The organism is Glycomyces terrestris (assembly GCF_003933745.1).
Classification (GTDB): domain Bacteria; phylum Actinomycetota; class Actinomycetes; order Mycobacteriales; family Micromonosporaceae; genus Glycomyces; species Glycomyces terrestris.
Map to the genome: position 1 here is coordinate 424,466 of NZ_RSEB01000005.1, position 57,671 is coordinate 482,136.

Sequence of the window (57,671 nt, forward strand, 5' to 3'; positions counted from 1 at the left end):
CGGCGAGGATGACGCCGACGATCGCGCTGGGCTGCCCGGCGTCGCGGATGAGGAAGACGACGAGCATGGCCTGGAACGCGCCCACGGAGAGGTTGCACCAGGCGCTGGAGAACGCGACGGTGCGGACGATCGGGTCCTTGAGGAGGAACCTGATCCCCTCGGCGATCTCGGCGCGCAGATGCGGCTTCCCGCGGCGCACCGGGTCGGGCTCCTGGAAGCGGATGCGCCACACGCTGAACGCCGACACCGCGAACCCGGCGACGGCGACCGCGACCGCGACGGGGGCGGTCAGCAGCGTCACGAGCGGCCCCGCGAGGAGCGGCCCGCCCGTGTCGGAGGCGGACCGGAGCCCCTGGATGCGCGAGTTCGCCCCGGCGAGGCGGTCGTTGTCGATGAGCATCGGCACGTAGCTGCCCTGCGCCACGTCGAAGAACACCGAGACGAGGCCGAGCCCGAACATGACGGCGTACAGCTGCCACATCGCGAGCGCGTCGAGGACCCACGCGAGCGGCACGGTCAGCATCACGGCCGCCCGCAGCACCTCGCTCACGACGATGATCGGCTTGCGCCGCATCCGGTCCACCCAGGCGCCCACGAGGAGTCCGAAGAGCACCAAGGCGATCTGGTCCATGGCGTTGAGGACGCCGATCTCGGCTTCGCCGAGGTCGAGCACGACGACGGCGATGATCGAGACCGAGAAGTAGGCGATCTGGAGGCCCACTTGGCTCGCGGCCACGGAGACGAGCAGGAGCCGGTGGTCGGGGTTGCGGAACATCGGTGCGGGCTGCCTTTCAGGGGGTATTCGGGCAGCCTACGCCCCGAACGCGACAAACGGGTGCCACGGCCGCTGCTCCCCCACGGCCGCAAGCGCTTCGGCGGGCGAGGCCCCGGCGGCGCAGCGGCGGTGGTACTCGACCATCATCTCGGCGGCCATCGCGTCGGGGACCTTCGCGAGGCTGGAGACGACGGTGGCGGTGCCGGCGTGCAGGAGCGCGGCGGTGAAGCCGAGGGTCTCGTTCCCGACTTCCACTGTGGACCGGCCGAGGTCGCAGGCGGAGAGCACCACGTGCGCGGGGGGCTGGTCGAGTCCGAGGAGCTCGTACGCGTTCAGCGGCCCGAGTCCGAAGTCCAGGCGGGAGAACAGGACGTTGTCCGGCTCGTGGTGGCCGTGGGCGGCGAGGTGCGCGACGGCGGCGCCGTCGAGGGCCTTGAGCACCGTCTCGGGGTCGGACTCGTCGGCGGCCACGCGCACCGCCTCCGGATAGAGCCCGGCGACGGCCTCGATCTCCTCAGTCGCCCGGCCGAGTCCGGGACCGGCCGCGATGAGCGCCGGCCCGGTCGCCGCGGGCCGGTGCACCGCCCGCCACCACGCCTCGGCGGAGGGAGAGACGGTGAGCGGCCGGCCGCGCAGCGGCGGCAGCATCGGCCAAGGCACCCATGCGAGCTTGCTGTGCGGGACCATGACCGCCTGGCGGTCCCCGATGTAGTCGAGGAGCGGGTCGAGGACGCCTCGGGACAGCGCCGAGGCGTTGCGCCGCATGGAGCCCTCGACGCTCTGGCGCAGACGCTCGGGATGGTGGAACGTGCGCCGGAGCGCGTCGAGGTCCGCGCCGAGGCGGCTGCCCAGCTCGGCGGCCTCGTCGAGGCCCATGAGCTCGACGTGCCGGATGTCGGCGCCGCCGACGAGGACCGCGCGAACGCTGCCGCCCACCTCGAAGAGGTTGATCACCGCGGTGTCCCGCGACCGGGCGAGTTCGTGGATCTCCTCCGCCGAGATCCGCTCCTCCTGCTGGCCCGGGCCCGGTCTGGCGCGGTCGTAGTCGCGGATCTGGGCTTCGAGCCGGCTCACGCGGGCAAGGGCCTCGGTCGCCTCCTTGCCCTCGACCTGGAGGTCCCAGAGCTCCTGCCGCGCTTGGCGAAGGCGGCCCAGCGCCTCGCGGGCGGCGGAGTCGCCGGAGGACTTGACCGGCGGGATGCGCAGCGCCTGCCCCCGGCTGCGCTCCGCCCACTGGAGCATCTCGGCGGGACTGCCGTGGTTCGTGGTGTGGGTCAGGCCCTTGCTCGACAGCTGGACACCGAGCGCGGAGACGCCCGCCTGGAACTCGACGGAGCCGAACGCCATCCGGTACTCGTCGAGCAGGTCGAGTCCCGCGCGCAGTTCGGGCATGGGATCGAGGCCCCGGGCGATCGCGAGCTCGGCCTTCGCGAGGTAGCGGGCGAGGTCCTCGGCGAGTGCGTCGTGCCCCGGCCCCCCCGATTCCCCCTTGAGCAGCTCCTCGACCCCTTCGAAGGACCCGGCTCTGATCTTGGCGCGAGCGGCGAGGATCTTGGCCTGCTCGAGTCGCAGCGTCCAGCCGCGCTGTTCGAGGGCGTCGCAGAGCCGCGTCACCTTGTCGGCGAAATCCGGGTCGGTGTGCCCGGAGTCGAAGCGGCCCTGGAGGATCAGCAGGCGGGCGAGGAACGCCATCGGTTCGTTGCCCTGCTCGTAGAGGGAGTCCATGGCCTTCCGGGCCCACTGCTCCGCGAGTTCGAAGCGGTTGACCTCGAAGGCGGCGACCGCGAGCCAGAACTCGGCGATCGCCGCACTCCGGCGGTTTCCCGCCAACCGCTGGGCCGCTATCACCTCGACCCAGCGGTCCGCCGCCTGCCGGTACATGCCGACATAGAACAGGGCCTGCGCATATGAGAAGTCGATGAACGATTCGAGATCGGGGGCGTATCGGCGGAACTGCTTTCGAACCTCGTCAAAGGTGAGCAGTGCCTTGGTGATGTCGCCGAGATCGAGCCAGATCAGCGCCTCCAAGTGAATCGCCTTCGCCCGGTTGACCGGAATGCCGACTCGCTCGTACACCTGCAATGCGCGCTGGATGCTCTCCATCGATTGATGCAATTCGCCCAAGTCGCGCCAGACCATCGCCCGGTTGTGGAACAACGCGGCGTACATGTAGTCCGGTCCGTTCTCCGCCAGGTGGGGCTCCGCCTCGGCGAACCACCGGATCGCGTCGGACAGGCGACTGCTCTGCCACAGGTTGAAGGCGCGCTGATGGAAGAGTATTCCGCGGTCGGGAGGCGCGACGAACGCCTCCGCGAGGTCGAGGAGACGCAGTCCCTCCGCCGATTCGCCCAAGTGCGCCATGTTCGCGGACATCACCATGAGCGCTCTCGCCGTCAATCTCGCACGGGCGGTTCCCGGCTGCGGCGGACGCTCTGGACTCCATTCGAGCAGTGCCAGCGCCTGGTCGAGAACCTCCGCCGATTCCGCGATGCGGCCGCGCCGGTTGAGGCGCTGTCCCCGGGTGAACAATCGCCAGGCGCGTTGAAGCATTCTTCACATGCTACAGGCGCACAGCTGGTGTCACGACCACCGCGGGGAGCCCTTCTCGCTGCAATGCCTCGTCGGGTCTGATGACCAACTGGAACATCTCGTCGTTGGGAAGTCCCTCGAGCACGAACCGTCCGCTCTCATCAGTCGAGGCGCGCCTGGTGCCTTGCGGACTGCGGAGTTCGACGGCATAGGTCCCTTCCGGGCCGATCCACCCGTCGAGCCGCATCTCCTGCACGGCGGACGGCCGCGGGGTGACCATGACGGTGACCGTTTCGCAGTCGAAGGTGATCGAGGCCGGATCGCCTTGATTCACCGTCAGTTCCGCGTCACCGCGCATGAGCGTCAATTCCTTCGGCCGGTACACGGACGCGACCCTCGCGTCGAGTGCGGCCTCGAGTTCGAGCGCGAATTCGACTCGTTCATTGAGGTCGTTCGGCATCGGATCGTCCCGGTGGTGGAGCTCGTTGATGACGGCGAGGATCCGCTCGTCGCAGGAGTCCAACGGCTCGAACTCGCCCTGGTCCCGAGTTTCAGGTTCCATCTGCACTCCGCTCCTCACCTGCGCCCCAGGACGGGTCGTCCAGGAGGGTCTTCCTCAGTTTGTCCAGGCACCGGCCCCTGGTGGGCCCGATGCTCCCCCTCTTCATCCCGAGTTCCTCAGAGATGACGTCGTAATCCGGCCGGGAGAACGCCGCCACGTAGGCGAGCAGCGCCCGGCACTTGTCGTCCTGCGCAAGGAAGGCGCGGCGGACAGCCTCTCGCTCGGCGTCGCGGACGAGGCCGTCCTCGATGCCGTCGATGATCGGCTCCTTGATGTCGAGCGGGTCGGAGACGACCTCTCGCCTCGACTGCCCGGCGACGTTCCAGGCCTCGCGGCTGACCGTGGTGCGCAGCCACTTGGTCAGCGCGCGAGGCTTCTCCAGTCCGTCCTTCGTGCGCCACAACCGCATCCAGGCGGTCTGCACGACGTCGGCCGCGCTCTCGGGGTCGAGCCCGGCCCGGCGGGCCACGCGCCAGAGCGGCTCGTTGAGCTCCTCGATCAGGGTGCGCTGCGCAACGCGGTCGCCGGCACGCGCGGCGACGTAGAGCCGCGCGTACCGGTCGTAGTCGACCGCCGCCACCGAGTGAGCCGAAATCGCGTTCATGGATTCAGGCTAGCGGCTCTTCAGCCGGGCCAGCGCCGCGTGAGCGCGCTCCGCGGCCTTGACCGGGTCCTGGATCTCCTCCACGCCCGATTCCGCGATGGCGTTCAGGAGGTAGGCCGCCGCGACCGGGGCCGCGAACGACGTGCCGCTCCAGACCGCGTAGCCGGAGGAGAAGTCGTCGAAGTCGTAGCTCTCGCGGTAGCGGTTCCGCATCGAGGACTTCGAGCGGCGCTCGGGCTCCAGCGATCCCGCCGCCTCGCACGGGTACGTGCTCACCAACCCGGCCCCGGTGGCGTAGCACGAGACCCAGGGGCCCTCGTTGGAGAACATCGCGATCTCGAGGTTCGGGTTCAGCGCGCCGACGCTCATGATCGGCGCCGCGTTCTCCGGCTGCTCGTGCGCGGCGAACGCCGCGGGGTAGAACGGCCGGTCCGAGGACTGGTTGCCCGCGGCGGCGACCACCGGGACACCGAGTTTGGTGAGGCGTTCGACCGCTCCTCCCATCCAGCCGCCGGGGACGTCGTCGGCGGCCTCGTCCACATAGCCCGTCGCGAGGACGACCACGTCGACCGCGAACGCCTCGGCGTCGCCGCCGCGGGCGGCCTCGATCTGGTCGGCCACGTGGTGGAGCGCGCCGATGATCTCGTGCTCGTAGGACAGGCCGTCGTTGTGCACCACCCGGAGCGAGTACACCTGGACGTCCGGGGACATCTGGCGCAGGAGGCCGGTGATGAAGGTGCCGTGGCCGAAGTGGCTGGCCACCTCCCCGAGGAGGGTCGGCTCGTGGACCGGGCCGTCCCAGGGGTCGTCGAGCGGCGGCGCGGGCGAGTCGTTGTACTCGCCGAGCTTCGTCTGGAAGGCGTGGTCGACCACGACGAAGGTGTCCCTGCCTTCGCTCCGGTCGGAGACGTCGAACGCCGGGTGCCGGCTGGGGACGCCGGTGTCGAGCATCGCGACGCGGAGCCGGCGGTCGAGTTTCCTGCGCTCGGGCATCGGCGCCACCAGATCGACCGGGATGCGGCCCAGAGAGTGCTTGTGAGGGCCGGGAAGCGGCGGTTCACCGGTGCCGACGCCGATCCCGCCACCCTTGGAGCAGATCATGAGGTGCTCCAGGCGGACCTTCGCCAGCAGGTCCTCCGGCAGGCTCTCGTCGCCCGTGCTCGTCCGCAGCCGCTGGAGCAGCGACCACGCGTCGACGCCGGCCTGGTCGCCGTGGCTGCTGACGACCGGGACGCGGTAGGGGCCCTGGCCGGAGACGATCGGGCTGGCCGACCCGCTCTCCAGGGACATGCCGGTCGGGCTGATCGCGCCTTCGAGGCGGCGGCGGGCCTCGTCGTCGTTGATGACCGACTCGTCCACCAGCAGCCGGTCGTAGCGGTAGATCGTGCCGACGGGGGCCGAGCGGCCCGCGGTGCGGACGACCTGGCCGGGCGCCAGGACGCGGCCGCCGTGGCGGTCGAGGGTGGTGTAGGCGAGTTCGGGGACGCCGGACATGTGGTCGCGGCGGGGGTTGGGCTTCAGATGGGGTTCGTGATCGGCGAACACCAATCGCATGGGAGCTCCTCTGGTCGTCTTCGGGGGCTATGCGGTTGTCGGTGAGGAGGGGGATCTCTTCAAGATCGATTCTCCTCACGTTCCGTCCGGCGTGGGGTCCACGCCGGCTCCGATAGGTCCAAGGGCACTCGAGCCCGGAATGCCGCGAACGCCACGGGCTGCACGGTTATCACGGCTTTCACCAGGGAAGAGGCCTGCGGTTCACCTGGGATACACGGGGAGGCGCGGTTTCTGAAGTTGGCACGTCCGGGACCGCGCCGGACACGCCGAACGCCCCGGAGGTCGGGCCTCCGGGGCGTTCGGTCCTCGGGTCTACGGCTTGGCCGGCTCGTCCTCGTCGTCCTCGATGATCTCGACGATGGGCTCGTCGTCCCAGGTCTCGAGGTCGAACTCGCCGTCGCGGACGCCTTCGACGAAGGCCTCCCACTCGGACGGGGTGTAGATCAGGATGTCGCCCTCGGGGTCCTCGGCCATGCGCAGGGCCACGAGGCCGTTGTCGGCGTAGCCGATCTCCAGCGCCGCCGGGGTGCCGTCCTCGCGCACGGTGCGCTCCCAGCGGGCGGTGGCGGTGTCGAACTCGCCCTTGAGCGGATGCTCACGCTTCGTCATCAGCCAAGGATAGAAAGGGGAGCGAACGAGCCTCACCGCCCCCCTGCACGTCGGTCAGTGCAAGCCGAGCAGGCGCTTGAGGATGAGCTCCACCTTGAGCATCGGCATGGCGTCCACGGCGCCGATGCGCCGGATCATTCGCTCGGAGGAGACGACCCGGATCTGCTCGCATTGCACGTAGCTCGTAACAGCAAGGGCCCCTTCAAGTTCGACGTGCGTGGGGTAGTCCTTGCGAGTGCGGGAGATCGGTATCACGATCGGAATGCCGACTCGGGACATGTCGTCGTGGGAGACGATGAGGGCGGGGCGCCGGAATCCCTGCTCATGGCCGATGGGGTCACCGAAGTCGCAGAGGTAGATGTCCCCGCGGTTCACTCGTACTCGCTCCAGTCCTCGGGTTCGAGGCCGTCTCGCAGGGTGCCCGAGAGCCGCTCGGTCGCCCGCCGGAGGTCGGCGCGCGCCTCCGGAGTCAGCATGGTCGCACGGACCTCGGCCCAGAACGCTTGGGTCTCGGCGGCGTCGAGTGCGCGCTCGACCGCCCCGGCCATCGTTGTGTGCTGACTGCTGGCAAGGCGTGAGATGCGGTCACGCAACTCGACCGGCACCTTGATCGTAGTCATATCGGTCATAGAATTGAGTATACCCTGGGTATACCGGCAGCGCAAAGGGGCCGAACCGGCAGTTCGGCCCCTCGGGCGGGACGGGTCAGCCCTGGTGCGGGTAGCGGTACTCCGTCGGCGGGACGAAGTTCTCCTTGATCGAGCGGGGGCTGACCCAGCGGATCAGGTTCTGCCAGGAGCCGGCCTTGTCGTTGGTGCCCGAGCCGCGGGCGCCGCCGAAGGGCTGCTGGCCGACGACCGCGCCGGTCGGCTTGTCGTTGATGTAGTAGTTGCCGGCGGCGAAGCGGAGCGCTTCGCTCGCGCGGGCGATGGCGGCCCGGTCGGTGGCGAAGACGGCGCCGGTCAGGGCGTACGGGGCGATGTCGGCGGCCTCGCGGACGACGGTGTCGAAGTCGGCGTCGTCGTAGACGTGGACGGCGTTGATCGGCCCGAAGTACTCCTCGGTGAACAGCTCGTGGGTCGGGTCGGTCGCCTCGATGAGCGTGGGCTGCACGAAGAAGCCCTGCGAGTCGTCCGCGGTGCCGCCGGTGACCACAGTGGCCTTCGCGTCCCCTCGCAGGCGCTCGAAGAGCGCGGTGTGCTTCGCGTAGGCGCGGGCGTCGATGACGGCGCCGCCGAAGTTGGCGAAGTCGGCCACGTCGCCGTAGGTGATGTCCTCGGTCATGCCGACGACGGCGTCCTTGAGGCCGCCGCGCCACAGCGAGGCCGGCACATAGGTGCGCGAGAGCGCCGAGCACTTCTGGCCCTGGTACTCGTAGGCGCCGCGGACCATGGCGACGGCGAGCGTCTGGAGGTCGGCGCTCGGGTGGGCGATGATGAAGTCCTTGCCGCCGGTCTCGCCGACCAGGCGCGGGTAGGTGCGGTAGCCGCCGATGTTCCGGCCCACGGTCTGCCACAGGTGCTGGAAGGTCCTGGTGGAGCCGGTGAAGTGGATGCCGCCGAGGTCGGCGTCGAGGAGCGCGGTCTCGGAGTGCTCGCCCACGCCGGTGACCATGTTGATCACGCCGTGCGGCAGGCCCGCCTCCAGGAGCACCCGCATCACGAAGTGCGCGGCGAACTGCTGGGTCGGCGAGGGCTTCCACACCACGGTGTTGCCCATGAGGGCCGGCGCGGTCGGGAGGTTCCCGGCGATCGCGGTGAAGTTGAACGGGGTGATCGCCAGGACGAACCCGTCGAGCGGGCGGTGGTCCATGCGGTTCCACAGGCCCTTCGAGGAGATCGGCTGCTCGCGGTAGATGCCCTCGGCGAAGCTGACGTTGAAGCGCAGGAAGTCGATGAGCTCGCACGCGGCGTCGATCTCGGCCTGCGCGGCGGTCTTCGACTGGCCGAGCATGGTCGCGGCGTTGAGGACGTCGCGGTACGGGCCGGAGATGAGCTCGGCGGCGCGCAGGAACACGGCGGCGCGGTCGGCGAAGTCGGTGCGGACCCAGTCGTGGCGGGCGGCCTTGGCGGCGGCGACCGCGTCGGCCCACTCGCCGGCGGTGGCCTCGCGGGTGACGCCGAGGACGTGGTGGCGGCGGTGCGGCTGGACTACCTCGATCTCCGCCCCCGTGCCGCGGCGCCACTCGCCGGAGATGTTGAGGTCCAGGTCGAGGCGGGTGCCGGCGAGCTCGGCGAGCTTCTTCTGGAGGCGCTCGCGCTCAGGCGTGCCGGGCGCGTACGAATTGACCGGTTCGTTCTCCGGCGTCGGTACCGTAAACAAGGCGTCCATCGCACCCTCCCATTGATTCGACGGATATTGCGATCAGTTGGCTTTGAACACGAGGTTACTCGACCAGTGTCGCTCTCGCCATCCTCGCACAGTCCGGGCCGTGTGAACTGGTGCGATGCGAACAAAGCGCCGCGCAGCGGGCGCGGGCGCCACAACCGCGGCTCCGCGGGCGGTCCGCGGGAGCGCGGTCCGTACTCTGGGGTCGTGACCGAAACGCAGGAGCAGCAAGCCGCCACCGCCGCGACCGCGACCGCCGCGCCCCAGCCGGGCCGCATCGCGCTCTGGGTCCTCGCCGCCGCCGCCGTCCTCTCCCTCGCCGGCGTCGTCTACTCCCTGTACCGCCTCACCGGCATGGCCGACGGCCTCGACGACACCGGCGTCATGATCCTGGCGAACTCCCTGTTCAGCCCCATCATCGTCACCGTGTTCGCGGGCGCCGTCGCGGGCGTGGCCGCCGGGCGGCTCCGCAAGGGGCCGGCGCCGGCCCTCGCCCTGCTCGGCGCGCTCGTCCTCGGCCTCGCCGCGGGCGCCGCCGCGTACGTCAGCTTCAGCGCCGACGCGGACATCGCGCTCGCCGTCGGGCTCGTCATGCTCGGGTCCGCGCTCGTCGGCGGCCTGTTCGCGATGCCGCGCCGGGCCGTCACCGTCGTCGCCGGGCTCTGCGCGACCCTGCTGCTGCTCGCGTTCATGTTCGGCCGCGGCTTCTACGAGGCGGCCTCCTCGGTGAGCCTGTTCTCCGACCCGCTCGACGAGTACGGCGCGCTCGGCACCGCGATCCCGTTCATCGCCGGCATCGCCTGCGGCGTCTGCGCGTTCCTCTACCTGCGCCACAAGCAGGCCGGCGTCAAGCTCCTCGGGCACCTGCTCGCCGGGGCCCTGCCGGGCGCCGTCTGGCTCGTCGCCACCGTCGTCGCCCAGGTCGGCGTCGAGGTCGTCCTCGGCATCGGGCTCGACGAGGTCGCCCCGCTCGACCAGGCGTTCCTGGCCCTGAGCTTCCAGTGGCAGTACAACGGCTCGATGACCGCGATGTTCGCGGGGGCGCTGTGCGCGGTCCTCGCCTACGGGTTCCTGCTCCCGAAGCCGGCTCAGTCCAGGGCTGCCAGGAGCTCCTGAAGCTCGGAGGGCGCGTACCAGTCCAGGACGTGCGCCTCCACCGCGTCGAAGTCAGGGTCCTCGTCCGCGAGGGCCCGTTCCACGTCCACCGCCGCGTCCGCGTCGTCGGCGTGCACGGCCGCGACCCGCTTGAGCTTCACGACCCCGTCGAAGTCCGCGCCGGTGCCCTCGGCGTGCTCGGCGAGCAGGTCGTCCGGGACGTCGGCGGAGACCACGATCCGGCGCGGCGCCCCGCCCGCCAGGAGCGGGAGGGAGGCCAGCGCCGCGTCGGCGAACGCCGTGTACTCCAGGTCCTCCTCGTCCGCGCCCGGCGCCTCGCGCCGGAGCCAGGAGGTGACCGCGTGGACGGCCGACACCGGCTTCAGTTCGCCGGTGCCGGCCAGCGTCCGCAGCATCGCCGCGTTCGCGGGTACGTAGATTCGCGCCATGCCCTTAGTGTGCGGCACCCGGGGCGCCGTGGCAGCGCTTGTACTTCTTCCCCGAGCCGCACGGGCACGGCTCGTTCGGGCCGACCTTCTCGACGCGCCGCTGCTGCGGGTTCGCCTGCTGCGCGGGCGGCGCGGTCGCGGCCTTGCGCGGGCCGGCCGAGCGGGCCGACTTCGGGGCGACCTTCGCGGCGCCCTTCTGGCCCGCGCCCGGGGTGCGCCGCACGTCGCGCTTCTGGCCCGCGACCGGCTTCGGCGGGCGCTTGAACACCGCGCCGTCCTCGGTCGTGGCCTGGGACTCGACGCCGGAGGCGCTGTCGATCGACGGCGCGGACTGGAGCAGCATCTCGGGCTTGCGCAGCGGCTCCAGGCCGCGGATCTCGGCCTCCGGCTCGGCGGCGCCGCCCTCGGGCCTGGTCTTCAGCTCGGCGTTCATGAGGAAGCGGACGGTGTCCTCCTTGATGCCGTCGAGCATCGTCTGGAACATGTCGTACGCCTCGCGCTGGTACTCGATGACCGGGTCGCGCTGGGCGTAGGCGCGCAGGCTGATGCCCTGCTTGAGGTAGTCGACCTCGTACAGGTGCTCGCGCCACTTCCGGTCGATCGTCTGGAGCAGCACGCGCCGCTCCAGCTTGCGCAGGACCTCCTCGCCGAACTCCTCCTCGCGGCCGGCGTAGACGGCGTGCGCGTCCTCCTTGACGGCCTTGAGGAGCGTCTCGGCGTCGAGCTCGTCGAGCCCGCCCGCCTGCTTCGCGAGCTCCTTGTGGGTGATGCCGATCGGGTACAGCTGCTTGAACGCCGTCCACAGCTCGTCGAGGTCCCAGTCCTCGCCGTAGCCCTCGCTGGTGGCGCCCGCGACGTACGCCTCCAGGACGTCGTCGATGAAGTGGCCGATCTGCTCGGAGACGTCCTCGCCGTCGAGGACCTTGCGCCGCTCGTCGTAGATGACGGTGCGCTGGTTGTTCATGACCTCGTCGTACTTGAGGACGTTCTTGCGGATCTCGGCGTTGTGGCCCTCGATCTGCGACTGCGCGGACTCGATCTGGCGGGTCACGAGCTTGGAGACGATCGGGACGTCGTCGGGGACGCGCATCCGGTTCATCATGGCGCGCACGGCGTCCGCGTTGAACCGCTTCATGAGGTCGTCGGAGAGCGAGAGGTAGAACCGGGACTCGCCGGGGTCGCCCTGGCGGCCGGCGCGGCCGCGGAGCTGGTTGTCGATGCGGCGGGACTCGTGGCGCTCGGTGCCGAGCACGTACAGGCCGCCGGCGTCCTTGACCTCCTCGCCCTCGGCCTCGCAGATCTCGTCGAACTTGGCCTTGGCCTCCTCGAACGCGGCCGCGTACACCTCCTCCTCGGCCTCGTCGACGCCGCGGGAGCGGAGCTCCTCGGCGGCCATGTACTCGGGGTTGCCGCCGAGCATGATGTCGGTGCCGCGGCCGGCCATGTTGGTGGCGACGGTGACCGCGCCCAGGCGCCCGGCCTGGGCGATGATGTCGGCCTCCTTCGCGTGGTTCTTCGCGTTGAGGACGTTGTGCTTGATGCCGCGGCGCTTGAGCAGGCTCGAGAGCATCTCCGACTTCTCGACCGAGACGGTGCCGACCAGGACCGGCTGGCCGGTCTCGTGGCGCTCGGCGATGTCGTCGACGACGGCCTGGAACTTGGCCTCTTCGGTCTTGTAGATGACGTCGGGCTGGTCGCGGCGGATCATCGGCCGGTTCGTGGGGATCGGGACGACGCCCATGCCGTAGACGTTGTTGAACTCGGACGCCTCGGTCTGCGCCGTGCCGGTGATGCCGGCGAGCTTCTCGTAGAGGCGGAAGTAGTTCTGGAGGGTGGTGGTGGCGAAGGTCTGGTTCTCCTGCTTGATCTCCACCTTCTCCTTGGCCTCGATGGCCTGGTGGATGCCCTCGTTGAAGCGGCGGCCGGCCAGGACGCGGCCGGTGAACTCGTCGACGATGAGGACCTCGTCGCTGTCGGAGACGATGTACTCGCGGTTGCGCTCGAACAGCTCCTGGGCCTTGATGGCGTTGTTCAGGTAGCCGACCAGGGGGGTGTTCACCGAGTCGTAGAGGTTGTCGATCCCGAGGCGGTCCTCGACGCGGGCGACGCCGGCCTCGGTGATCGCGATGGTGCGCTTGCCCTCGTCGACCTCGTAGTGCTCGTCGCGCTTCATGGTGCGGACGATGTTCGCGAACTCGGTGTACCAGCGCTTGGAGTGCTCGGCGGGCCCGGAGATGATGATCGGGGTGCGGGCCTCGTCCACGAGGATGGAGTCGACCTCGTCGACGAGCGCGAAGTGGTGGCCGCGCTGCACGAGGTTGTCCTTGGAGCCGGTCATGTTGTCGCGCAGGTAGTCGAACGCGAGCTCGTTGTTCGTGGAGTACGTGATGTCGGCGGCGTACGCCTCGCGGTGCTTCTCGGAGCCCTCGCCGGGGAGCACGATGCCCACGCTCAGGCCCAGGAAGCGGTGGATCTCGCCCATCCACTCCGCGTCGCGGCGGACCAGGTAGTCGTTGACGGTGACCTGGTGCACGCCCTTGCCGGTCAGCGCGTTCAGGTACACCGGGAGCGTCGAGACCAGGGTCTTGCCCTCACCGGTCTTCATCTCGGCGATGTTGCCCTGGTGGAGCGCGGCGCCGCCCATGAGCTGCACGTGGTAGTGCCGCATGCCGCGGACGCGCCAGGCCGCCTCGCGGACCGTGGCGAACGCCTCGGGCAGCAGGTCGTCGGTGGTCTCGCCGTCCTTCAGCCGCTCCTTGTACTCGTCGGTGAGCGCGCGCAGCTCCGCGTCGGTCAGCGCCTTGTACTCGTCTTCCAAGGAGTCGATCGCGTCGGCGATCGCGTTGAGCCGCTTGAGCGCGCGGCCCTCGCCGGCCCGCAGTACCTTCTCGAACAACGACACGGAAGATCAGCTCCCAGCAAGGTCTTGACCAGAACGGGTGGATTTCCCGGTCAATACTACGCGTACGCGGCGGCTGGTCCTGACGGCCGCTGGTGGGGCACAATCGGTGCCTATGGAACCCGTCACCCTCGACGCCGACGGCCTGCGGCTGACCGCCTGGGAGCAGCGGCACGTGCCCGATCTCGCGCGGATCTACGCCGACCCGCTGATCGAGCGCTTCCTCGTGATGCCGCTGCCGTGGACCGGGCCGGCCCGCGACCGGTTCGTGGCGACGCAGCGCCGGCACTGGGAGGCGGGGAACCCGCGCTGGGCCGTCGAGGAGGACGGCCGGCTCGTCGGGTCCATGGCCCTGACGAAGTCGTTCCCCGGCGAGATGACCATCACCTACGTGACCGCGCCGTGGGCGCGCGGTCGCGGCGTCGCCCAGCGGGGCATCCGCGCCGCCGTCGCGTTCGGGTTCGAGCGCTTCGGGGCCCGCCGGATCGCGTGGGACGCGATCGTCGGCAACCACGCCTCGCGCCTGGCCGCGCTGCGCACCGGGTTCACCGTCGAGGGGATCGCCCGCGGCGGCGTCAACCAGCGCGGCGCCTCGCGCGACTGCTGGGTCGGCGGGATGCTCCCCGGCGGCGTGCGCGGGCCCGACGACCCGCCGCCGCACTACGCGGTCCTCAAGCGGCAGGCCGCGTTCTTCACCGCGGCGCAGCCGGAGCTGGAGACCGGCGCGGCCGGGCTGCGGCTGCGGGCGCTGCGCCGCGCCGACCTCGACGACGTCGCCGCGGCCTGCGCCGACGAGCGCACGCAGCGGTACACGACGGTGCCGCGCGGGTACACGCGCGCCGACGCCGAGGCGTGGCTCGAGACCTGCCGGCGCATGCGCGACGAGGGCGCCGGGGTCGTGTACGCGCTCGCCGACGAGCACGACCGCTACAGCGGCAGCGTGCAGCTCTCGCTGCGCGAGCCCGGCGAGGCCGAGGTCGGGTACCACGCGGCGCCGTGGGCGCGCGGGCGCGGCTGGACGACGGCCGCCCTCAGGCGCGTGGGCCGGCTCGGCTTCGAGGAGCTGGGTCTGGAGAAGATCGACTGGCGGGCCGTGGTCGGCAACGAGGCGTCGCGCCGCGTCGCCGAGAAGGCCGGGTTCACGGTCGAGGGGACGCGCCGGCGCGTGCGCCACGGCCAGGACGGCCGGGTCGAGATGTGGATCGGGAGCCTGCTCCCCGAAGACCTCGCCTGAGCCGCCCGGCACGGGGCAGATCGCGCAATTCAGACGGCGCAAACGGTTGACGCACCGCGCCCGGCCTGCTTGTCTGGGGACGTGCAATTCTTCGAACCCGTCGAGACGACGGCGTTCGTGCTGCGTCCGGCCGATCCAGAGACGACTGTGGACTGCGGATTCGCGCCCGGCGCCGTCGCGGTCCCGCCCGAGGGCGAGGCGGTCTGGGGCGCCCTGGCCTTCGAGGGGGCCGGCGTCACCGGCGTCCGGTACTGGGTCGCGCCCGAGCGGCGCGGCAAGCACCTGGCGGCGGCGATGCTGCGAGCGGCGGCCCCGGTCGCCTTCCGGTCCGGGGCGCGCCGGCTCGAGGCCCGCCCGCCCGTGCGCGACCAGGCCGCGATCCGCACCGCGATGCGCGCGGGCTTCCGGCCCGACGGCGGGATCGCCCGCGGCGCCGCCTGGGACGGCACCGAGGCGCTGACGCTGGGCCTGCTGCCGGGCGACGGCGCCGGCCCCGCGCCGCGGGTGCTGCCGGACCTGCCGGGCGGGAGCCTCACCGACGGCGTGGTGTCCCTGCGGCCGCTCGCGCCCGGCGACTACGAGGCGCACCTGCGCCACCGCTCCAGCCCCGACGTGTACGCGGGGGCGGCGCTGCCGCTGCCGCCGAGCCCCGCCGAGGCCCGCGAGATGTGCGAGTGGCGGGCCGCGGTCGACTGGCTGCGCGGGCGCAGCGCGCTCATGGTCATCGACGACGGCACCGGCTACCAGGGCACCATCGGGCTCTACGACGTGGCGCGGGTCGTCGGCACCGGCATGATCGGCTACGACCTGCGCGCCTCGGTCCGCGGCCGCGGCTACGCGACCCGGGCCGTGAACCTGGTGCGGCAGTGGGCGTTCCACGAGGTCGGACTGGACCGGGTGTGGGCCGGGACCGACCTGCACAACACCGCCTCGCAGGCGGTGCTGCGCCGCGCGGGCTTCCGGCTCGAGGGCGTGGAGCGCGGCGGGCTGCCGACGCTGGCGGGCCGGCGCCGCGACACGTTGGTGTGGGCTGTGTTGAGCAGCGACTGAGGGTGCAACCCCAAGGGTGGGGCCGGGCGTCGAGGATATAGTTATCGCGTCGCTTCTCTTTGTGGAGGAACCCCCTTTGAAACGCCGGACCTTCGTCGCTGCCTCGGCGACGTCGCTGCTGCCGCTGGCCGCGTGCGCGGAACCCCAGCAGGGGACGTTCACGCCTGCCCCGATCGTGCCCGTGGTGTCGATGGACGCCGTCGACGACCACGACCCCGCCCAGCCGTTCAACCTGTCGGTGGTGGACGGCATCCTCGAAGAGGTCAACGTCACCTCCGACCGCTCCAAGACCATCGAGGGCGAGTTCGCCGAGGACCTGACCACGTGGACCTCCAGCGGCGTGCTCGACGCGGGCTCCGTCCACACCGTCGTCGCGAAGGCCGTCAGCTCCGACGGCACCGTGACCGAGTTCGAGCAGACCTTCTCCACGCAGCGGCGCGAGGGCAGCGGCTTCGCCGTGGCCGACGTGACCCCGATCGTCGAGGGCGAGACGGTCGGCATCGGCGCGCCGATCATCGTGTTCTTCACCGAGGACGCGCCCGACCGCGCCGAGGTCGAGAAGAACCTCAAGGTCGAGTCCGAGCACGGCCACGAGGGCGCCTGGCACTGGATCAGCGACTCCCAGGTGATCTACCGGACCAAGGAGTACTGGCAGCCGTACCAGAAGGTCACCTTCACGGCGAACTTCGAGGGCGTCTTCCTCGGCGGCGACGTGTGGGGCGACGAGAACCACGAGTCCGTCATGGAGATCGGCCGCGCCCAGGAGTCGCACGCCGACCTCGAGACCCACACCATGACCGTGAAGTTCGACGGCGAGGTGGAGAAGGAGATCCCGATCTCCGGCGGGTCCGGCGAGGAGTGGGAGTACTACACCGCCACCGGCGTGCACCTGGTCATGGAGAAGTTCGCGGACAAGACGATGGTCTCGCCCGGCCGCCAGGAGGGCGACGAGGGCTACTACTCGACCGACGTCAAGTGGGCCACGCGCATCAACGCCTCCGGCGAGTTCGTCCACGGCGCGCCGTGGAACGGGAGCCTCGGCTCGGCGAACCTCTCGCACGGCTGCCTGAACGCCAGCGACTCCGACGCCGAGTGGTTCTACGGGATCGCCCAGCGCGGCGACCCGGTCGACGTCAGCGGCTCCCCGCGCGAGATGCCGTGGGACAACGGCTGGGGCTTCTGGATCATGTCCTGGGAGGACTGGAAGTCCGGCTCGGCCCTGGAGGCCTGAACGAGACGCGGGAAGGGGCCCGGGCGGATCGCCCGGGCCCCTTCCGCACGCCGGCGGTCGTCCTAGAGGTCGAGCCTGAGCAGGCCGTAGTCGAAGGCGCGGCGCCGGTACACGACGGACGGGCGGCCGGTCTCCTTGTCGTGGAACAGGTAGAAGTCGTGGCCGACGAGCTCCATGTTCTGGAGGGCGTCGTCGACGGTCATCGGCTCCCCCGGGTGGATCTTCTCGCGCACGATCCGGCCCGGCAGGTGGTCCTCGACGAGGCCGTCGAAGTGGTCGACGTCCTCGGAGATGAAGCGGGCCGTGGCGGCCTTGGCCTCGAGGCCGGGCTCGGCCAGGAGGGTGCCGCCGGTCGGGATGCGGCCGCCGCCGTTCGCGGTGGCCTCGGCCACCGAGATCGGGGCCTTGGTGCCGCCGCGGCTGACGCGCTTGCGGTCGGAGGTCTTGCGGAGCTGGTGGCCGAGCTTGGTGACGGCCAGTTCGAACGCGGACCGGAAGTCCCCCGCGCACGCCTCGGCGCGGATGACGGCGCCCTTGGTGCGGGCCGTGATCTCGACGCGCTGGGCGTGGTCGGCCTGGCGGGGGTTGGGCTCGTGATAGAGCTCGACGTCGATCCTGATCGCCTGCCCGTCGTAGCGGGCGAGGTACTTGGCGATCTTGCCTTCGATCTTCTCCTCGACGAGCTCGCGGTAGTGGTCGGGAACCTCCACGTTGCGGCCCTTGACGACGATGTCCACCTCTGAACCTCCCAGGTGCATCCCCTGCTGCGGCGATGCTGACGTAGTTGCGTGTGCTGGGTCCGGAGCCGAAGATCCGGTACGGCGGATGGCACTCCTCCCTTCACGGACACGACGGCGCGGGGTGGGACGCCTACCCTCAAGGGGGCGTTCACCTTTGGGCCAACTGGCCTCTGCCGTCTCGTTACCGATCTGAGATTTCGAGACTAACCCTTCGGTCACCGAAAGTCGACCCTTCGGCTACCGGAATTCTCCAATGCGAGCGGCCCGCTCCGCATGGAATCAGGGGGAACCGAGATAACTCTTCGCATTCACGCTCGAACCCTCCGATCGGGCTGTCGCCTACACGACACGGACGGGGGTTCACCCCTCCGGCGTCGCGCAAACCCCTCGCGTCCGCCTCACGCCGCGGCGAGCACGATCGCGGCCGGGACGGCGACGCCGGCGGCGCGCAGGGCCCGGGCGGCCGCGGCGAGGGTGGCGCCGGTGGTCACGACGTCGTCGACGAGGACCGCGGGCCGGCCGGCGGCGGCCAGGGCGCGGACGCGGCGGGAGGTGCGGAGGCTGCGTTCGGCGGCCTCGCGGCGCTGGGCGGGGGTGAGGCCGACGGAGTCGGGGCGGGGGCGGGCGCGCAGGCACGGGCGGAGGTCGCCGAGGCCCGCGCAGGCGGCGGCGACGTGGTCGAAGCCGCGGGCGCGGCGGGCCGCGGCGGTGGGCGGGACGGGGACGAGGACCGCGCCGGGGGCCTCGGGTGCGACGACGGCGAGCGCGCCGGCGAGGAGCGCGCCGAGGGCGGGGGCGAGTTCGCGGCGGGCGCGCTCCTTGTACTCGTTGAGCGCTTCGGCGAGCGCCCCGGCGTAGGGCCCGGCGGCGACCGTGGGCGGCGCGGCGTGCAGCGGTGCGGCCAGGCGGGGGCGCAGGGCCCGCAGCTCGGCGGCGCAGTCGGGGCACAGGCCCCGCCAGACGCCGCCGCCCGCCGCCCGGGCGCTCCGGCAGGGGGCGCAGGCGGCGGGCAGGAACAGGTCCCGGGCGTCCTCGATGAGGTTCACGCCGGTCTAACGAGGATCAGGTCCTCAGGGTGACCGCCGGCGGGATGCGGCTGGCGCGCCAGGCGGGGTAGACCCCGGCGACGACGCCGACGACGGCCCCGATGACGGGCCCGGCGGCGAACAGCATCGGCTCGAACACGATCTGCCAGTCCCGGTAGAGGGAGACGACCGCGGTGACGTTCACGCCGAGGACGGTGCCGACGAGGCCGCCGATGAGGCCGATGAGCGTGGACTCCCAGACGAACTGCATCGCCACCGCGCGGCGGGCGGCGCCGACGGCGCGGCGCAGGCCGATCTCGCTGCGGCGCTCCATGACCGAGACGAGCGCGGTGTTGGAGACCGAGACGGCGCCGATGACGAGCGAGACGGCCGCGAGGCCGAGCAGGAGGGCCTGCATCTCGTTCTCGACGCCCTTGCGGAAGTCGCTCAGGTCCGGGGGCTTGGACACGGACAGGTTGTCGGGGCCTTCGGGGAAGACCGCGGTCGGGGCGGTGTCGGCGACCTTGTCGGCGGCGCCGAGGTCGGTGCGGATGTAGACCTGCGCGGGCCCGTAGTCGGCGTCGGCCTCCAGGCACGGGACCGGCGGGATGATCACGGCGCCGGTGAGCTTGGCCTCGCCCTCGGGGGCCCGGTAGACGCCGACGAGCGCGTACTCCTCGCCGCCGATGTAGATCATCGGGCCGCCTTGGAGCGAGTTGTAGCCCAGGTCGCGAGCGGCGGACTCGTCGACGACGGCGACCTGGTCGCCGCGGGCGACGTGGCCCTCGTCGAAGGCGGCGCCCATCGTGAACTCGAAGCCGTACGCGCCCATCGCGCCGGGCTCCATGCCGAAGACGGGGACCTCGCGGACGTAGTCCTGCTCCTCGGTGCGGGAGGCGGCGAGGTCCTGGCCGGAGGCGCACACGATCCCGGCGTCGACGACGCCCTTGATGTCGCGGACCCGCTGGGAGGACTCGAGGGTCGGCGCGTACCCGGCGTCGCGCATGTTGTCGGAGAACGAGACGGTGACCTGGGTGGCCTCGGTCGCGTCGAAGCGCTCGGCGATCGCGGCGGCCGAGGTGGACGAGAGCCCGACGGTGGCGACCGTGGCGGCGATGCCGAGGGCGATGCCGATCGCGGTCATCCAGGTGCGCATCGAGCGCCCGCGCAGGGACTGGAACGCCTCGTAGGCGATGCCCATGCTGCGGACTCCGAAGCGGCCCTTGACCTTCGGGACGGCGTCCGGTTCGGCGCGGCGCTCGGCCCTCGCGGCCCGCGCGGCGGCGCGCCGCGCCCTGCGGCCCCGCGGCCCGTCGCCGCCCTCGCCGCCGTCCGCGCCGGGACCGTCCTCGGTGGAGACGTACTCCAGCAGCTCGGTGTCGGTCTCGGGCCGGCGGGGCTTGCGGGCCATCAGCCGTTCTCCCGGTCGCGCCAGGCGATCACGACCTCGTCGCCGACGGCGAGCTCGCCCTCGACGGGCACGACGACGCCGCGGCCCTCGTGGCGGAGGGTCACGTCGACCTCGACGTGGCGCTCCTCGCCGTCCTCGCCGAGGACGGTGATCATGGTCCGGTCGTCGCTGTCCGTCCACAGTGCCGAGAGCGGCACGATGAGGGCGTCCTCGGCGGAGCGGGCCCGCACGAGCGTGACCTCCTGCTCCTCGCCGGGCGCGAGGTCCTCGAGGCCCTCGATCGCCTCGGCGTCGAACTCGAAGACGGCGTACGTCACCTCGACGGGCTCGCCCTCCTCACCGGTCCACTCGTCGGTCTCGCCGGCCTCCTCGCGGACCTCGAGGTCCCAGCCGCCGACCTCCTGGCCCTCCATGGGGCCGTCGCCGTACTCGAGCTCGGCGTCGTCGCCGAGCTTGCTCAGCTCGGTGGCGGTCTCCTCGTCGAGCTTGGCCTCGAGCTTCCAGTCGCCGGAGGCGAGGACCATGACCGGCTGGTCGGCGGTGACGGGCGCGGACTGCTGCGCGTTGATCTTGGAGACCTGCATCGGCAGGTCCGGCAGGAACACGACCTCCGAGGCGGGCAGGACCACCCGCTCGACGGTGTCGACCTGGGCGCCGCCGGTGTTCTCGTCGCCCTCGGCGCCCTCGTCGCCGGCCCCGGTGTCGCCCTCGCCCTCGGGCTCCTCGGACTCGACCTCCTCGGTGGTGGTCGCGTGGTCGTAGCCGGCGTGGTCGTAGAGCTTCTTCAGGTCCGCGACCGTGCGCGCGTCGAACGTGCCGGTCTTCGGGGTGCCGTAGATCTGCTGGAGCGCCAGCTGGAGCTGCTCGACGTCGGGCCCGGTGTCGCCCTCGGTGAGGTCGCGGTAGGCCGGGACCTCGCCTTCGAGCGCGATCATGGGCCGGCCGGACACCTCCAGGAGCACCGTCCCGGCCTTGACCTCGTCGCCGACCTCGACGGGGATGTCCGAGGCCAGGGCGGTCTCGATCCCCTCGGGGGCGCTCGGCGCGGGGACGTTGAAGTCGCCGGTGCGGTCGAGGACCGCGTCGAAGTCGATCGTGTCGACCAGTTGCTCCTGGTCGACCGGCACGGTGATGATGCTGTCGTCGGGTTCCTCGGTCTCCTCGGCCCGCTGGGCCGGGGTCCGGGCCTGCGCAGCGAAGTACCAGGCGGTGGCCGTCGCCCCGAGCAGCGCCAGCGCGAGCACCCCGCTGACGACATGGCTTTTCGTGAGCCGCATGTTGAAGTCCTCCTCCGCCCCGAAGACGCGTGGAGCGGAGGATCCAGTTGCGGCCGTTTCGTCTCGATTCGGTAACGAGACTTGCGTTCGCCGTACGGGAGCGGTTACGGGACGCTCAGTTGTTCAGGCCGACGGACTTCATGCGGTCCTGGTGGGCGCGGGTGAGGCGGCGCAGGAGCGCGTCGAGGGTGCCGCCGTCGCCGACGATGATGCCGGTGAGCCGCTCGTTGGCGGCGGCCACGCCCTGGGCGCGGTTGATGCCCTCGCCGACGAGGCGGCGGGCCCACAGCGAGAGGCGGCCGGTGACGGACTCGTCGGCCTCGACGGCGGCGCGGATCTCGGCGGCGGCGAGGTCGGCGGCGCCGTTCTCGGCGAGGACGGTCTCGATGACCTCGCGGTCGGCGTCCTCGAGGCTCGAGGAGACGGCGCGGAAGAAGTCGTCGGCGACGGCGTCGCCGAGGTAGACCTTCACCAGCGCCTCGAGCCAGTCGCGGGGCGAGGTGGAGGCGTCGAAGGAGCGGAACGCCTCGCGGAAGGGCGCCATGGCCTCGGCGGGGTCCGCGCCGAGGGCGGTGAGCCGGTCGGCGATGAGGCGGTAGTTGCGAATCTCACCCACGGCCGCCTCCGAGAGGGCGGCGCGCCGGCCGAGGTCGGGGGCGAGGCGGGCGTCGAAGACCATGCGCTCGAACGCGAGCAGCTCCCCGAGGGCAAGCAGCCCAAGGAGTTCGACGACGGCCTCGCGGCTGGGGGCCTCCGGCGCCGGGGCCGGGGTCAAGTCGGGATCAGGAGTCTCGGACACTGGGGCAGGTTACCACTGGACGGATGCGGCCCTCGCCTTCGCGTGGCCTTCGCGGATCGGGCGCTGAGGCGCGTCTTCGCAGGCCAGAAGGGGCGGATTCGGGTGGGCGGGTCCGCCGCGCGCCTCGCCGGGGAACGGCGCGCCGAGACGATGGTGGCGGGAGCGCGTAGGATGGAGGGGAAGGACCGCGGCCCCGAACGGGGCATCCCTGTATCAGCCGGTCCTCAAGCGGTACCGGTTTCTGCACCGGGCCGCTCCTGCGAAGCGGCGACTCACCGAATCCGGCGGTCGTCGCCGCTGTGTAACGAGACATGATGTGGCGCCGAGTTCCCCGGATCTGGTGACGTCCTCCGCCACGAGGTGAACAGAGTGAACGAAGTGAACAACGACCGGCCCCAGAACGACGGGCCGACTTTCGCGGCCCTGGGCATTCGGGAAGAGACCGTCGAAGCGCTTGCGGCGCTTGGCATCGAGCGGGCCTTCGCGATCCAGGAGTACGCGATCCCCATCGCCCTGCGGGGCTCCGACATCATCGGCCGCGCCCCCACGGGCACCGGCAAGACCTTCGGGTTCGGCCTGCCGATCATCGACCGGATCACCTCCGCCGAGGAGGGCGCCAGTGGCAAGCCGCAGGCGCTGATCCTGGTCCCGACGCGCGAGCTGGGCCTCCAGGTGGCCCGCGACCTCGAGGACGCGGGCAAGACCCGCTCGATCCGGGTCCTGCCGATCTACGGCGGCCGCGCCTACGAGCCCCAGGTCGAGGCGCTGAAGGCGGGCGTCGACATCATCGTCGGCACCCCCGGGCGCCTGCTCGACCTCTACAAGTCCAAGCACATCAAGCTGGACGCGATCGCGCACTGCGTGCTCGACGAGGCCGACCGCATGCTCGACCTCGGCTTCTCCGAGGACGTCGAGAAGATCCTCAAGCTGCTCCCCGAGCAGCGCCAGACGATGCTGTTCTCGGCGACGATGCCCGACACGATCATGTCGCTGTCGCGCCGGCACATGAACCGCCCGATCACCGTGGCGGCCGACGTGAGCGCCCCGGACCTCGAGGCCGCGAACAACACCCGGCAGCTGGTCTACATGACCCACGCGATGAACAAGGTCGAGGTCGCCGCCCGGATCCTCCAGGCGAACGGCCGAGGCCTGACGATCATGTTCTGCCGCACCAAGCGCGCCGCGCAGAAGCTCGCCGACGAGCTCGACTTCCGCGGCTTCGCGGTCGGGTCGGTCCACGGCGACCTGGGCCAGAACGCGCGCGAGCGGGCCCTGCGGGCCTTCCGCTCCGGGAAGATCGACGTGCTCGTCGCCACCGACGTGGCCGCGCGCGGCATCGACGTCCCCGACATCACGCACGTGATCAACTTCGACGCGCCCGAAGAGGCCGAGACGTACGTCCACCGCATCGGCCGCACCGGCCGCGCGGGCGCGACCGGCATCGCCGTCACGTTCCTGACGTGGGAGGACCTGCCCCGCTGGAAGATCATCGTCAAGGCGAACAGCCTCGACCTCGGCGAGCCGCAGGAGACGTACCACACCTCCGAGCACCTCTACACCGACCTGGACATCCCCGAGGGCGCCCCGCCGGCGCTCCCGAGCGAGCTCCGCAAGCGCGACGGCCTGAGCGCCGAGCGCGAGGAGGACGTCGAGGGCGAGCCCCGCAAGAAGGGCCGCGGCCGCGGTCCCCGCGGACGGGGTCGAGGGCGCGGCGAGAGCGACCGCGGTCGCGGCGCCGGCCGCGGCGGCGAGTCCCGCGCCGAGGCCGACCAGGGCGCCGCCGAGGCGCCCCGCAGCCGCCAGCGCCGCCGCATCCGCACGGACGAGGACGCCGCGCCGCGCGAGGCGCAGCGCCAGGAGGTCCCGGCCCAGCGCACCGAGCCCGCCGCCGACGGCGACGCCCCGGCCCGCCGGCGCCGCCGCCGTCGCCGCCCCACGGGCGGCAACGACCGCCAGGCCCCGAGCCAGGACTAGGCGAACGAACGACGCCGCGGGTGGTGTCGCCTCGATCGAGGCGACACCACCCGCGGCGTCTGGTCATATCCGCTCCGCGCCCGGCGCTACGCTTCCGTCATGAGCGACAGCGAGGAGCCCTACACCGGTCCGCCGGTGAACGTGCCGCCGCCGCCCGGGTGGCGGGTCGAGGCCGTGGCGCTGCCCGGTGAGCCGCGGCGGATGCCGCCGCAGGACCACGCCGCGATCGACGCGGCCGAGCAGCGGGCGCGGCTGGTGACGCAGTGGATGACGCTGGTCGCCGTCGCCGCGATGTTCACCGTGCTCATCATCGGGCTCGTCGACTTCTGAGCGCGCGAAGGGCCCCGCCGCGCGGCGGGGCCCTCGCTCGTCCCGGCTCAGGACTGGACGGTGCCGCCCCACACCATCTCGGCGCCCGTGTGCCCGGCCTTGAACAGCAGCCAGGCGGCCAGGACCAGGAGCCCGAGGGCGATCGCGCCGATGACGAACATGATGATCCTGCGGCCGGTCGCGGCCGGGTCGTCGGAGGACGCCGCCGGGGCCTCGCCGTCCTCCGAGCGGGCGGGCTTCGGGGCGTCGCCGTTGCGGAGCAGCGCGGCGCGGCGGCCGCGGTCGAGGCCGGCGAACAGGAACCACACGGGGATCAGGGCCACGAGCGTCCACAGGAGCCAGTAGCCGTAGTCGTGGTGCTGCCGGACCGCGTCGGGCCAGCCGTCGGGGTACAGGTAGTCCGCCAGCTGCTGGCCGGCGAAGATCGAGCCGTACGCGGACGCGGGGGCGAGGAGCACCAGGACCGCCACGGCCCAGCCGACCCGCTGGCGCAGCGGGGGGATGAACAGGTAGCCGGCGCCCAGGATCGCGAGCAGGCCCACCAGGATGATCGGCGCGTGCACCGCCAGCGGGTGCAGCGGCAGGTCGAGAATCGTCGTCATAGGGTTTATTGAACCCTAAAGTGATCACCAGGCGGAAGCACCGGCAGAACTTTCGAAGAGTTCGACGTAGCTCATGACGGCGTCGGCGATGAGCTGCACCGCGATCGCGGCCAGCAGCACGCCCGCGATGCGCGTCAGGACCTCGATGCCGCCGCGCCGCAGGATCTTCACCAGCAGCCCCGAGAACCGCATCACCAGGTAGATCAGGAAGTGGATCACCACGATCGCGAGCGCGATCCACAGGTAGTCCCCAGAGGACGGCGCCTGCTGCACGAACAGGATCACCGCCACGATCGCGCCCGGCCCGGCCAGGAGCGGGGTCCCCAGCGGCACGAGCGCGATGTTCGACGTCGCCGCCTCGTTCGGGTCGTCGGCCTTCCCCGTGAGGAGCTGGAGGGCGACCAGGAGCAGCAGGAGCCCGCCGGCGCCCTGGAGCGCGGCGAGGTCGATGTGGAGGTACGAGATGATCTGCTGCCCGAGCAGCGCGAACAGCGAGATCACGCCCAGCGACAGCAGGGTCGCCTGGAGCGCGGCCCGGTTCCGCTCGCGCTTGTCCATCGTCCCGGTCAGGGCCAGATAGATCGGCACGATGCCGGGCGGGTCCATGATGACGAAGAGCGTCACCATCACGGTCAGCAAGTATTCGAGTCCACCCACGCAGCGAGTATGTCAAGTCCGCCAGGTCACAGCCGCGGATTCGGCGCCTCGTGTTACGTGGGGCTCAGCGGGGCGTCACGCCGCCCCTCACCCCGGTCACTCCGGGGGCCGGAAGTCGAGCACCGGCCCGACCGCGCCCGCCGGGGGCGTCAGCATCGAGACGGCCGGCTCGGATCCGGTGTAGTCCACCAGGATCCAGGTGGCGTCGCCGCGGCTGTAGCTCAGCTCCCAGCGCCCCGACGGGTCGTACTGGATGTAGTCGGCCTGGTAGAACCGGTCCTCGTACTCCCCCAGGTCGGCGGCTTCAGGAGTGGTGAACATGCTGTCGGTCGTGCCCGACAGTTTGGCGACGGCGGCGTCCACGAGGCCGACCGCCTCCTCGTCGCCCGAGGCCTCCAACAGCGAGGTCTGGACGAACTCCGAGCCGGACTCGCCGCAGTCCTCGCCGACCTGCGCCAGTCCGCCGCCCGGTTCGAGGTCCGCCACGCAGACGAACGTCGGGTTGGAGTGGTCCACGATCACCGCGGACTCGTACCCGGCCTGGCCCACCGAGGCCAGGTTCCAGTCGTACTGCTCGTCGAAGTGCCAGGTCTTCGACTCGCCCGCGGTCGTGGACCACAGGTCCGCCGTGAACACGGTGGTCGAGTCGCTCCAGTCGTTCAGGGTCAGCTCGAAACTGGTGGTGAACTGGGTCGTCGTCGCCTCGCCGGAGATCAGCGCGCTGGTGATCTCGTAGTCCTCCTCGGTGACCTCCGCGTTCGGGGTCACCATCGCGAACTCGGTCGCGGCCCCGTTGACCACGTTGTACGTCGAGTCCGACGGCCAGGCCATGGCGATGCTCTCGGTCCCGTCGAGGGTCATGAGCTCGGTCGTCTGCGCGGCGTGCGACACGACGAGGTAGCCCTCCTCGAGGCGCCAGACCTCCTGCGAGGCGTCCTCGAGCGGCAGCACCTGGGCGGAGTCCGCCGCCTGCTGCGTCATCAGGTCGACGCGGTCGCCGTCCTCGTTGATGACCTGGTAGGCGCCGTCGCCGTCCTGGACCACGAACTCCATGCCGAGCTCGTTGCGGACCTCGGCGGTGGTCGTGTCGGCGGCGCTCGGGGCCTGGTCGTCGCCCTTCAGGAGCGGGTGGAGCACGAACGCGCCCGCGCCGAGCACGAGGAGGCCGGCGCCGCTCGCGGCCGCGGCCACGCGCCGGCGGCGCCGGATGCGGTGCGCGCCGGCGATGGCGAGGTCGGCCAGGGCCGGGTCGTCGACCGTCGCCGGGGCGCGCTCGGCCTGCTCGGCCAACCCGCTGCGCAGGAGGGCCTCGATGTCCCCGTTCACGCAGCCTCCCTCGGTTCCATGGCGACGCCGAGCGCGGACGCGGGCGTGCCGAGCCGCTTGCGCATCCCCGCGAGCGCGCGGGACGCCTGGCTCTTGACGGTGCCGATCGAGATGCCGAGGATCTCGGCGATCTGGGCGTCGGAGCGGTTCTCGTAGTAGCGGAGGACGAGGACCGCGCGCTGGCGCTTGGGGAGGGCCGTGATGTGGCGCCACATGGCGTCGCGGACGGCGGAGTGCTCGGTGAAGTCGCGGGAGAGGTCGGCCCGGTCCTCGAAGACCTCGGTGGGCTTCTCGCGGTTGGACCGCTTGCGCCACCAGGAGGCGTTCGTGTTGTAGAGGATGCGGCGGGCGTAGGCGTCGATCGAATCAGTCGTCCTGATCCGGCTCCACGCCAGGTAGGTCTTCGTCAACGTCGTCTGCACCAGGTCCTCCGCTGTAGCCCAGTTGCCCGTCAGGAGATACGCCGCACGGTGCAGCGCGGCTGAGCGCGCCGCCACGTACTCGCGGAACTCCTCGTCCTGAGACGATTTGACCTCGCTCACGCGTCTCCCTGGGGGGGTCCGAACAACAGACGACATACCCCCGGTGGAAAGTTGCCCCGTAGGGCGGAATTCTGCCAAAAGATGGGTGTCATCGGCAACCGAGGGCTGGTGCAAAGGCGAGTATACGAAGTAGGTGCAACCCGCCGCCTCCCGGATTCATGCCACGAGTCGCCCGTCTCCGGGCCGGGACGCGGCGCACCCGCCGGCGCGGGCCGGCGGGTGCGGGTGCGGCGACGGGTCAGGCGCCCTCGGCCTTGGCGGGCGCGGCGGGCTCCTCTTCGGGGATGAGGTCCTCCTCGGGTTCGGCCATGCGCTCGTCGACGGCCTCGGGCTCGTACATCTCCTCGCACATCTGGAGGTAGAGCTCGTTCGGGTTCGGCAGGTGCGGGACGTTCCGCAGCGCCTGGTCCTGGCCGGCGGACTCGATGATGAACTCGCCGTAGTTGAGCATGCGGCCCATCGGCGTCTGCGAGTACTTCATGTCGGTGACGCGGCCGAGCGGCATCATGGCGACCGAGCGGGTGATGACCCCCTGGATCAGCATGATCCGCTTGTTGGTGAGGATGAACCGGTCCATGTACCAGTCGAGGATCTTCCAGCCGACGAAGCCGAGGATCAGCAGCCAGACGATGACGGTGACGGACAGGGCCGTGTCGCGGTTCTCGTTGTCCCACTTCGTGAGCATGCCGGAGGCGAGGCCCATGATGAAGGTCGCGAGGGTGCCGATGATGTACCAGGGCATGAGGTGCACCCAGTGGCGGCGCCACTCGCCGCGGTACTTCTCGGTCGGGAAGAGGTAGCGGGCGGAGATCGGGGACGGGACGTCGGGGACGGCGGGGGCGCGCACACCGGAGAGCAGGCCCCCGGCGGGGCTGTCGTCGAAGCGGACGCCGTCGATGTCGGCGGCCGCGGACGCGGGGGCTCCCGGGGCGGCGACGCCGGGCGGGAACTGGAACTCGCGCGTGGGGGACTCGGCTCCCGGGGCGGGGCCGTCGGAGGGGGCGCGGGGGCTGGGAGGTTCCAGCGGCTCGGTGTCCTTCTTGTCCCCCGAGCCGCCTGCACCGGAATCGGTCATGGTGCGACCGTCATCCAGTCACCAGGTTCGTGAAGAACGCTGCGAAACCGTTTGCGGCATCGAGGATTCCGCCGGCGAGCGATCCTACGACCCCGCTGGCTTCATCCGGCCTGAAGGCAACAAAGAAAACCAGGAACGCGAGCCCGCCCCAAGTCAGAATCTTCTTCACCATTCCTCACCCCTCCCGTCAAAGGGTCCTGGCCGAACGTTCGTCTGGCGCAGGCTGGCACGAGTCTACCGTACGAGCATGACTCGGCTTTCAGTTTTGCGACTGGCCCCGGAGGCGCGAGCCGAGGGGCCGATCGTCGGGGGCCAGTGTAACGACATCGTTCCACTTTCGCCCGACTCCGCCTATCTACCAGCGGAATAACCTATTCGTTTGTGACACCGGCGAGCTTACCCCAAGTCACGTTCCCTTGGCTCAATGTAGGCGCATCGCCCCCGCCGACCCCAGGGAAGCGTCAGGTATCCGACACTGCACGATCAGGAGTCAGGAGGAGGGGCGCTGTCCGAACACGTGTTCCCTCACCCACGCGTGCATGGCGATCCCGCTGGCGACGCCGGCGTTGATCGAGCGCGTCGATCCGAACTGGGTGATCGAGCAGACCATGGCGCACGCCTCGCGCACCGGCCCGGACAGGCCGGGGCCCTCCTGGCCGAAGACGAGGACGGCCTTGCGCGGCAAGGAGGCCGTCTCGATCGGGACCGAGCCGGGCAGGTTGTCGACGCCGACGACGGCGAGGCCCTCGGCGCGGGCCCAGGCGGTGAAGTCCTCGACGGTGGCGTGGTGCTCGACGTGCTGGTAGCGGTCGGTGACCATCGCACCGCGGCGGTTCCAGCGGCGCTTGCCGACGATGTGGACGGTCTTCGCGAGGAAGGCGTTCGCGTTGCGCACGACGGTGCCGATGTTGAAGTCGTGCTGCCAGTTCTCGATCGCCACGTGGAAGTCGTGGCGGCGCTCGTCGAGGTCGGCCACGATCGCCTCGCGGGTCCAGTAGCGGTAGCGGTCGACCACGTTGCGGCGGTCGCCTCCGCGCAGCAGGTCCGGGTCGTAGCGCTCGTCCTGCGGGAGCGGTCCCTCCCAGGGGCCGACCCCGACCTCCATGGCGTCCTCTTCGTTCACGCCGACCATTGGAGCACAGCGCGGCACGCGGGGGCCGGGGCCCGGGAGCGGGAGTGCGCGGGGCATGGCGCCGCCCCGGCGGCTACGGGGGAAACCGACCGGGGCGACACGAAACATACTAACGACCACACGGCTGCGATCGGGCACACACCCATTTGAATTCCCTTGCCGCAGAAGGAAAACGGGGTATCAGTGGCCCCACGTCACTCCGATTTCCACTCGTCTCAGCGCGCGGCCAGGAACGCGCGGAGCGCGTCGGGGTTGGCGAGGGCGTCGCGGGCGACGGCCTCGTCGGGCCGGACGCCTTTGAGGATCTTCTTGACGGGGACCTCGACCTTCTTGCCGGACAGGGTGCGCGGGATCTCGGGGACCTGGCGGACCTCGTCGGGCACGTGCCGGGGCGAGAGCTGCTCGCGCAGCGCCGACAGGAGGCGCCGGCGCAGGTCGTCGTCGAGCGTCGCGCCCTCCTTCAGGGCCACGAACAGCAGCAGCCGGTCCTTGTCGGCGTCGTCGAGGTGGACCACGAGGGAGTCGGCCACGCCCTCGACGGCCTCGACGACGGCGTAGAACTCGGCGGTGCCCATGCGCACGCCGCCGCGGTTCAGGGTCGCGTCCGAGCGGCCGGAGATGACCGCGGAGCCGCGCTCGGTGATGGTGATCCAGTCGCCGTGGCGCCAGATGCCCGGGAAGTCGGTGAGGTAGGTGTCGCGGTAGCGGTGCTTGAGCGGGTCGCCCCACAGGCCCACCGGCATCGACGGCATCGGGGAGGCGATGACGAGCTCGCCCTCGCGGCCGATCCCGGGGCGGCCCTCGGGGTCGAAGGACTGGACGTCGGCGCCCAGGCACCGGCAGGAGAGCTCGCCGCGCCAGACCGGGACCGTGGGGGCGCCGCCGACGAAGCCGGTGCACAGGTCGGTGCCGCCCGAGAGCGACTGGAGCTGCGCGGTCGCGCTGACCGACTCGTACACGTAGTCGAAGCCGACGGCCGGGAGCGGGGCGCCGGTGGAGCCGATGCCGCGCAGGCGGGAGAGGTCGGCCTCCTCGGACGGCTTGATGCCGCGGGCGCGGCAGGCCATGAGGAACGGCGCGCTCGTGCCGAAGAAGGTGGTGCCCGACACCTCGGCGAGGCGCCACATGCCGGCCGGGTCGGGCATCCCGTCGAACAGGACCACGCCGGCGCCCACGATCGGCGCGGACACCAGGTAGTTCCACATCATCCAGCCGGTCGTGGAGTACCAGAAGAAGCGGTCCCCGACCCCGAGGTCGTGGTGGAGCGAGTGCATCTTCGCGTGCTCGATCGCCATGCCGCCGTGGGAGTGCACGATCGCCTTCGGCAGGCCCGTGGTGCCCGAGGAGTACAGGATGTAGAGCGGGTGGTCGAAGGTGAGCGCCTCGAACGCCACGCCCTCGTCGTAGGCGCAGAACCGGTCCCAGGGCTCGCCGTCGACGGCGGCCTCCGGGTCGAGGTACGGGAGCATCACGAGCGAGCCGAGCCCTTCGAGGCCGCGCACGACGCGGCGCACGTCCTCGGTGCGGTCGACCGACTTGGGGCCGTACCGGTAGCCGTCGACGGCGACGAGGACCTTCGGCTCGATCTGCGCGAAGCGGTCGAGCACGGCCTTGGCGCCGAACTCGGGGGCGCAACTGGAGAAGACCGCGCCGAGGCTCGCGGCGGCGAGCATGAGCGCGAACGTCTCGGGGATGTTCGGCATCCAGGCCGCGACCCGGTCGCCGCGGCGCACCCCGTGGGCCACGAGCCCGGCGCGGGCGCGGGCGACGGCCTCGCGCAGCTCCGCAAGGGTCCACTCGACCGGCTCGCGGGTGTCGGAGTAGGCGCGCACGAGCACGTCGTCCTCGGCGACGCCGGGGGCGGTGAGGACCGCGCGCGCGTAGTTGAAGGTCTCGTCGGGGAACCACACCGTGTCCGGCATGGCCTCGTCGGCGAGCACCCGGTGCTCCGGGACGGTGGCGCCGAGGCCGAAGTACTCCCACACCGCGCCCCAGAACGGGCGCAGGTGCTCGACCGAGTACCGCCACAGCGCCGGATAGGAGGTGAGGTCGCGCTCCTCCCGGCGCGACAGCCACTGGCCGAAGCGCCCGATGTTCGTCGACTCCACCGCGTCAGGGCGCGGCAGCCACAACACCTCGCTGGTCACGATCGCCTCCCGGTCTCCACCGCACTGTGGTCCACGGCACTATCGTGGCACGGTTCGGGTTTCGGCCCGCCCGCGGGGGATCGTTTGCGCGCTTTCGTCGATAAGCCCGTTTTCGCCTGGGGCAGTTCGTCCTCGATGTACCGCTCGCGCGTGACGTACAGGCCGGAGAGGAACAGGACGACCGCCAGGACGGCGAGCAGCGTGAACGGGACCGTCCAGGACGCGGTGAGGCCGTAGACCCAGCCGACCGCGAGCGGTCCGGCCCCGGCGAGCAGGTAGCCGCCCGACTGCGCGAAGGAGGACAGCGCGCTGGTCCCGGCCGGGGTGCGGGCGCGCAGCCCGAACAGGGTCAGGATCAGCGGGAACACCGAGGTGCCGATGCCGAACAGCACCATCCACAACCACGTGAGCGGGCCGCCGCCGGCCAGCCACAGGCCCGCGATCGCGGGCGGGTAGCAGGCCATGAGCACCAGGAACGTCGGGCGCGGGCCCCAGCGGACGGTGAGGATCGGGACGACGACCGACACGGGGATCTGCACCATCGTGAGCAGGCCGAGCATCGAGCCGGCCGCGGCCGCGGACATGCCGTCGGCCGCGAGGATCGTCGTCGTCCAGCCCATGAGGATGTACGCGATCGCCGACTGCGCGCCGAAGAGGAGGAGCATCGTCCACGCCAGGCGCGAGCGGCGGGCGCCGTCGAGGTGCGCGACCGGCTGGGCGCCGGGTGCGGCCGGGGCCGGCCGCCACAGCAGCCACGGGACGATCGCGACGAGCGCGGGCAGCGCCCACGCGGCGAGCGCGAGCCGCCAGTCGCCGGCCAGGTGCTCGATCGGGGCCGTGGCCGCGGCGGCGACGGCGGTGCCGACCGCGAGCGTCGTCGAGTACGCGGTGGTCATGACCCCGATGCGGTCGGGGAAGTAGCGCTTCACGATGACCGGGACCGCGACGTTCCCGATCGCGCCCGCGGCCAGCGCGAACAGGCTGAACAGCAGGAACAGGGCGGTGTTCGGGGCGTACGCGCGGGCGACGAGGCCGGCGCTCATCGCCAGGAGCGCGCCGGTGAGCAGCGCCCGGGGCCCGAAGCGGCGGGCCAGGCGCGGGGCGAGCGCGCCGAGGCCGGCGAACGCGAGCACCGGGAGGGTGGTGAGGAGCCCGGCGACGGTCTCGGACATGCCGAGGCCCCCGCGCAGTTCGGCGAGGATCGCGCCGACGCTGGTGACGGCGGTGCGGAAGTTGAAGGCGGCGAGGACGACGCCGGCGACCAGGAGCCATGCAAACTGACGGCCCGCGGGCGTCGCCGCGGGGCCCGCTGCGGGGTCCGGGGCGGCGATCTCGGCCGCGGGCGGGGGGACGGGGTGCTCGGCGGCGTCGCCGGGGCGCGCGTGGGCGGTGGCATCGGTCGTCACGGAGGACGGCTCCTTCCGAGGCCGGGGTGTTCACGGTAGGCAGGTGCCGGCAATCGCTGTCCAAGCCGCCGGGAGGAGTGCCGGGGCGTCGAGGCTGAACCGATTCACGGCAGGCCGGGCAGGGTCCTCGGCAGCCGGGATAGAATCGAGACAATTCATAGGATGAATTGACGGCCTGTCAACGGTATCGCGACGGCTGTCTGCTTTAATCCTCCTAGTGTCAGGAAACACGCACCCCCCATGGCGGGCCCCCGCAAGCCATGGCAGCGATCCGGAAGGTCAGGTCCGCCAGTGGCATTGCAGTCGACACGCAAGTCCGCCCTCGTCGATCAGGTGATCGAGCAGCTGCGGCAGCAGATCAGCGACGGCGAGTGGGGCCTCGGATCGCGCATCCCGACCGAGAGCGAACTCGCCGAGCTCCTCGGCGTCGGCCGCAACACCATCCGCGAAGGCGTCCGCGCGCTCGCCCACGCCGGACTCCTGGAGATCCGGCAGGGCGCCGGGACGTTCGTGGTCGGCCGCAGCGAGGTCACCGCGGCCGTGCGCCGCCGCATCGCCGCCAGCCCGGCCTCCGACGCGATGGAGGTCCGCCGCGGCCTCGAGGTCGAGGCCGCCCGCCTCGCCGCCCACCGCCGCGACGAAGCCGACATCACCCGCCTGCGCATCCTCCTGTCCGAGCGCGAGGCCACGCACGAGGTCAACGACACCGAGGCGTTCATAGCGGCCGACATCGCCCTCCACCAGGCCGTGGCCGAGGCCAGCCACAACAAGCTCCTCGCCGAGCTCTACTCCGAGCTGGCCGACTCGCTGCGCGAGACCGTCCGCGCCGGCCTGGGGCCGAACCTGGCCGAGGAGCCCCACATCGACCACACCCGCGCGATCGAGGCGATCATCGCCGGGGACGCCGACCTCGCCGCGGCCGAGACCGCCGCGTACCTCCGGCTGCTCGTGGACGACTGATCGCCCTGAACTTCACAGCCGCCCCGCGAACCGCGGGAAGGCGACGGACCGGGAGATAGAGTCGACACTGCCGTTCGAACGACCGGCACCGAGAGGAGCCCCAATGCGCCTGTCCGCCCGCGTCGACTACGCCCTGCGCGCCGCCGTGGCCCTGGCCGGATACGGGGACCGGTGGGTGTCGGCCGAGCAGATCGCCGAGGACCAGGGGATTCCGCGCAAGTTCCTCGAGTCGATCCTGCTCCAGCTGCGCCGCGGCGGCATCGCCACCTCCAAGCGCGGCTCCGAGGGCGGCCACCAGCTCGCCAGGTCCGGCGACCAGATCAGCCTCGCCGACGTCATCCGGGCCGTGGACGGCCCCCTCGTCGGCGTCCGCGGCGAGCGCCCCGAGCAGGTCGCCTACACCGGGACCGCGGCCGCGCTCACGAACGTGTGGATCGCCCTGCGCGTCTCCGAGCGGAACATCCTCGAGTCCGTCTCGCTCGCCGCGGTCGCCGGCGACGACCTGCCCACCTCGGTGACGAAGCTCCTCGAAGACCCGGACGCCTGGGTCATCCGCGACTGACCAAGCGCCCCGCGCCCGCACCGGCTCTGCCAGAATCGGGGCGTGAAGATCCCTGACCTGGGGGCCTGGTGGGACCGGACGCTGCTGTCCATGCGGACGCGGTCCAACCTGGTCGACCACGCCTGGCGCGCGGGCGAGCGCTACGGCGAGGTCCACTGCGGCCAGCTCGCGGCCGCCATCTCCTACTACGCGTTCTTCGCGGCGTTCTCGATGTCGCTCCTGGCGCTGGCGATCTTCGGCTACCTGCTGAACTTCCCCGACATCTACCGGTCCGTGGAGCAGTGGCTGTCGACGAACCTGCCGGTGATCGACATCGGGGTCCTGGAGAGCTCGCGGCGCTCGGTGACGATCTTCGCCGCGGTGGCGCTGGTGGTGGCCGGCGTGGCGTGGGTGCAGTCGGTGCGGGCCTCGATCCGGCTGGTGTGGGGGCTGGACGCGCAGCCGGGGAACCCGTTCCTGCGGTGGGCGATCGACCTGGCGATCCTCATCGGCGTCTCGATCCTGCTGCTCATCACGATCGGCGCGACCGCGGGCGCGGAGTTCGTGCTCGCGTGGCTGGACTGGGACGAGGCGACCGGGAACCTGGCGCTGCCGGTGCGCGCGGTCTCGGTCCTGGTGGGCCTCATCGCGAACGCGCTCCTGGCGGCGGTGCTGCTCCAGGCGCTCCCGCGCGTGGTGATGCTGCCGCGCCGGGTGGTGTGGGTGTCGATCGCGGTGTCGGTCGGGATGGAGCTGCTCAAGACCGTGGGGCGCATCTACGTGCTGCACGTCTCCGACCGGCCGGCCTACCAGGCGGTGACGACCGCGGTCGGCCTCCTCCTGTTCCTGTACCTGTTCAACGTGATGCTCCTGGCGGCCGCGGCGTGGACGGCGACATCCTTGCGCGGCAAGGCGATCGACCTGTACGAGCGGGCCGCGATCCCGAACGGGGCCGGGCGGCTGTTCGGGACCGGGGAGCACCGGCGCGTCGACGACGACGGCTGACGGCCCGGGCGCTCGCGCCCGGGCCGCCGGTGTCGCGGTGCGCCTAGGCGACGGCGCAGACGCGCCCGTTCATGAGGAACATGCCCGGGTCGTGCGGGTCGCCGGTGCCCTGGAAGCCGATCTGCCTCGTCTGGCCGGGCTTGAGCGGGAAGTTCCAGAACGCCGGGTCGGCCGCCATGGCCCCGCCGTCGATCGCGATCTCGCCGCCCCAGTCGTGCTGGACGGACTCGACGCCGCCGGACCTCCAGCGCAGGTCCCACTCGTCGATGTCCGCGTCGCCGGTGTTGGTCACCTTGATCTGGACGACGAAGCCGGTGTCCCAGTCGGCGGCGACCCGGTAGTCGACCTCGCAGGAGGCCGCGGCGTACGGCGCGGCGGCCGCGTCGCGGGTCGGCCCGTAGGCGACGGCCTCGTGGTCGGGGGCCGCCATGTCGTAGCCGATGAAGTAGCTCGGCCACGGCGGCTGGTTGTACGAGACGTTCTGCCAGGAGACCGCGAGGCGGTACTGCGGGTCGTGCATGAGGGTCGGGAGCGCGTGCTCGGTCGGGATGGTGGTGGTGAAGATCCGCACGCCGTCGTTGGACTCCTTGCGGAGGACCACCTCCTCGCGCCAGTCGCCGAGGAGGTCGGCGCTGAGGACCGGGTTGCCCTTGGTGCCGTTGTTGGTGTGGACCCCTTCGGGGGTGAAGATCTCCTCCTGGGTCCCGGTCGCGGGGTCCCATTCGGCGATGAACGGGTACAGCGGCGTGTAGTTCGGCTCGTCGAAGACGTGGTCGAGGATCTCGCGGCCGAGGTCGCCGTCCCACCAGACCATGAAGTTCGCGGAGGGGATCGTGTTCCCGATGAGGGTGCCGTCGGCCGCGTGCAGCGCGCCTTCGCGGGAGTTCCATGCGCCCGTGGTCGACACGGTCCAGCACTCGGCCCCGGGGTAGGCGGGGTCGATGTCGCCGCAGGCGCCGCGCCCGGTGTCGCGGGTGCCCGGGACCGACCAGAGGAGCTCGGCGGTGTCGGCGTCGCGGAAGACCGCGGCGCGGTCGCCCGAGCAGCTCATACACTCGAAGGGGCTGAAGATCTCCAGGCCCTCGTTCGACGGGTCGAAGTCGGAGACGTGGAGGGCGTCGCCGTGGCCCAGGCGCGTCGAGTACAGCGGGGTGCCGTCGTCGTTGATCGTCATGGCGCCGAACACGATCTCGTCGCGCCCGTCGCCGTCCACATCGGCCACGGACAGGTTGTGGTTGCCCTGGCCGGCGTAGGCGCCGCCCCAGCGGTCGGAGCTGAAGGTCCAGCGCTTGGGCAGGTTGTCGCCGTCCCAGTCCCAGGCGGTGATCTCGGTCTTGGCGTAGATGCCGCGGTTGGTGATGAGGGACGGGTGGACGCCGTCGAGGTAGGCGACGGCGGCCATGAGCCGGTCGCCGCGGTTGCCGTAGCAGTCGCCCCACGAGCAGATGTCGCCGCGCGCCGGGGAGAAGTCGACCGTCTCCATGGCGGCGCCGGTCTGGCCGTTGAAGACCGTGAGGAACTCCGGGCCTTCGAGGATGCGGCCGGAGGCGTTGCGCCAGTCCGCGTCGGCGTCGCCGATCACGGCCCCTTCGCCGTCGACGGTGCCGTCGGCGGTCTTGAGCGCCACCTCGGCCCGGCCGTCGGAGTCGAGGTCGTAGGCGACGAGCTGCGTGTAGTGGGCCCCGGCGCGGATGTTGCGGCCGAGGTCGATGCGCCACAGCAGCTCCCCGGCGAGCGTGTACGCGTCGACGTAGACGTTCCCGGTGTAGCCGCTGTGGGAGTTGTCCTTCGCGTTCGAGGGGTCCCACTTCTGGACGAGCTCCACGGCGCCGTCGCCGTCGAGGTCGGCCACGGTGGCGTCGGTGGGCGCGTACGTGTAGGCGACGCCGTCGGGGGTGGTGCCGCCGGCGGGGCGCTGCATGTCGACGTCGACGTACTGGTCGCCCCACACCGTGAACGCCGCGGTGTACCCGGTCTCGACGCCTTCGGCGACGGTCGCGATCCAGTAGGTGGAGTTGGCGGTGCCGCCGGCGTCGGTGAGGTTCGTCAGCGCGGTGGGCTCGGGCGTGAGGAGCCGGCCGTCGCGGTAGACGTTGAACGCGGTGCCCGCCGGGTCGTTCGCGAGGCTGCGCCAGGAGACGTAGTTCCCGTCCTCGACGGCGACGGCGACCGGCGCGCGGTCAAGGCTCTCGACCCGCTCGGCGCAGTCGGCGCACGGCTCGTCGGGGCCTTCGCCGCCGGAGCCGGGGACGTCGCCGATCCTGGTGAGCTCCAGGCCGTTCAGGTGCCCGGTCTGGCCGGAGACGGTGACGTCGAGCCGGCCGTCCTCGACGACGATGCCCTCGAAGTCCTTGGTGAGGACCGACCGCGAGGCGGCGTTCGCGGCGCCGTAGTCGACGCCCTCGAACGCGAGGTTGGAGCGGGCGGAGCCGATGTAGTCGCCGGTGAAGACGCGCGCGGTGTAGAGGCCGTCGGCGACGTCGACCGCGAACTCGTAGCTCCCGCCGAACCAGGCCACGAAGTCGCTGCCGACCGGGTCGGCCGCGACGCCGCGGTCGCGGTCGATCGCGCTGGTCATGTCCGTGGTGAAGCCGTAGCCGCGCTCGGCGGTGTACGCGGTGCCGCGGTTGACCTCGGTGTAGCCGGGGGCCACGGTCTGGCTCGCGGGCCCGAAGTCGTACTTGAAGCCGGCGGTCGCGGTCGTGACCTGGAGCGTCTCGGAGTGGGCGGACTCGCCGCGGCCGTTGACGGCGGCCACGGCGAACTCGTAGGCGGTCTCCTCGGCGAGGCCGGAGACGCGGCCGGTGCCGACGGTGGCGGTGGAGCCGAGGCGCCATTCTCCGCCCGGTTCGCGCACGTAGACGCGGTAGATGTCGGCGTCGTCCTGGTCGGTCCAGGTGAGGGTGACGCTGGCGTTGGCGATCACGGCGGCGGTCAGGCCGGTGGGCGCGGCCGGGACGTCGGCCGGGGGCGCGACGTCGACCACGTGCTCGCTCAAGGGGAGTCCCAGGGTCGCGGTCTCCTCGGCGACGAGCCGGGCCATCTGGATGGCGCCGTACTCCTGGAAGTGGGTGTCGTCGGCGGTGCCGTTGGGCCGGTTCGGGTAGACGCCCGCGGGGACGTGCAGGAACACCGACTTGGCCTCTTCGGGGCCGATCTCGTTCAGGTAGGCGCGGGAGGAGGCCGAGAGGTCGACCATGGCGACGCCGGTCTCCTCGTGGAGCTCGTGGACCTTCTGCACGTACTCGGGGAAGGACGTGTTGAACTCGCCGGTCCCGGCATCGAAGCTGCGCCGCGACACGGGGGTCACGAGGACCGGGATGGCGCCCTTGGCGATCGCGCCCGCGATGTAGTGGTCGCGCAGGTAGGTCTTGTAGTCCTCGGGCGGGGTGTACCGCTCGGGGACCGAGGCGGTGGCGTCGTTGTGCCCGAACTGGACGAAGAGGTAGTCGCCGGGCTGGATCTCGTCCAGGATGGCGTCGAGGCGGCCCTGCTCGATGAAGGAGCGCGAGGAGCGGCCGCCGATCGCGTGGTTCGCGATGGTGACCTCCTCGTCGAAGTAGCGGTCGATCACCTGGCCCCACCCGGCCTGCGGCTCCCAGTAGGGGTCGTAGGTCTGGACGGTGGAGTCGGAGGCGAGGTAGACGGTGATGCCGTCGTCGTCCTGGGCCTGGGACGGGGAGCCCGCCGAGAGGACGCCGGCGAGGGCGGTCGCGCCGGCCGCGACGAGCGCCGCCGCGCGGCGCCAGGGGGGTCGAGGAGTCATGGGCCTCATGTTCACTTCCGTAGTGAGAGGAGGGTGCTCGCCCGGCGCACCTGAATGAATCGTTTCAATCGTGCGGGAGACGGCGGGGCAAGCGTTTACTACTTCCGGGACGGTACCGAGTGGATCGGAGAAAGTCAATACATGTCGATACCTGTCGGGCCTCGCGCCTGGTCGCGGGGTCCGGGCTCACGGCCCGAAGCCGGGCAGGCCCGCCGCGGGTCTAGGCGGACCCGGCGGGCAGGAGCGGGGCGAGCCGCGCCTCGGCGGCGGCGAGGTCGATGCCCTGCTCGGCGAGCCACTCGTCGTTGAAGTAGGTGGTGGCGTAGCGCTGGCCCGAGTCGCACAGGAGGGTGACGACGCTGCCGCCGCGCCCGGCGTCGCGCATCTCGGCGATGAGGGCGAGGGCGGCGACCAGGTTCGTGCCGGTGGAGCCGCCGAGGGGCCGCCCGAGCCGCTGCGAGGCCCAGCGCAGGCACGCGATCGACTCGGCGTCGTCCACTTTGACCATCCGGTCGACGAGGCCGGGGATGAAGGAGGGCTCCACGCGCGGCCGCCCGATGCCCTCGATGCGCGAGCCGCGGGCGCTCACCGCCTCCGGGTCGCCGTCGCGCCAGCCGGCGAAGAACGCCGAGTGCTCGGGGTCGACGACGCACAGGTGCGTGGCGTGGCGGCGGTAGCGCACGTAGCGGCCGATGGTGGCCGAGGTGCCGCCGGTGCCGGCGCCGACCACGATCCAGGCCGGAACGGGGTGGCGCTCCAGGCGCATCTGCTCGAACACGGACTCGGCGATGTTGTTGTTCCCGCGCCAGTCGGTGGCCCGCTCGGCGTAGGTGAACTGGTCCATGAAGTGGCCGCCGGTCTCGGCGGCGAGGCGCTCGGCCTCCGCGCAGACGGCGGCGGCGTCGCGCACCAGGTGGGCCTTGCCGCCGTAGAACTCGATCTGGCGGATCTTGGCGCGGCTGGTGGACTCGGGCATGACGGCGGTGAACGGCAGGCCGAGCATCCGCGCGAAGTACGCCTCGCTCACGGCGGTCGAGCCGCTGGACGCCTCGATGACGGGGGTGCCCTCGTCGATCCAGCCGTTGCAGATCGCGTACAGGAACAGCGAGCGGGCGAGGCGGTGCTTGAGCGAGCCGGTCGGGTGGGCCGACTCGTCCTTCAGGTAGAGGTCCACGCCCCATTCGGGCGGGAGGGGGAAGGGCAGCAGGTGGGTGTCGGCCGAGCGGTTCGCGTCGGCCTCCACAGTGGTGATCGCCCAGTCGGTCCAGCCGCGGTCGCGGGTGCGGTCAATCGACTCCATGGTCGTCCCCGTCCATGGGGATCGGCTGCTGCCGGTCCTCCCATTTGGTCGAGAGGGTGATGGTGGTGCGGGTCTGGGCGACGCCGGGGATCGCGCCGACGCGGTGGATCAGGCGTTCGAGGTCGGCCATCTTGGGGACGCGGACCTTGAGCTGGTAGCACTCGACGCCGGCGAGGAAATAGCACGACTCGATCTGCGGAATGGCGCGGAGGCGTTCGCAGATGTCCTGGTGGTCCGCCGAATTGTCGGGAATGATGCCGATGAGGGCGGTGATGCCGAGCCCGATCGCCTCGGAGTCGATGACCGCCTTGTAGCCGGCGATGACGCCGTTGCGCTCGAGTTTGACCACCCGGTCCTGCACCGAAGGCGCGGTGAGACCGACCCTGCGCGCCAGTTCGGCGTAGGAGGTGCGCCCGTCGGCGCGCAGCAGGTTCACGATGGTCCGGTCGATCTCGTCCACTAGACGAGGATAACGGGAGTTACCGCTTGGGTCCTGTGCCTACCTCATCCCCGCAAACTCCTAGAGCGCCGGAATCAGCTCAGAGCGCCGTTGACATACGCGTGGTACGTTCAGGCAATACCTACCGACCGAAAGTATGTCCAAGAACTCATGGCAGGTTTGACTGAATAGTGGTGTAATGGGTTTAACGCACGAAGTGAGTCTTCATCACGGGGAGGAAGAAATCATGGAGACCGAGGACCGCCTACTCACACCTGGCGAAGTGGCCTCGCTGTTCCGCGTCGATCCGAAGACGGTGACGCGCTGGGCCGCGGCCGGCCGGATCGGGAGCATTCGCACGCCGGGCGGTCACCGTCGGTTCCGCGAGTCCGAGGTCCGGGCCCTGCTCGAAGGGGACGCCGGAGCCCAGGCCACGTTCGAATCCGGGAACGCACCGTCGTAGCGGCCACCGCCGCCGACCGCATCATCCGCCTGGCACGAGCCGGTCCAGCGCAGCGCACCACGGCCTTCGGGCCGCGGGAGGACGCGCGCACGGACCGGCTTTTCGCTTGCCCGGGAATTCCATCCTTGGCATTTACGAAGATCAATTCCACTTCGGAGTGGATTTGTTCCATTTAGGGCAATTACCCACTCTTCGAAGTCGGATCGACACCGTGAGTCGCCATCAATGCCGCAAATCTATTTTTCCGGATGATCCGGTCGCAGGACCACTGCCGCCACCCCCGTACCCGGCGCCGAAAGTTCTCCGCCCCGATCCTTCCGATGGACGCGGGAGCGTTTTCACTGTTTCAAGCGCTTGCCGCGCGGCCAGTCGCCCGTGAAAGCGGTGGCCTGAGAGGCTCCATGCAGGAAATATCCTGGCGGACCTCTTGACAGTCCATCTATATATCGGAGATTATCAATGCACATCTTGGGAGCGCTTCCCTTGATGGACACCCGTTCCGGGCTGCATTCGGGCGGCCCATCGACTCCGAAGGACATCGAACAATGCAAGTACCTCGAAGACGAAGGAGACTGGCCATCGCGGGCCTCGCGGTAGCCGCGCTCGCCGCCACCGGGCTGACCTTCGCTTCGGCGAACCAGGCACTCGCCGAAGAAGGCTGCAAGGTCGACTACAAGGTCGTCAGCAGCTGGGGCTCAGGCTTCCAGGCCAACGTCACCATCACCGCTCAGGAGCCGATCAACGGCTGGGAGCTCAAGTGGAACTTCCCCACCGGGACCACCGTCACCAGCGCGTGGAACGTGAGCTACACCCAGAGCGGCACCGCCTTCACCGGCAAGGACGTCGGCTGGAACGCCTCGATCGGCTCCGGTCAGAGCCGCGAGGTCTTCGGCTTCATCGGCTCCGGCTCCTCGACCGCCCCCGCCCAGTTCACCGTCAACGGCGACGTCTGCAACGGGGTCACCCAGCCGCCCACCAGCGAGCCTCCGACCAGTGAGGACCCGGGCGGGCCCGGCGACAAGGCCGACAACCCCTACGCCGGCGCGCAGGTCTACGTCAACCCGATCTGGTCCGCGAACGCCGCGGCCGAGCCGGGCGGCGACGCGATCGCCGACCAGCCCACGGGCGTGTGGCTCGACCGCACCTCGGCGATCTACGGCAACGGCTCCCCGACGACCGGCTCCATGGGCCTCGAGGACCACCTCGACGAGGCGCTCGCGCAGGGCGCGGACGTCATCCAGGTCGTCATCTACAACCTGCCCGGCCGCGACTGCGCCGCGCTGGCGTCGAACGGCGAGCTCGCCGCCGACGAGATCGACGAGTACAAGAACGACTACATCGACCCGATCGTCGACATCATGGGCCAGTCCAAGTACGCGGACCTCAAGATCGTCAACGTCATCGAGATCGACTCGCTGCCGAACCTGGTCACCAACGTGTCGCCCCGCGCCACCGCGACGGACAACTGCAACACGATGAAGGCCAACGGCAACTACATCGACGGCATCTCGTACGCGACGGCCGAGCTCGGCGCCCTGCCGAACACGTACAACTACCTCGACGCCGGCCACCACGGCTGGATCGGGTGGACGAACGACGACCCGCAGTACGACAACTTCCACGCTTCGGCGGAGCTGTGGGGCTCGCTCATCGGCGAGAACGGCATGACCGCCGACGACGTCCACGGCTTCATCACGAACACCGCGAACTACTCGGTGCTCGAGGAGCCCTACTGGGAGGTCGACCAGGTCGTGGGCGGCCGGCCGATCAACCAGAACGGCGACGTGAAGTGGGTCGACTGGAACTCCTACAACGGTGAGATCGACTTCGCCACGGCGTTGCGCCAGGAGCTGATCGACAACGGGTTCAACAGCGACATCGGCATGCTGATCGACACCAGCCGCAACGGCTGGGGCGGCGACTACCGCCCGACCGGCCCGTCGACCTCGACGAACCCGATCGAGTTCGTGGACGAGTCCAGGCTCGACCAGCGCTACAACAAGGGCAACTGGTGCAACCAGGCCGGCGCGGGCCTCGGCGAGCGGCCGCAGGCCAACCCCGAGCCGGGCATCGACGCCTACGTCTGGATCAAGCCCCCGGGCGAGTCCGACGGCGCGTCGGAGGAGATCCCGAACAACGAGGGCAAGGGCTTCGACGAGATGTGCGACCCCGACTACCAGGGCAACATCCGCAACGGGAACAACCCCTCCGGGGCCCGCGACGACATGCCCCTGTCGGGCCACTGGTCCTCGGAGCAGTTCGCCGAACTCCTGGCGAACGCCTACCCGCCGCTGAACTAGCCGCCTGAGTCGGGCCCGGCGCTTCCGGGAGGCGGAACGCCGGGCCCCCATCCGACCAGATCCTCGGTTCCTTCCGGAGACCGGGCCCCGCGGGACGGCGGGGCCCGGTCGCACCACATGCGACGCGCGGCAGGGCCCCGGTCGATTCGACCGGGGCCCTGCCGCGCGCGTCAGGGGTTGCGGGTCTCGCAGAGCGGGCCGCCGAGGCCGCGCAGAAGGTTGTCGACGAAGCGCTCGACGGTGTCCTCGGCCTGGAGGTGCGCGTAGTGCCCGTAGACGAAGATCGTCAGGAGCGGGCTGATGAACATCGCGACGGCCAGGTCGAGGTCGAGGTCGGGGGCGACCTCGCCGCGGTCGGCCCAGTGCGCGAAGGTGTCGCGCACGAACCGCCGGCGCCGCTCCACGAGCCGCTCGTGGTGCCGCTGGTACTCGGGGTCGTCCTGGACGAGCGACATCATGCACTTGACGACCTTCGTGTCGCGCGGACCGTGGGTGCGGCGCATGGTGTTCCCGAGGTGGACGAGGTCGTCGCGCAGCGAGGTGCGCGGCATCGTCTCCGGGAGCGGGGCCTTGATGCTCTCGAAGGCCGCGGCGATGAGCTCCTCCTTGGAGGACCAGCGCCGGTAGATGGTGGCCTTCGAGACGCCCGAGAGCTCCGCGATGCCCTCGACGCTGACGTCGGCGACCGTCCCGTGCTCCGCGATGAGGTCCAGCGCCGCCTCCAGGATGGAGTGGCTCACCGCCTCGCTGCGGGGCCGCCCCTTGGCGGGGACCGCCGCGGGCGCCGTGGCGCGGGGGTGTGCTGTGGCATCGCGGAGCTCGGGTCGCATGGGTCGATTGTCCCTCAGACCTCGGCCAGGGCGGGTTCGGCCGCCTCGGGCTCGGCGCCGGCGTCCTCGCGGCGCTGCCGCCCGGGGAAGAACAGCGCGATGATGACCAGTCCGGCGACGCCGACCGCGATCGCGGCGAACGCGGTGGTGTGCAGGGCGTTGATGAACGCGTCGTTCGCCGCCTGGCTGATCTGCGCGGCGGCCTCGGGCGTGATCAGTCCGCTCTGGACGCCGGTCTCGAGCGCGCCGTAGGTCGCGGAGTAGGACTCCTGCGCGGCCGCGGGCAGGTCGGGGGCGGTGTCGGCGATGTGGCCCTGGTAGGACTGGGCCATGATCGTGCCGAGCACGGCCACGCCGAGCGCGCCGCCGACCTGGCGGAGGGTGTTGGCGAGCGCCGAGCCGACGCCGGCCTTCTCGCGGGGCACCGAGGACATGAGCGTGTTCATCGCGGGCGGCATGAGGTTGGCCATGCCGGCGCCGGTGATGAAGAACAGGGCGATGACGACCCAGACCGAGGTGTCGGCCTCGTAGACGAACGCCGTGACCGCGAAGTTGGTGATGACCAGGAGCATCGCGACGATGCCGACGGCCTTGGCGCCGAAGCGGTTGACGAGCGTGTTCGAGAGCGGCGCGAAGACGAGCATCGAGGCGCCGAACGGCAGGAACAGCAGGCCGGTCTCGAGCGGCGAGTACGCCTTCAGGATCTGGAGGTAGAAGGTCATGAAGAACATCAGGCCCATCATCCCGAAGAAGGTGAGCGTGATGATGGCCGAGGACGCCGAGAAGCGGGTGCTCTTGAACAGCTTCATGTCGAGCGAGGCGTGCGGGATGCGCCGCTCCCACAGGACGAAGGCGGCCAGGACGACCACGCCGAGGGCGATGGTCCCCCAGACCTCGACGCCGGTCCAGGAGCCGGCGTCGCCGGCCTCGATGATGCCGTAGGTGAGGCTGACGAGGCCGATCATGGACAGGGCCATGCCGACGAGGTCGGCCTTGGCCTGGCTGCCCTTGGACTCGGGCGCGAGGATCGTGATGGCGACGAGGCCGAAGAGGACGATCGGCACGTTGATGAGGAAGACCGAGCCCCACCAGAAGTGGTCGAGGAGGGCGCCGCCGACGATCGGGCCGATGGCGCCGCCGATGCCGACCGCGCCGGTCCAGATGCCGAGGGCCTTCGGGAACTCCTTGGCGGAGAAGACGTTGCGCAGGAGCGACAGCGTGGAGGGCATCATGATCGCGGCGCCGGCACCCATGAGGGCGCGGTACCAGATGAGCTGGTCGGGGGTGGTCGAGTAGGCCGACAGCAGCGAGGCGGCGCCGAAGACGACGAGGCCCGCCAGGAGCATGCGCTTGCGGCCGATGCGGTCGCCGATGATGCCGGCGGCGAAGAGCAGGCCCGCGAACACGAGCGTGTAGGAGTTGATCATCCAGGCGAGGTCGCTCTGGCTCGCGCCGACGCCCTGCTCGGGGTCGGCGAGGGTCTTCATGGCGACGTTCAGGACGGTGTTGTCGAGGACGACCACGATGAGGCTGAGGACCAGCACGCCGAGGATGGCCCACCGGCGCGGGTGTCCTTGCTCTGCTGCCTCGGTCCCGGGGACCGGTTCGGAACGGGTTTCGCTCACAGGGTTTCCATTCTGCGCTGGCACCTGCGGAGGTGCCGGACTTGGCCGCGGCGCCGATACCGCGGACGGGATCTTGCGGGTGTCGTCGTGATGACGTGCCGCGGGCGGGATATGTGACGGCCCGGGCGCGGCTGCCGCTCGCCGGGAGCGCGCGGGCTCCGCGGGGCGGCGTGGTGTTGCGTACGACTCTACGCCTTTCCGAAACGATACGGTACCGTATCGTTGAACAGATCACAGGAAGCCTAGCGCGGGGGTGTGACAGGGGGCGGGCCGGCCGCCGTGCGGACCGGGAGCGAAGGGCCGTGTTCACTCCGCAGCCGCCTCGCCGGGCGGTCCCGGCCCCGGGTGGTTGAATGGGTTTCGTGGCACCCAAGTTCCCGTACGACGACCTCCAGTCGTTCCTGGCCGCCCTCGAAGCCGACGGCGACCTCAAGCGGATCTCCGCCGAGGTGGACCCCCACCTGGAGATCTCCGAGATCACGCAGCGGGTGATCCGCGAGGGCGGGCCCGCGCTCCTGTTCGAGCGCCCCGCGGGCAGCGACATCCCGCTCGCGATCAACCTGTTCGGGACCACGAGCCGCACGGCGAGGGCCCTCGGCGTGGGCGACCTCGACGAGATCGGGCAGCGCATCGGCGAGCTCGCCAAGCCCGAGCTCCCCGTCGGCTGGGCCGGCATCCGCGACGGCCTCGGCAAGCTCATGCAGCTGAAGTCCGTGCCGCCCAAGCGGATCAAGAAGGCCCCCTGCCAGGAGGTGGTCTTCACCGGCGACGACGTCGACCTGAACATGCTCCCGGGCCTCCAGGTGTGGCCCGGCGACGGCGGCGTCTTCCACAACTTCGGGCTCACCCACACCAAGCACCCCGAGACCGGCAAGCGGAACGTCGGCCTCTACCGGCTCCAGCAGCACGACGAGCGCTCGATCGGCCTGCACTGGCAGATCCACAAGAACTCCACGGGCCACTACGCCGAGGCCGAGCGCCGCGGCGAGCGGCTGCCGGTCGCGGTCGCGATCGGCCCCGACCCGGTGATGGCGTACGCGGCCACCGCGCCGCTGCCGCCGGACATCGACGAGTACCTGTTCGCGGGCTTCCTGCGCGGCGAGCGGGTCGAGATGGTCGACTGCCTGACGGTGCCGCTCCAGGTGCCCGCGAACTCGCAGATCGTCCTCGAGGGCTGGGCCGAGCCCGGCGAGCGCCTCCCCGAGGGGCCCTTCGGGGACCACACCGGGTTCTACACCCCGGTGGAGCCGTTCCCGGTGATGCGCGTCGAGGCGATGACCATGCGCCAGAACCCGATCTACCACACCATCATCACCTCGGCCCCGCCCCAGGAGGACCACGGCCTCGGCAAGGCGACCGAGCGGATCTTCCTGCCGCTGGTCAAGATCATGATCCCCGAGATCGTGGACTACGACATGCCGGCCGAGGGCGTCTTCCACAACTGCGTGATCGTCTCGATCGACAAGAAGTTCCCGAAGCAGGCGCAGAAGGTCATGAGCGCGATCTGGGGCCTCCAGATGATGAGCCTGACGAAGCTCATCGTGGTCGTCGACGCCGACTGCGACGTGCACGACTACCGCGAGGTGGCCTGGCGGGCGCTCGGGAACGTCGACTACTCGCGGGACCTGCTGCTCACCGAGGGCCCGGTCGACCACCTCGACCACGCCTCGTACCACCAGTTCTGGGGCGGCAAGGCCGGCATCGACGCGACCGCGAAGTGGCCCGAGGAGGGCTACACGCGCGGCTGGCCCGAGGCCATGCGCATGAGCGCCTCCGTGAAGGCCACCGTGGACCGGCGCTGGAAGGAGTACGGCCTTGACTGACACCCTCCCGAGGTCCAATCCCGTCAAGGACTTCCTGAAGCTCGTCGCCTTCGAGCACTCGGTGTTCGCGCTGCCGTTCGCGTACCTCTCGACGCTCACGGTCATGGCCCTGGAGGACGCGTTCAGCTGGACCGTGCTGGTCCTGGTCACGCTCGCGATGGTCGGGGCCCGCACGCTCGCCATGGCCGCCAACCGGATCATCGACCGGGGGATCGACGCGAGGAACCCGCGCACCGCCCAGCGCGAGCTGGTGACGGGGAAGGTCTCGCTGCGGACGGCGTACGCCGGCTGCGCGGTGAGCCTCGCCGTGCTCCTCGCCTCGGCGTTCCTGCTCAACCCGCTCTGCTTCTATCTGAGCCCCCTGGCGGTCGCGCCGCTGGTCGTCTACCCGTACGCGAAGCGCTTCACGGACTACCCGCACGCGGTCCTGGGCCTGGCGCAGATGGTCGCGCCGGTGGGCGCGTGGCTGGCGGTGACCGGGACGTTCGCGGGCTCGGGCCCGGCGATCGTCCTCGGTGCGGCCGTGGGCCTGTGGATCGGCGGGTTCGACCTCATCTACGCGTGCCAGGACGCCGAGGTCGACCGCGAGATCGGCGTGCGCTCCACACCGGCGCGCTGGGGCGTGGCGGCCGCGCTGCACGCCTCCTCGGCCACCCACGTGGCCGCCGTCGGGCTGTTCGCGTGGTTCGGGCTGCTCACCGGGTTCGGGCTCCTGTACTGGATCGGCCTGGGCCTGGTGGCGGTGGCGCTGGTGTACGAGCACGCGATCGTGCGGCCCGGCGACCTGTCGAAGGTCAACCGGGCCTTCTTCACCGCGAACGGGTTCGTGGCGGTGGCGCTGTTCGCGTTCGCGCTCGGGGACCTGCTGCTGCGCTAGGCCGCGCCGCCGGCGTGGGCGAGCGCCGAGGGGGTGAGCCGGCCGTTGATGGCGGGCGCCTCGCGGACGAGCGCGTCGTCCTCGGCGGCGGCGACCATGAACAGGGCGAAGTCGGTGCGGCGGGTCAGGTTGCTCTCCAGGACCGGGTCGCCGACGTGGCGGCTCCACACCGGCAGGCCCTGGCTGGGGCCCTCTTCGAGGTCGCTGCCGCGCACGAGGGTCCAGCGGGTGTCGCTGCGGAAGATGAGGTCGGCGGCGCGGTACTGGTCGTCGAGGTCGATGAGGCGGGTGATCCGCATGAACCTGGCGAAGTGCACGGCGGCCCGGAGGCCGCGCGAGTACCTGTCGAGGCCGTCGCGGGTGATGTGCCAGCCGCAGGAGAAGATCAGGCGCGCATCGGGTTCCGCGAAGTCGATCACGGCCTTGGCGGTGCCCGAGGAGTAGTCGTTCACGCCCCAGGGGACGAGCACGGTGAGGACGGCGTCGCAGCCCTCGACGGCGCGGGCGACGACGTCGCGGTCGTTGGTGAAGCCGGGGTGGATCGTGATGCGGTCGGCGTAGTCGTCGAGCTTGCGGACGCTCTTCTCGCGGCAGACGCCGACGACCTCGTAGCCGCGGTCGAGGGCGTGCCGGACCATGTGGCGCCCCAGTTTGCCGGAGGCGCCGACGATGCAGATGCGCTTGCCGGCGCCGGTCTGCGGGATGAATTCCATGAGGTGCTCCTCGGTCGAAGGGTGCTTGCTCCTTTACACTGTACAGGAAAACTGTACGGTGTAAAGTACAGTCGGCCGACGACCGGATGAACAGGAGCCGACGTGAGCGACGAACCCGCGACCCCGTCCGCCCGGGGCACGCTCAGCCGCGAGAAGGTGCTGCGCGCGGCGGTGGCGATGGCCGACGAGGCCGGCGGCGCGGTGCCGAGCACCCGCAAGCTCGCCGAGCGGCTCGGCGTGCGGGCGATGGCGCTCTACCACCACTTCAAGAACAAGGACGAGCTCCTCGACGGCATGGTCGACCTGGTGTTCGCGGAGGTGGCGCTGCCGGAGCCGGGCGAGGGCTGGCGGGAGGGGATGCGGCGCCGCGCCGACTCGATGCGCGCGGCCCTGGGCCGGCACCCGTGGGCGGTCGGGCTCATGGACTCGCGGGTGCACCCCGGCGCGGCGACGCTGCGCCACCACGACGCGGTCATCGGCTGCCTGCGCGCGGACGGCTTCACCATCGCCGGTGCGGCCCATGCGTTCTCGCTGCTCGACTCCTACATCTACGGGTTCGCGATCCAGGAGGCGGCGCTGCCGTTCGACTCCTCCGGCGGGGACGACATGGAGGCGGTCGCCGCGGGCGTCATGGCGCAGGCCGCGGGCCGGTTCCCGCACCTGACCGAGATGGCGGTCGAGCACGCGATGCGGCCGGGCTACGCGTACGGCGAGGAGTTCGCGATCGGCCTCGACCTCATCCTCGACGGCATGGAGCGCCGCCGCGCCGACTGGTGACTACCAGCCGGTGGCCTCGCGCACGAGGTCGCCGACGTACGGCGCGAGCGTCGCCGAGTACGTGGCCGTCAGGTGCGAGTGGTCGCGGAAGGTGAGGACGTTCCCGATGACGGCCGGGCAGGTGCCCTCGGGGCACACGTAGTCGACGAGGTCCCCGAAGGTCACGTTCGCGGGCAGGTCGGCGTACTCGCCGGTGGGGTCCTCGGGCGCGCGGGTGAGGCTCACCGGCGTGGCGCACTCCTCGACCGTCCGCTGCTCGAGGCATTCGGGCAGCGGCTCGGCCAGGCGCGGCAGGTCGCGCAGCGCGAGGACCTCCACGCCCCACTCGTCGAGGGTCCGCCACCGGTCGGCGAACCCCGGGTAGGTGCCGTCGCCGCCCTCGAACGCCCGGGTCGAGAGCGTCACGACCAGGTCGGGGCGCAGCTCCACGAGCACGCCGAGGACCTGCTCGTTCCACTCGACGCAGGACGCGGCCTCCTCGGCGTCGTCGTTGCGGGGCGCCTCGGTCGAGAACTGGCAGCCGGACTTGGTGATCGACACGACCTGCCAGCCGGACTCGAGCGCGGCCTCGTGGAACGCCGGGAACCAGTGCGCGATGCGCGAGCCGCCGACGAGCGCGATCGTGTGCTCGGCGCCCGGGTCGCCGTACGCGCACGGCGTCGCCTCGCTCCCGGCCAGGCCCGCGTCGCAGCCGTCGGCGTAGATCACCGGCATGTCCTGGACGTTGTCGAGCGGCGGGATGAACGGCGCCTCCTCCAGGGACGCCGCGAGCGCCGGGTCGGACAGGACCGCCGCGCCCGGGTACGTCTCCCGGTCGGCGGCCAGCTCGGCGAGCGCGGCGCCCGCGTTCGCGTTGCGCTGCAAGTAGACGTGCTGCGCGGCGAGGGTCACCGCGAGCAGCGGGACCGCGAACGCCGCGGCGGCGGCCAGCGACCAGCGGCGGCCGGGCCGGCGCTTCGCGAACGCGCTCACGCCGCCCTCCACGGCCCACGTGGTGACCGCGGCGAGGACGAGCGCGGCCCCGAGGACGGCGGCCCCGCCCGCGAGCGTCGCCGTCTCGCGCCCGGTGCGGTGCAGGTAGACCACGAGGATCGGCCAGTGCCACAGGTACAGGGCGTACGACCACGCGCCGAGCCGCACCACCGGCTTCCAGGTGAGCAGCCGGTCGGCGGCGTACGGCAGCCCCGTCGTCCCGGCGAGGATCACGCACGCCGCCGCGCCGACCGGCCACAGCGCGATCGCGCCCGGGAACAGCGTCGACACCTCCAGCAGCGCACCGCAGGAGAGGAGGGCCGCGAGCCCGAACCAGCCGAGCGGCACCCGCAGTCCGACCGGCAGGCGCAGGTACGGGAGCGCGAGCGCGAACATGCCGCCGAACGCGAGCTCCCACAGCCGCGCGCCGGTGTCGAAGTACGCCCACGCCTGCCGGGTGTCCGTCGTGACCACCGAGTACGTGAGCGACACGGCGAACACCATGGCGCACAGCAGGAACACGGCCTCGCGCAGCCGCACGCCCCGCGTGCGCGCCAGCAGCGCCGCGACCGCGACCAGGACCAGCCACGCCAGGTAGAACTGGCCCTGGATCGACAGGGACCAGAAGTGCTGGAGCGGGCTCGGCGCGCCGTCGCGGGCGAGGTAGTCGACGGCCTTCGCCGCCAGCGCCCAGTTCTCGTAGTACAGCAGCGAGGCGGCGGTCTCGTCGAACACCGCGGGCCAGCGCGACCTCGGCAGCCACAGGTACGCGGCGGCGAGCGTCCCGGCCATGACCACGGCGGCCGTCGGCACGAGCCGGCGGGCGAGCCGCGGCAGGAAGTGCGTCGCGCGCACCCCGCCGGTGCGCTCCACCGACCGCGTCAGGGACGCGGTGATGAAGAAGCCGGTCAGGAACAGGAAGACGTCGACGCCGCCGGAGACCCGGTTGAACCAGATGTGGTAGACGGCGACGAGGAGGACCGCGACGGCCCGCAGGCCCTCGACCTCGGGTCGGAACCCGGCGTCGGGGCGGGCGGGCGCGGCGGCGCGGACTGGGGCGCGTGCGGTGGTGGTGGTCGCGGACATCGTCACATCAATGAGGAGGGTCGGGCGGTATCCCGGGAGCGTAGAAGCGCCCCGCGACCCCGCGGGGAAGCGGAGGGGCCCGGGAGGTGTCGGCGCGGTGAACCGCCGGTGAACCGCACCCGGGGCGCGGTGGGGCTGGGGCGCACGGGGCCCCGGGGGCGCGCCGGACGCCGGCCGCCCCGCCGGCGACCGTTTCCCCTGGATCGACACGGCCCCGGGTCTGGACTTTCGCAGGCCGCGTGGTCCAAGATGGGGCCATGTGGCCCCGATCGACCGATCCCCTCCCTCCGGGGAGGATCCAGTGCATCCGCTGATCGGGTACCTGATCGCCGTGGGGCTCTTCGCGATCGGCCTCTACGGGGTCCTCACGCGCCGCAACGCGGTCCTCCAGCTCGCCGCCGCCGAGCTCATGCTCGGCGGCGTCCACCTCGTCCTCGTCACCACCGACCTCGTCGCCGGCCTGCGCACCGGGCAGAGCTTCGCGCTGTTCATCGTGGTCGTCGCCGCCGCGGAGGTCGGCGTCGGCCTCGCCCTGGTGCTCAACCTGTGGCGCGAGCGCGCCTCCATCGACACCGACGCACTGCCCGAAGAGGACGACGCCGGCGCGGAGGCGCGCCGGTGACCGCCGCTTGGATCCTCATCGCCGCCCCGGCCGCCGCCGGGCTCGCCGGGCTCCTGGTGCGCCGCCGCGCGGCCGCCGCCTGGCTCGGGTACGCGGGCCCCGCGGCCGCGCTCGCGTGCGCGGTCGCCGCCGCCACCGCGAACCCGCGCACCGCGGTCGTGCTCGCCGACTTCGGGACCGTGCGCGTCTGGGCCGCCCTCGACCTCGCCCCCGGCGCGTGCGCCGTCGCGGTCGCCGCCGCGGCCGTGTCGCTCCTGGTGCAGCTGTACTCGGCCGCGTACCTGCGCGACGACCCGCGCTACGCGCCGTTCGCGGCCCAGGTCAACCTGTTCTGCGCCGCGATGCTCCTGGTCGTGGCCGCCGACGACCTCGTGCTCCTCCTCATCGGCTGGGAGGTCATGGGCGCCTGCTCGTACCTCCTCATCGCCCACTACGCGACGCTGCCGCAGGCGCCGGGCGCGGCCGCGAAGGCGTTCCTGGTGACGCGCTTCGGGGACGTGGCGTTCGTCCTCGGCGTCATGGTCCTCGGGACCGCGGCCGGGACGTTCCGCATCAGCGCCCTGACGGCCGTGCCCGAGGGCGCGGCGGCCGCCGCGATGCTCCTGATCCTGTTCGGCTGCATCGGGAAGTCGGCGCAGTTCCCGCTCCAGATCTGGCTGCCCCCGGCGATGGCCGGCCCGACCCCGGTGAGCGCGCTCATCCACGCGGCCACCATGGTCGCCGCGGGCGCGTACGTGCTCACCCGGCTGCTGCCGGTGTGGCCGCCCGGGCTGCTCCTGGTGGTCGCGGTCGTGGCGGCGGTGACGATGGTCGGCGCGGGCCTGTGCGCGCTCGCGGCGCGCGACGTCAAGGGCGTGCTCGCGTGGTCGACGGTGAGCCAGGTCGGGTTCATGTTCGCGGCCGTCGCGGTCGCGGCCGGGGACTCGGCGCTGTTCCACCTCGTGTCGCACGCGGCGTTCAAGGGCCTGCTGTTCCTGACGGCGGGCGTGGTGATCGCGCTGGCGGGCACGGACGGGTCGCTGGCGCGGACGCGGCTGCGGCCGGGCGATTCGCGGCTGGTGTTCTGGGCCATGACGATCGGGCTCGCGGCGATGGCGGGCCTGCCGCCGCTGGGCGGGTTCTACTCGAAGGAGGCGGTGCTGGGCGCGGCCTACGAGGCGGCGACGCCGGCGGGCGTGGTCGTGTTCTGGGCGGGCACCGGGGCGAGCATCCTGACGGCGGCGTACGCGGCGCGGCTGTGGCTGCTGCTGTTCTGGCGCGGCGGGAGCGGCGAGGCCCGGCCGGCGGTGCCGCGCGCGGAGTCGTTCAGCCTGTGGGCGTTGACGGTCGCGACGGTCGCGGTCGGGGCGCTGTACTACGCGGGGCCGTTCGAGGTGCCGGTGCTGCACCTGGACTTGATGGCGCTGCTGCTGCTGGCGACGCTCGGCGGGTTCGCGATCACGGGCGACTCGTGGTGGCGCGACCGGCCGGGGCGGCGCACGGGCGAGCCGGTCGGGGACCGCGACCCGGCGCGGGTCCTGGGGCGGGCGCGCGAGGCGTTCGCGGAGGGCCTGTACGCGGAGCGGTTGGCGGCCAAGGCGACCGTGGGGCTCGCCGCGGCGGCGAGCGCGGCGGCGACGGCGCTCGACGTGCGGCTCGTGGACCGGACGGCCGTGGAGGGCTCGGCGCGGGCGGCCCTCGCGGCGGCCGACGGCACGGCGGCCGGCCACCGGGGCGGCCTGGTCCGGTACCTGCGCCTGAGCGCGGCCGGCACGCTCGTGGTGGCGGTGGTCGCGATCGGGGTGGGCCTGTGGACGTGATGCTGGTGCTCGCGGTGGCGCTGCCGGCGGTCGGGGCGCTCGCCGTGTGGGGGCTGCGGCGGCGGCCGGAGGCGCACTGGATCGGGGCGGGCGCGGCCGGTTTCGGGTTCGCGGCGGTGGCGCTGCTGCCGGTGGGCCGCGGCAGCGGGGCGTGGTTCGCCGCGGACGGCGAGCTGACCGGTGGCTGGTGGCACCAGGTCGCGATCGACTGGGCGCCTTCGCTGCACCTCGAGTTCTCGCTCGCGGTCGACGGCATCTCCTGGACCCTGGCCCTCCTCACCGCCCTACTCGGGGTCCTGTGCTGCGTGCACAACGCGATCGGCGCGGAGCGCCGCGCGGCCGACCTCCTCGGCGCCGACCGGTCCGCTTCAGCTCCCCTTCAGGTCCCCGCCGGTACCTTCGAAACTGGGGGCCCACCCCAGGGCCCGGACCGGGTCCTCGGGCTGCGCACCGGCGACCGCGCTTCAGCTCCCCTTCAGGAACCCCCGGCTACCGTGGAAACCGAGGGCCCTTCCCCGGCCGCGAGCCGGGCCGGCGGCGTGCCCGCCGGGCGGGACCCCGCTTCAGGTTCCCTTCAGGAACCCCCGGGTAGCTTCGCAACCGGGGGCCCTTTCCCAGCGGCGGCGCCGGTCCACGGCGTGCCCGCCGGAGCCGCCGGGGACGGCCCCGAGTCGACCGAGTGGCACTCCCCCGTCCTCACCGCGCTGCTCCTCGCCGTGCAGGCCGCCTCCACGCTCGTGTTCCTCGCCGACAACCTCGTGCTCTTCTTCATCGCGTTCGAAGCGGTGCTCCTGCCGATGTGGGCGATCATCCACCGCTACGGCGACCCCGCCGCGCGGCGGCGGGCCGCCGCGAAGTTCGCGCTGTTCACCGTCGCCGGATCGCTCCTCATGGCGACCGGCCTGTTCGCCGCGGTCGCCGACACCGGCACCGCCGACCTCGGCGCGATCATCCTCCACGGCGGCGTGAGCGGCGACGCCTCCCTCCTCGTGTTCGCCCTCCTCGCCCTCGGCTTCGCCGTCAAGGCGCCGCTGTGGCCGCTGCACTCGTGGCTGCCGGACGCGCACACCGCCGCGCCCACCGTCGGCTCGGTCCTCCTCGCGGGCGTGCTCCTCAAACTCGGCACGTACGGCCTCATCCGCGTCGCGGGCGGCCTCGCGCCCGACGGGGCCGCCGCCGCGGCGCCCGTCCTCGCCGTCCTCGCCGCGCTCGGCATCCTCGTCGCCGGCCTGGTGTGCCTGCGCCTGCCCGAGATCAAACGGCTCATCGCGTACTCCTCGGTGGGCCACATGGGATTCGTGGTCCTCGCGTTCGCGGCCGGCACCGAGGCCGGCATCCGCGCGGCCCTGTTCGGGAACCTCGCGCACGGCCTCGTCACGCCCCTCCTGTTCTTCCTCGCCGGCGCCCTCAAGGCCCGCACCCACACCGGCAGCCTCGCCGCCCTCGGCGGGCTCCGCCTCGCCGCGCCCGCGCTCGCCGGCCTCCTCGGCTTCGCCGCCCTCGCCTCCCTCGGCCTGCCCGGCCTGGCCGGGTTCTGGGGCGAGGCGTTCACCGTGTACGCGGCGGCCGAACGCGGCGGCGCCTGGCTCGCCCTCGCCGCGGCGGCCGCGTTCGGCGCGTTCCTCGCCGCCGCCTACCTGCTGCGGATGCTCCGGCACGTCAGCCACGGCCCGGTCGCGCCCGCCGCGCTCGGCATCGGCGACGTCTCAGGCGCCGAAGCCGCCGTCTGGGCCCCGCTCGTGGCCGGGACGCTCCTCCTCGGACTCGTCCCCGGCCCGCTCCTCGACCTGTTCTCGGAGGGGCTGCTCTGATGCGCGTCCAGGCGATCGACCACGCGGCCATGCTGCCGCTCTACCTCGCGGCCGCCGCCGCGGTCACCGCCCTGTTCGCGGGCCGGTTCGCGAAGGGCGCCTGCGCGATCGGCCTCGCCGCGGCCGCGGCCGCCGCCGTCTGGGTCGGCCTCGGCCCCGACCGGGCCACGTTCGCGGTCGGCGAATGGCACTCCTACGTCGCCGACGACGCCGCCATGGGCGCGGCCGCGCTCTTCGCCGCCCTCGCCGTCCTCGTCGCGGCCCTGAGCGGGCGGCGCGGCGAGGAGTACTGGTTCCTCCTCGCGGCCTCCGCGGCCGGCGGCGTCGCGCTCGCCGGCGCCCGCGACCTCATCACGCTCATCGTCGCCCTCGAGACGCTCACGCTGCCGCTGTACGTCCTCGTGACCCGGCCCGGCCGCGACGGCGCCGAAGCCGGCGCCGTCTTCCTCATCGCGTCCGTGACGTCCTCGGCGACCGCGCTCATGGGCGCGGCGCTCCTGTACGCCGCGAGCGGCACCGTGCACCTCGGGGGCCTCGCCGCCGGGCTCGGCGGCGCGCACGCCGGCCTGACCGCCGCCGGGGCCGCCCTCCTCCTCGCCG

Annotated in this window: 50 protein-coding genes (2 of these 50 running past the window's edge); 18 read left to right on the plus strand and 32 right to left on the minus strand. The window is 71.6% G+C overall.

Going from position 1 to position 57,671, the window contains the following annotated elements:
• The 9 genes from EIW28_RS19805 to pruA all read right to left on the minus strand — a co-directional run.
• Positions 1-775, minus strand: the 5' portion of a protein-coding gene (locus EIW28_RS19805) for an MFS transporter (RefSeq protein WP_125249429.1). 464 nt of this gene lie to the left of the window's left edge; 775 of the gene's 1,239 nt are visible here — the first part of the coding sequence; its start codon is at positions 773-775; the stop codon falls past the left edge of the window.
• Positions 776-811: 36 nt separating this feature from the next.
• Positions 812-3,127, minus strand: coding sequence for a CHAT domain-containing protein (locus tag EIW28_RS19810; protein ID WP_158630473.1), 2,316 nt, complete (start codon positions 3,125-3,127; stop codon positions 812-814).
• Positions 3,128-3,335: 208 nt separating this feature from the next.
• Positions 3,336-3,866, minus strand: a complete 531-nt coding sequence (locus EIW28_RS19815) for a hypothetical protein (protein ID WP_232014062.1) — start codon at positions 3,864-3,866, stop codon at positions 3,336-3,338.
• On the minus strand, positions 3,856-4,470 hold the full coding sequence (locus EIW28_RS19820) for an RNA polymerase sigma factor (protein ID WP_125249432.1): 615 nt from the start codon (positions 4,468-4,470) through the stop codon (positions 3,856-3,858). Before EIW28_RS19820 ends, EIW28_RS19815 begins: the two co-directional genes overlap by 11 nt.
• A gap of 9 nt (positions 4,471-4,479) precedes the next feature.
• Complete coding sequence (locus tag EIW28_RS19825) at positions 4,480-6,024, minus strand: S8 family peptidase (RefSeq protein WP_125249433.1); 1,545 nt, start codon at positions 6,022-6,024, stop codon at positions 4,480-4,482.
• 312 nt (positions 6,025-6,336) lie between these two features.
• A complete protein-coding gene (locus EIW28_RS19830; RefSeq protein ID WP_125249434.1) occupies positions 6,337-6,633 on the minus strand; it encodes a DUF397 domain-containing protein in 297 nt (98 codons plus the stop codon).
• Positions 6,634-6,687: 54 nt separating this feature from the next.
• Positions 6,688-7,008, minus strand: a complete 321-nt coding sequence (locus tag EIW28_RS19835) for a type II toxin-antitoxin system PemK/MazF family toxin (protein WP_125249435.1) — start codon at positions 7,006-7,008, stop codon at positions 6,688-6,690.
• Entirely contained in the window at positions 7,005-7,262 is a 258-nt protein-coding gene (locus EIW28_RS19840) for a hypothetical protein (RefSeq protein WP_125249436.1), read from the minus strand. Before EIW28_RS19840 ends, EIW28_RS19835 begins: the two co-directional genes overlap by 4 nt.
• A 76-nt stretch (positions 7,263-7,338) precedes the next feature.
• The gene (gene pruA / locus EIW28_RS19845; protein WP_125249437.1) at positions 7,339-8,964 is read right to left on the minus strand and encodes an L-glutamate gamma-semialdehyde dehydrogenase; all 1,626 of its coding nucleotides are present in this window, start codon (positions 8,962-8,964) and stop codon (positions 7,339-7,341) included.
• 204 nt (positions 8,965-9,168) lie between these two features.
• On the opposite strand from pruA, the gene EIW28_RS19850 reads away from it, so the two are divergent.
• Entirely contained in the window at positions 9,169-10,077 is a 909-nt protein-coding gene (locus EIW28_RS19850; RefSeq protein ID WP_125249438.1) for a hypothetical protein, read from the plus strand.
• On the opposite strand, the gene EIW28_RS19855 is transcribed toward EIW28_RS19850, so the two are convergent.
• Positions 10,050-10,505: a DUF6912 family protein gene (locus EIW28_RS19855; protein ID WP_125249439.1), complete on the minus strand. Its 456-nt coding sequence runs from the start codon at positions 10,503-10,505 to the stop codon at positions 10,050-10,052. The two genes, EIW28_RS19850 and EIW28_RS19855, sit on opposite strands and share 28 nt — an antisense overlap.
• Before the next feature lie 4 nt (positions 10,506-10,509).
• Entirely contained in the window at positions 10,510-13,407 is a 2,898-nt protein-coding gene (gene secA / locus EIW28_RS19860; protein ID WP_125249440.1) for a preprotein translocase subunit SecA, read from the minus strand.
• 112 nt (positions 13,408-13,519) lie between these two features.
• Between secA and EIW28_RS19865 the strand changes: the two genes are divergently transcribed.
• The 3 genes from EIW28_RS19865 (at position 13,520) to EIW28_RS19875 (ending at position 16,919) form a co-directional block, all read left to right on the plus strand.
• The gene (locus tag EIW28_RS19865) at positions 13,520-14,638 is read left to right on the plus strand and encodes a GNAT family N-acetyltransferase (protein ID WP_125249441.1); all 1,119 of its coding nucleotides are present in this window, start codon (positions 13,520-13,522) and stop codon (positions 14,636-14,638) included.
• Between the two features lie 81 nt (positions 14,639-14,719).
• Complete coding sequence (locus EIW28_RS19870) at positions 14,720-15,688, plus strand: GNAT family N-acetyltransferase (protein ID WP_125249442.1); 969 nt, start codon at positions 14,720-14,722, stop codon at positions 15,686-15,688.
• A gap of 76 nt (positions 15,689-15,764) precedes the next feature.
• On the plus strand, positions 15,765-16,919 hold the full coding sequence (locus EIW28_RS19875) for an Ig-like domain-containing protein (RefSeq protein ID WP_125249443.1): 1,155 nt from the start codon (positions 15,765-15,767) through the stop codon (positions 16,917-16,919).
• A 62-nt stretch (positions 16,920-16,981) separates the two neighbouring features.
• Here the strand turns inward: EIW28_RS19875 and hpf are convergent, their stop codons facing one another.
• From hpf to EIW28_RS19900, 5 genes are all read right to left on the minus strand, one after another.
• On the minus strand, positions 16,982-17,656 hold the full coding sequence (hpf, locus tag EIW28_RS19880) for a ribosome hibernation-promoting factor, HPF/YfiA family (protein ID WP_125249444.1): 675 nt from the start codon (positions 17,654-17,656) through the stop codon (positions 16,982-16,984).
• A gap of 401 nt (positions 17,657-18,057) precedes the next feature.
• The gene (locus EIW28_RS19885; RefSeq protein ID WP_125249445.1) at positions 18,058-18,705 is read right to left on the minus strand and encodes a ComF family protein; all 648 of its coding nucleotides are present in this window, start codon (positions 18,703-18,705) and stop codon (positions 18,058-18,060) included.
• 16 nt (positions 18,706-18,721) lie between these two features.
• Complete coding sequence (locus tag EIW28_RS19890) at positions 18,722-20,095, minus strand: ABC transporter permease (RefSeq protein ID WP_125249446.1); 1,374 nt, start codon at positions 20,093-20,095, stop codon at positions 18,722-18,724.
• Complete coding sequence (locus EIW28_RS19895) at positions 20,095-21,372, minus strand: efflux RND transporter periplasmic adaptor subunit (RefSeq protein ID WP_125249447.1); 1,278 nt, start codon at positions 21,370-21,372, stop codon at positions 20,095-20,097. The genes EIW28_RS19890 and EIW28_RS19895 overlap by 1 nt, the downstream gene beginning before the upstream one ends.
• Before the next feature lie 115 nt (positions 21,373-21,487).
• Positions 21,488-22,171, minus strand: a complete 684-nt coding sequence (locus EIW28_RS19900) for a ferritin-like fold-containing protein (RefSeq protein WP_197717376.1) — start codon at positions 22,169-22,171, stop codon at positions 21,488-21,490.
• A 369-nt stretch (positions 22,172-22,540) separates the two neighbouring features.
• Here EIW28_RS19900 and EIW28_RS19905 point away from each other — a divergent pair, with 369 nt between their 5' ends.
• The gene (locus tag EIW28_RS19905) at positions 22,541-24,145 is read left to right on the plus strand and encodes a DEAD/DEAH box helicase (protein ID WP_232014063.1); all 1,605 of its coding nucleotides are present in this window, start codon (positions 22,541-22,543) and stop codon (positions 24,143-24,145) included.
• Between the two features lie 99 nt (positions 24,146-24,244).
• Entirely contained in the window at positions 24,245-24,475 is a 231-nt protein-coding gene (locus tag EIW28_RS19910; protein WP_125249449.1) for a hypothetical protein, read from the plus strand.
• Between the two features lie 47 nt (positions 24,476-24,522).
• On the opposite strand, the gene EIW28_RS19915 is transcribed toward EIW28_RS19910, so the two are convergent.
• The 9 genes from EIW28_RS19915 to EIW28_RS19950 form a co-directional block, all read right to left on the minus strand.
• The gene (locus tag EIW28_RS19915; protein WP_125249450.1) at positions 24,523-25,077 is read right to left on the minus strand and encodes a hypothetical protein; all 555 of its coding nucleotides are present in this window, start codon (positions 25,075-25,077) and stop codon (positions 24,523-24,525) included.
• 24 nt (positions 25,078-25,101) lie between these two features.
• Positions 25,102-25,734: a MarC family protein gene (locus tag EIW28_RS19920; RefSeq protein ID WP_232014064.1), complete on the minus strand. Its 633-nt coding sequence runs from the start codon at positions 25,732-25,734 to the stop codon at positions 25,102-25,104.
• A 96-nt stretch (positions 25,735-25,830) separates the two neighbouring features.
• Positions 25,831-27,060, minus strand: coding sequence for a hypothetical protein (locus EIW28_RS19925; protein WP_125249451.1), 1,230 nt, complete (start codon positions 27,058-27,060; stop codon positions 25,831-25,833).
• Positions 27,057-27,602, minus strand: coding sequence for a SigE family RNA polymerase sigma factor (locus EIW28_RS19930; protein WP_197717377.1), 546 nt, complete (start codon positions 27,600-27,602; stop codon positions 27,057-27,059). The genes EIW28_RS19925 and EIW28_RS19930 overlap by 4 nt, the downstream gene beginning before the upstream one ends.
• A gap of 238 nt (positions 27,603-27,840) precedes the next feature.
• The gene (locus EIW28_RS19935) at positions 27,841-28,677 is read right to left on the minus strand and encodes a PH domain-containing protein (protein WP_125249453.1); all 837 of its coding nucleotides are present in this window, start codon (positions 28,675-28,677) and stop codon (positions 27,841-27,843) included.
• A gap of 10 nt (positions 28,678-28,687) precedes the next feature.
• Positions 28,688-28,846 carry a hypothetical protein gene (locus EIW28_RS24525; RefSeq protein WP_187350640.1) on the minus strand — a complete coding sequence of 53 codons (159 nt, stop codon included), beginning with the start codon at positions 28,844-28,846 and terminating at the stop codon, positions 28,688-28,690.
• 321 nt (positions 28,847-29,167) lie between these two features.
• Entirely contained in the window at positions 29,168-29,809 is a 642-nt protein-coding gene (locus EIW28_RS19940) for a TrmH family RNA methyltransferase (protein ID WP_125249512.1), read from the minus strand.
• A 215-nt stretch (positions 29,810-30,024) separates the two neighbouring features.
• On the minus strand, positions 30,025-31,956 hold the full coding sequence (locus EIW28_RS19945) for an acetoacetate--CoA ligase (RefSeq protein ID WP_232014066.1): 1,932 nt from the start codon (positions 31,954-31,956) through the stop codon (positions 30,025-30,027).
• Positions 31,953-33,362 carry an MFS transporter gene (locus tag EIW28_RS19950; protein ID WP_232014067.1) on the minus strand — a complete coding sequence of 470 codons (1,410 nt, stop codon included), beginning with the start codon at positions 33,360-33,362 and terminating at the stop codon, positions 31,953-31,955. The genes EIW28_RS19945 and EIW28_RS19950 overlap by 4 nt, the downstream gene beginning before the upstream one ends.
• 291 nt (positions 33,363-33,653) lie before the next feature.
• Between EIW28_RS19950 and EIW28_RS19955 the strand changes: the two genes are divergently transcribed.
• The 3 genes from EIW28_RS19955 to EIW28_RS19965 all read left to right on the plus strand — a co-directional run bounded on the left by EIW28_RS19955 (position 33,654) and on the right by EIW28_RS19965 (position 35,868).
• The gene (locus tag EIW28_RS19955; RefSeq protein WP_125249454.1) at positions 33,654-34,322 is read left to right on the plus strand and encodes a FadR/GntR family transcriptional regulator; all 669 of its coding nucleotides are present in this window, start codon (positions 33,654-33,656) and stop codon (positions 34,320-34,322) included.
• Between the two features lie 103 nt (positions 34,323-34,425).
• Complete coding sequence (locus EIW28_RS19960) at positions 34,426-34,884, plus strand: RrF2 family transcriptional regulator (protein WP_125249455.1); 459 nt, start codon at positions 34,426-34,428, stop codon at positions 34,882-34,884.
• Between the two features lie 42 nt (positions 34,885-34,926).
• Positions 34,927-35,868, plus strand: coding sequence for a YihY/virulence factor BrkB family protein (locus tag EIW28_RS19965; RefSeq protein ID WP_125249456.1), 942 nt, complete (start codon positions 34,927-34,929; stop codon positions 35,866-35,868).
• 43 nt (positions 35,869-35,911) lie between these two features.
• Here EIW28_RS19965 and EIW28_RS19970 read toward each other — a convergent pair whose 3' ends face one another.
• From EIW28_RS19970 to EIW28_RS19980, 3 genes are all read right to left on the minus strand, one after another.
• On the minus strand, positions 35,912-39,634 hold the full coding sequence (locus EIW28_RS19970; RefSeq protein WP_158630474.1) for a rhamnogalacturonan lyase family protein: 3,723 nt from the start codon (positions 39,632-39,634) through the stop codon (positions 35,912-35,914).
• A gap of 220 nt (positions 39,635-39,854) precedes the next feature.
• Positions 39,855-40,934, minus strand: coding sequence for an L-cysteine desulfhydrase Cds1 (cds1, locus tag EIW28_RS19975; protein WP_125249458.1), 1,080 nt, complete (start codon positions 40,932-40,934; stop codon positions 39,855-39,857).
• Positions 40,921-41,394: an Lrp/AsnC family transcriptional regulator gene (locus EIW28_RS19980; protein ID WP_125249459.1), complete on the minus strand. Its 474-nt coding sequence runs from the start codon at positions 41,392-41,394 to the stop codon at positions 40,921-40,923. The genes cds1 and EIW28_RS19980 overlap by 14 nt, the downstream gene beginning before the upstream one ends.
• Before the next feature lie 226 nt (positions 41,395-41,620).
• Between EIW28_RS19980 and EIW28_RS19985 the strand changes: the two genes are divergently transcribed.
• On the plus strand, positions 41,621-41,836 hold the full coding sequence (locus tag EIW28_RS19985; RefSeq protein ID WP_125249460.1) for a BldC family transcriptional regulator: 216 nt from the start codon (positions 41,621-41,623) through the stop codon (positions 41,834-41,836).
• 545 nt (positions 41,837-42,381) lie between these two features.
• Positions 42,382-44,136, plus strand: coding sequence for a glycoside hydrolase family 6 protein (locus EIW28_RS19990; RefSeq protein ID WP_125249461.1), 1,755 nt, complete (start codon positions 42,382-42,384; stop codon positions 44,134-44,136).
• 170 nt (positions 44,137-44,306) lie between these two features.
• Here the strand turns inward: EIW28_RS19990 and EIW28_RS19995 are convergent, their stop codons facing one another.
• Entirely contained in the window at positions 44,307-44,966 is a 660-nt protein-coding gene (locus EIW28_RS19995) for a TetR/AcrR family transcriptional regulator (RefSeq protein ID WP_125249462.1), read from the minus strand.
• 14 nt (positions 44,967-44,980) lie between these two features.
• Positions 44,981-46,591 (minus strand): MFS transporter, encoded by a 1,611-nt coding sequence (locus EIW28_RS20000; protein WP_125249463.1) that lies wholly within the window; start codon positions 46,589-46,591, stop codon positions 44,981-44,983.
• Between the two features lie 353 nt (positions 46,592-46,944).
• On the opposite strand from EIW28_RS20000, the gene EIW28_RS20005 reads away from it, so the two are divergent.
• Entirely contained in the window at positions 46,945-48,414 is a 1,470-nt protein-coding gene (locus EIW28_RS20005; RefSeq protein ID WP_125249464.1) for a menaquinone biosynthesis decarboxylase, read from the plus strand.
• Positions 48,407-49,291 (plus strand): menaquinone biosynthesis prenyltransferase MqnP, encoded by an 885-nt coding sequence (gene mqnP / locus EIW28_RS20010; RefSeq protein WP_125249465.1) that lies wholly within the window; start codon positions 48,407-48,409, stop codon positions 49,289-49,291. Before EIW28_RS20005 ends, mqnP begins: the two co-directional genes overlap by 8 nt.
• On the opposite strand, the gene EIW28_RS20015 is transcribed toward mqnP, so the two are convergent.
• A complete protein-coding gene (locus EIW28_RS20015; protein ID WP_125249466.1) occupies positions 49,288-50,004 on the minus strand; it encodes an NAD(P)-dependent oxidoreductase in 717 nt (238 codons plus the stop codon). The two genes, mqnP and EIW28_RS20015, sit on opposite strands and share 4 nt — an antisense overlap.
• Positions 50,005-50,106: 102 nt before the next feature.
• Between EIW28_RS20015 and EIW28_RS20020 the strand changes: the two genes are divergently transcribed.
• Positions 50,107-50,781, plus strand: coding sequence for a TetR/AcrR family transcriptional regulator (locus tag EIW28_RS20020; protein WP_125249467.1), 675 nt, complete (start codon positions 50,107-50,109; stop codon positions 50,779-50,781).
• Here EIW28_RS20020 and EIW28_RS20025 read toward each other — a convergent pair whose 3' ends face one another.
• Positions 50,782-52,839 carry an acyltransferase family protein gene (locus EIW28_RS20025; RefSeq protein WP_125249468.1) on the minus strand — a complete coding sequence of 686 codons (2,058 nt, stop codon included), beginning with the start codon at positions 52,837-52,839 and terminating at the stop codon, positions 50,782-50,784.
• A gap of 301 nt (positions 52,840-53,140) precedes the next feature.
• Between EIW28_RS20025 and nuoK the strand changes: the two genes are divergently transcribed.
• The 4 genes in view from nuoK to EIW28_RS24530 are tightly spaced (each overlapping or abutting the next) and all read left to right on the plus strand, a layout consistent with a single transcriptional unit that may run on beyond the window.
• Positions 53,141-53,461, plus strand: a complete 321-nt coding sequence (gene nuoK / locus EIW28_RS20030) for an NADH-quinone oxidoreductase subunit NuoK (protein ID WP_125249469.1) — start codon at positions 53,141-53,143, stop codon at positions 53,459-53,461.
• Positions 53,458-55,260, plus strand: coding sequence for an NADH-quinone oxidoreductase subunit 5 family protein (locus tag EIW28_RS20035; RefSeq protein WP_125249470.1), 1,803 nt, complete (start codon positions 53,458-53,460; stop codon positions 55,258-55,260). Before nuoK ends, EIW28_RS20035 begins: the two co-directional genes overlap by 4 nt.
• Positions 55,260-57,071 (plus strand): complex I subunit 4 family protein, encoded by a 1,812-nt coding sequence (locus EIW28_RS20040; RefSeq protein WP_187350638.1) that lies wholly within the window; start codon positions 55,260-55,262, stop codon positions 57,069-57,071. The genes EIW28_RS20035 and EIW28_RS20040 overlap by 1 nt, the downstream gene beginning before the upstream one ends.
• Positions 57,071-57,671, plus strand: partial view of a proton-conducting transporter transmembrane domain-containing protein gene (locus EIW28_RS24530; protein ID WP_125249471.1) — the 5' portion only. The gene runs 1,097 nt beyond the window's last position; the window shows 601 of its 1,698 coding nt (coding positions 1-601); it begins with the start codon at positions 57,071-57,073; its stop codon lies beyond the right edge, outside the window. The genes EIW28_RS20040 and EIW28_RS24530 overlap by 1 nt, the downstream gene beginning before the upstream one ends.

What these genes read in the sequence shown, in the direction of transcription:
- EIW28_RS19815 (WP_232014062.1), bottom strand. Translation starts at nt 3,866, where the DNA reads ATGGAACCTGAAACTCGGGACCAGGGCGAGTTCGAGCCGTTGGACTCC.
- EIW28_RS19820 (WP_125249432.1), bottom strand. Translation starts at nt 4,470, where the DNA reads ATGAACGCGATTTCGGCTCACTCGGTGGCGGCGGTCGACTACGACCGG.
- EIW28_RS19825 (WP_125249433.1), bottom strand. Translation starts at nt 6,024, where the DNA reads ATGCGATTGGTGTTCGCCGATCACGAACCCCATCTGAAGCCCAACCCC.
- EIW28_RS19830 (WP_125249434.1), bottom strand. Translation starts at nt 6,633, where the DNA reads ATGACGAAGCGTGAGCATCCGCTCAAGGGCGAGTTCGACACCGCCACC.
- EIW28_RS19840 (WP_125249436.1), bottom strand. Translation starts at nt 7,262, where the DNA reads ATGACCGATATGACTACGATCAAGGTGCCGGTCGAGTTGCGTGACCGC.
- pruA (WP_125249437.1), bottom strand. Translation starts at nt 8,964, where the DNA reads ATGGACGCCTTGTTTACGGTACCGACGCCGGAGAACGAACCGGTCAAT.
- EIW28_RS19855 (WP_125249439.1), bottom strand. Translation starts at nt 10,505, where the DNA reads ATGGCGCGAATCTACGTACCCGCGAACGCGGCGATGCTGCGGACGCTG.
- EIW28_RS19865 (WP_125249441.1), top strand. Translation starts at nt 13,520, where the DNA reads ATGGAACCCGTCACCCTCGACGCCGACGGCCTGCGGCTGACCGCCTGG.
- EIW28_RS19890 (WP_125249446.1), bottom strand. Translation starts at nt 20,095, where the DNA reads ATGGCCCGCAAGCCCCGCCGGCCCGAGACCGACACCGAGCTGCTGGAG.
- EIW28_RS19895 (WP_125249447.1), bottom strand. Translation starts at nt 21,372, where the DNA reads ATGCGGCTCACGAAAAGCCATGTCGTCAGCGGGGTGCTCGCGCTGGCG.
- EIW28_RS19910 (WP_125249449.1), top strand. Translation starts at nt 24,245, where the DNA reads ATGAGCGACAGCGAGGAGCCCTACACCGGTCCGCCGGTGAACGTGCCG.
- EIW28_RS19915 (WP_125249450.1), bottom strand. Translation starts at nt 25,077, where the DNA reads ATGACGACGATTCTCGACCTGCCGCTGCACCCGCTGGCGGTGCACGCG.
- EIW28_RS19935 (WP_125249453.1), bottom strand. Translation starts at nt 28,677, where the DNA reads ATGACCGATTCCGGTGCAGGCGGCTCGGGGGACAAGAAGGACACCGAG.
- EIW28_RS19940 (WP_125249512.1), bottom strand. Translation starts at nt 29,809, where the DNA reads ATGGTCGGCGTGAACGAAGAGGACGCCATGGAGGTCGGGGTCGGCCCC.
- EIW28_RS19960 (WP_125249455.1), top strand. Translation starts at nt 34,426, where the DNA reads ATGCGCCTGTCCGCCCGCGTCGACTACGCCCTGCGCGCCGCCGTGGCC.
- EIW28_RS19970 (WP_158630474.1), bottom strand. Translation starts at nt 39,634, where the DNA reads ATGACTCCTCGACCCCCCTGGCGCCGCGCGGCGGCGCTCGTCGCGGCC.
- cds1 (WP_125249458.1), bottom strand. Translation starts at nt 40,934, where the DNA reads ATGGAGTCGATTGACCGCACCCGCGACCGCGGCTGGACCGACTGGGCG.
- EIW28_RS19985 (WP_125249460.1), top strand. Translation starts at nt 41,621, where the DNA reads ATGGAGACCGAGGACCGCCTACTCACACCTGGCGAAGTGGCCTCGCTG.
- EIW28_RS19990 (WP_125249461.1), top strand. Translation starts at nt 42,382, where the DNA reads ATGCAAGTACCTCGAAGACGAAGGAGACTGGCCATCGCGGGCCTCGCG.
- EIW28_RS19995 (WP_125249462.1), bottom strand. Translation starts at nt 44,966, where the DNA reads ATGCGACCCGAGCTCCGCGATGCCACAGCACACCCCCGCGCCACGGCG.
- EIW28_RS20005 (WP_125249464.1), top strand. Translation starts at nt 46,945, where the DNA reads ATGGGTTTCGTGGCACCCAAGTTCCCGTACGACGACCTCCAGTCGTTC.
- EIW28_RS20015 (WP_125249466.1), bottom strand. Translation starts at nt 50,004, where the DNA reads ATGGAATTCATCCCGCAGACCGGCGCCGGCAAGCGCATCTGCATCGTC.
- EIW28_RS20025 (WP_125249468.1), bottom strand. Translation starts at nt 52,839, where the DNA reads ATGTCCGCGACCACCACCACCGCACGCGCCCCAGTCCGCGCCGCCGCG.
- EIW28_RS20040 (WP_187350638.1), top strand. Translation starts at nt 55,260, where the DNA reads ATGCTGGTGCTCGCGGTGGCGCTGCCGGCGGTCGGGGCGCTCGCCGTG.